The sequence below is a fragment of the Bacillus cereus group sp. BfR-BA-01347 genome (assembly GCF_022663835.1).
In the GTDB taxonomy this organism is placed as follows: domain Bacteria; phylum Bacillota; class Bacilli; order Bacillales; family Bacillaceae_G; genus Bacillus_A; species Bacillus_A thuringiensis_K.
The window spans coordinates 230,686-288,356 of record NZ_JAKUGG010000004.1; the positions used below are offsets into that span (position 1 = coordinate 230,686).

Sequence of the window (57,671 nt, forward strand, 5' to 3'; positions counted from 1 at the left end):
ATGTCTTCCAAAATAAAATCAAGTACATCCACCCTTGATTTCGTTTGCATGTTTCGCTTTAACTCTTCGATTGATGCTTCACTATTTTTTATTAAATCTGTAACGATTGCTGGATCAATTTCGATTTCTGGTTGCGAACTTACTGGTGGCTTACTTTTACTAGCACTCTTTTCTTTTTCTTCATCCGGTAATAATTTAATAAAATAATCTCGTTCGATTATAGTCGTTAATGCATCTCTTACGAGTGGATCCGATTTCCCTAAAGTGTTTACTAAATAATCTCTGCTAGCAGGTAAAGCTAATTGTTGCGTAGCATCAACAAACAGCCTTCCTCCCGCTTTGCGCATAGGAGCATTAGTCGTTAACAAGAAAAAGGATAAACCTAATGGTTTCATCGCATCGGTCATCATTTGTTGGTGACCAACTGATATATAAACGTGATTTCCCCCATCATTTACTTCTGGAATTGGATATAAAGTCGTAATTGGCCTGCTTTGGACTATATAAAATGTATCATCAACTAAGCACCATTCAATATCTTGCGGACAACCAAAATAAGCTTCGATTTGTCTTCCGATGCGTGCTAGTTGTAAAATCTGTTGTTCAGTAAGTGTTTGAACTTTTTGCTTATTAGGAGTAATTTTCTTTCTCTCTGTTCCGCCTTCTTTTCGTCCATAGATGGCTAATTTTTTCGTTGCGATGACCTTTTCGACGATTTCGTCTTCTTTTACCTTATAATTATCTGCAGAAACCAATCCAGATACTAGCGCTTCGCCAAGTCCAAAGCTGGCATCGATTGACAACACCTTCCTATTCGAAGTAATCGGATCCGCAGTAAATAAAATCCCTGAAGCCACAGGGAAAACCATTTTTTGAATGACAACACATATAGAAACTTGATTATGATCAAAACCGTTTTGCATTCGGTATATAACCGCTCGATCTGTAAATAAAGAAGCCCAGCATTTTTTAATATGCTGCAAAATGTTTTCTTTTCCAATAATATTTAAATACGTATCTTGTTGACCAGCAAACGAGGCATACGGTAAATCTTCAGCAGTAGCACTCGAACGCACTGCATACCCATGTTCATCGCCAAAGTGCGAGAGATAATGAGCTACTGATTCCACTACATCAACTGGAATTTCCACCGCCATAATGACTGCTCTAATCTTCTTACTAATTTCACCAATTTGATCTCGTTCCTCAATTTTTAGCATTTTTAATTGATTCAACAAAGTTTGAAATGCTTCATTTTTTCCGATGGCCTGTTCATACCCTACCGTTGTAACACAAAAACCTTCTGGCACTTGTATCCCTTGAATATTGGATAACTCCCCTAAATTCAATCCTTTTCCACCAACGAGAAAAAGCTGTGTTTTTTCTATTTCCTGAAAACCGAGAACGAAAGAACTCATTTGGCACCTCTCCTTACTATTCATGTGTTCTTGATTGTAACAGTAGTAAATGAGAAGAAACAGTCTATTTCGAACTTGATTTACATGATATAATTAAGTTAGGAAGAGATTAAAAAATGCCCCAGTTGCATAATGAAGTAACTGGGGCTCCTTATTTCCGCTCAATTTTAAATTATAATTTATTCACAACTAACTTCAATGTACTTCTGTTTTTCTCCTTTTTTATAACACGCCATTAATTATCACACACAATTCTTACCTCGACAAATAGTATATAACTCGAAATACGCTTTAGTTTAACCTCCTGTGAGCCTTTTCACAGGAGGTTTTATACATACATATATTATTTATAATGAATTAGTTCTCCTATTTTCCCAAAAAAAGGATGATTGTATTGGAAATGAAAAAACTTCAAGGAATTTATGATGATGTTATTAGTTTAGGGGGAAATTGTTATACCGCTATCCATCTGAAAAAATATAGGCTGCGGAAATATTCAGGTCCTCTAGATTGGTTTGAATCACCGAATCTTTCTTCTATCAACACATTATTGAAAAATAATTTTATAGACTTTATGGATTTAAAAAACATGCACGCAATGCAGGAACAAAATATTGTGTTTAATGATGGTGTGATACAACCTGTTTTTTCTCATATTATAAAAGACACAAAATATAACGTAACATCTTATCATGATTTCCCTGTTATTCCAAATGAAGATTGGTTCATCACATACCATGATTTTAAACAAAAATTAGATCGAAGAATTGATAACTTTTACGAAAAAATTCATCATTCACAATCCATTTTATTTGTTAGATGGGGCGGAAACTTGACTGAAGCACTAGAATTACAAACCGTTTTATCGAATATTGTTAAAAATAATTTTAAGATTCTTTTACTCTATCCAACAGGACTTGAAAATGAAATAAACGAATTAGAATGGGGGCTTGATCATGTTTTCCCTATTCAAGTTTCAAGTAATTATCAAAATAAAAGAACTTGGTATATCCTCTTAAAAGATATACACTTAAACTCAAAATAATAGTAGAAACTACGACTTTACAATCAATATTTTTTGTTTGCACTTTATATAAATTGATATGTCTCCACCTTAATTCTAGGAGTAAATTATTGTTTTTTTAATCCCCCACTCATTCTTTTCTCAAATCCTCCAAAATGGATTTGAGAAATTAGGGAACTATAATGTCGTATTAACATATAGTAAGGGGGATAAAAAGTGGACAATGAGATGAATTATGGAAGTGATTATAAGTTTATTCCAGCAACTTCAATTGAAAGTGGTCATGGCATCGAAGTATTGCCTGATTTGTTTTGCTACACGATTCAAATCGTCAACATATGTTTTGTTGGGAATCCGCATACCGATGATTTTGTTTTAGTTGACGCTGGAATGCCTAAATGTGCAAAGGAAATTATCTCTATCGCTGAGAATCGATTTGGTACCAATAGTCGCCCAAAAGCAATTATTTTAACTCACGGCCATTTTGATCATGTTGGAGGAATAATTGAACTCATTAAATATTGGGATGTTCCAGTCTATGCCCATCAAATGGAGATACCGTTTTTGACTGGACAACAAAGCTATCCTGAACCAGATCCAACAGTTGAAGGTGGTATGGTAGCGAAAATGTCTCCCCTGTTCCCTAATGAACCGATTGATTTAGGAAATAGCGTAAAAGCACTACCTACCGATGGAACTGTTCCCCATATGCCAGAGTTTAGATGGATTCATACATCAGGGCATACTCCTGGGCATATTTCATTATTCAGAGAGAAAGACCGAACTTTAATTGCTGGGGACGCTTTTGTTACAGTGAAACAGGAGTATCTGTATAAAGTAATAACTCAAGAACAGGAAATAAGCGGACCCCCTCGTTATTTAACAACAGACTGGAAAGCAGCTAAAGAATCAGTCATTAAATTAGAAGAATTAAAGCCTCTAGTCGCTATTACTGGACATGGGATACCAATGTCAGGTGAATTGCTATCAACAAGCCTCAATACACTGGTTCAAGAATTTGATAAAATTGCTACACCTGATTATGGAAAATATGTAGATAAAAACATAAATTAAACAAAAAACTAAAATGTCTCACAAAATCAAAATGTCAAAGAATGTTAAAATATGTGAAAACAATAACCTTAGGCGACCTCTCTATTTTAAGAATGGAACTATCCTTGTTGAATAAAACTCGATATTCCGCAAACACTACCTGTAGTGTAGCCTGCTTCTTACCCAGGTTGTACTTCTTACCATAAAAAAGAGCAGTCATAATAAATAACTGCTCTTTTTACTTTTAACATACTTTTTTAAATTTTGTTCATACCATACTTAATCCATAATACAGTTTAACTACATTTCATTTCAAAGTTTTTAGTTTCAAAAAATCCGATACATCCCATGCCCTTACTACATTATTAACTTTTGTTCTCTTTCTGCTACCCCTAGACCATTGCAAACAAAGTATAAAAATAAGAACAATATCAACGAAATCTCCGCCATAATACATCAGCACGCCCCCAATTTCTGCTTGTTTAGTAACTACACCAGCAGGCGGATGAGCATATATGTATTTTGATAATATCCCATGACCAGCTGATGCAATTATTAAAATAATTGATCGGTACGTATAGCTATACCTATGGGATATTAAATCAACATAAATCATTGATGTGGTAAACAGATATCCTGCAATAAAAACGTGGAAATGTATGAACAAATGAAGAAGTATACTTTCGTGCATCATCGAGTATAAGCTAGTCGTATAGAGAATCCATAGTCCTCCTAAATTAAGTAAGGTTGCGATAATTGGATGAGTAAGAAGTTGTAGAGGCCTACTCTTTAGTATCCTTGAAAGACGTCGTGCTGCTTTCACATTGAGCGTTCGTAAAAAAAGAGTCATTGGAGCGGCTAATGCTATAAAAATTGGAGCAAGCATCCCAAGGAGTAAATGCACAAGCATATGCACTGTGAAATCATTATGAGCACGATGAGCTAAGGGCCCAACAACTGCTATTGCCACACAAATAAGTCCTAAAATCCAGAAGACACTTCGATATAACGGCCATCGTTTGTAATGGCTATTTGATAAAATCGTGGCTACTATATAAATTATTAACATAATTAAAATGAATACGAATAGTAAAATATCCAGTGCATTCCATATTTCATGATGAAGATGGTTATTGTTCATTTAAGCTTTTACCTCTCAATAATCTTTCATCAGTTCTTGTCTGAAAAACTAGCAGAATGCCAATTAAGAGCATTACAGTCGCAATTATATTCCATATTACGTCGTAGATAAGAACATTATCTACGTATCGAATCTGATGTATTTTCATTAGTTTGTGTTGAATTATACCGTCATATAATTGAAATCCACCACTACCAAGCATTAATCCGCTCCACCATCTTTTCAACCAAAATGCATTTCTACGGCGGAGATCAGCAACCATAAACAAGGAACCAATCGTTGCAAACCAACTAAAAGCATGAAAAAGACCATCTGAAATGAGTCCAATATCTGTTGTAGATTTATCATAGAAATGGTGCCAATGTAGCAGTTGATGAAAAATAGTTTCATCTATAAAAGCTACTAACCCTAGCCCAAACAAGATACCTGACCATAGATTACGGGTCAAATAAACAGAAGAGGTTAAATAGCTTGTATTATCGGTTTTGGTAAACATTAAATCCTATCCTTTCCACTAATGTATATTCTTATTTTTCCCAAAAGAAAAACGTGCTAAACATACTTAGTGCCGAAGGAAAATAACATTCAATTAGATGTATCATATAAATACTTATTCTCAAGCGTATTTAATATTTTATTAAAACTCACTAAAAAAGCTTTAAGGAATTCACCATTCTAAAATAGCGCTAGTATAATTTCTTTAATATTTTAGAATGAATCTATATTTTTAGCATTTAATTAATTTATTAACAATGGAAATTATCATATAGTCTTAATTATTTGATCCTCTATAAATAAACTATAGTTTTTCTCTCATGATAATTTCCAAATCTTCATTTTAATATTGCATTTGTATTGCCTTTTGCACATTTTGAACATCATTTTTTAATAGTTGCTTTAAATCATAAGCTGGATAGTAACCACGCTCATACATAAAGTTAAAAACCTGTGCATGTAATTGTATAGCACCATTTATTTGACGGATTAAAACTTCTCTAAGACGAGGCGTTGCAGTTTCAGTAATCGCTATTGCATAATTTCGAACAGATGTCTTTGCTAACCCAAGCAAATCTCCAGCGTAAAATCCAGTGTCATCACGATGTTGCGATTGAAATCCAGGAGCATATGGATAAAACTGTACTAACTCTTGTAAATTGTTTTGGATGGCATTTATAGCTTTAATATATAACGATTGAAGTGCTTGATCAGGTACATTCCTAACTGATTTTTTTAATTTGATTAAACCGTTTGCTTGAAATGCTACTAATTCATGTAACTCCAATGTTTCATGCCAAGCTAGTTGATTAGGATAAGACATAGACGTTCCCCCTTAATATTCATTCATGCTACAATATGCAAAAAAATTCAAAAAGGGCCTATACTACTGAATTCATTTCAATCTAATTCATGGTTACTTTTCATCCTTCTATGTTAATCACAATAAAGTATCCTTAATTCCTCTTCCCTACTTTTTTATATCCTTAATTTTGATTTTCAAAATGACTTCCTCGCCTTTACAATCTATAAATTTAATTTTTTCTTCCTTAAAAATCCCCATCATAATACATCCCTTCTTGTTTCGTTATAAACCATATTAGTTAGAAAATATAAATGTGAACATTGTACCTACATATTCCTTATATATTTTTCAAATTTTATAGCTACTTAAATTTATACGTTATTAAAGATCAACTATTAAAGTAACTACATTGAAGGGGATTCTTCATTAAATCATTTTATTTTTATAGATTAAAAAATAATTATTCTAGCCGTGTTAGTCACCTATTTTTAAATAATTAATAGGTTATATATTATGACTTAGGAGGGATAAAAAGATGACTATGCTTTATGATAAAGACTCTTTACAAAAAAATATTACTAACCTTCCACATTGGCAACAAGAAGCTTTCCGTTCTTTTAAATTAAAAATGACAGATAAAAATAAGCCGTTCCCTTGTATCCCAGCTCAACACGGCTTTACAGCCAATCACCTCCGGTACGGATTCATAGGTGATCCTAGAGATACGAATACTAGCGCTGATTTTGCAACATTACTTAAAGAATATACGGAATGTTCTAGAGACACAGGGCAATACGCTTCACTTATTGTTTTTATTCATACACCAATAGATTTACTGCGAGAAACTACAGTTGAAGATTTTGAACATATTTATTGGTCTCTACTTAATACAACTAGCCGTTTGGACGAAATGGAATGGCCTATGCACATTCCAAATGATCCTATGGAAAACACTTGGGAATTTTGCTTTCATAATGAATCATATTTTGTTTACTGCGCTACACCTGCCCATGTCAATAGACAAAGTAGACATTTTTCATGTATGATGCTTGCTTTAACTCCTAGGTGGGTTTTACAGGGAATTATGAATTCTGAGAAACGCAGTAGAAAACTAAAAAACTTAATACGTCAACGTCTAGCCGCTTATGACAAAGCTCCTATTCACCCTTCTCTTAAAGATTATGGTGAAAAAGATAATTATGAATGGCAACAATATTTTTTACGTGATGATGAAACAATTCCATCCAAGTGTCCCTTTTCTCGAATAATAAAATACTTGCATAAAAATAAGTAACCCACTCCACTTTTTATTATTTAGTTGTACAAACTTTAACCACTGAATAGATTTAATATAGATCAAATTTAGTGGGAGGAGCATATCATACGTGGGCATATTTTTAAGCTATGTTTTCTTAGGTTTATCATTATCTGCTCCAATGGGGCCTATTAATGCTGCACAGTTAGAAAAAGGTATTAGGAGTGGGTTTTTTCACGCTTGGATTCTTGGCATAGGAGCCTTACTTGCAGATGTCATCTACATGGCACTTATTTATTTAGGTGTCATTCATTTCCTCGAAAAAGATATTATAAAACTTTTCTTATGGTCTTTCGGCGCTTTTGTTTTAATCTATACAGGTATCGAAAGTTTAAAAAATGCAAATCAAATTAGCATTAGTAATACGAGAAATGATGATTCAGTTATTAAAAGCTTTTTTTCTGGTTTTTTTATGTCCTTATCTAATCCATTAACAATTCTATTTTGGCTTGGAATTTTCGGCTCTATATTAGCAAAAGCCGCTTCTTCCTATAATAAAGAGCAGCTTTTGTTATATAGTTTCGGGATTATTTTAGGCATTTTTATTTGGGATATTACGATGGCAAGTACATCTAGTATATTTCGTAAAATTTTGAATACACGTATATTGTCTCTTATAACAGTAGTATCTGGAATATCACTTATTATTTATGGATTATATTTTGGTTTTCAAACTTACCAAATCATTTTTCAATAACTTCTATTATTTAGTTCTGACATACTATTCATGGTGTGAAAAGAAAGATACTTCATATAGCTGGATTCCTTTTTCGTGAGACAAAATGAACAATTATAGTAACAATAATAACTATTCCTAAAAACAACAAGCTCACTAAGAAACCAAAACGCGTTGTTTTTTGTAATAGTGTTCCACTAACAGCTAGTGCAATCATAATAAGACCAATAATACTTTTTATCTGCATCCACCCTTTTGGATTCATTAGTCTCCAAAAGGAAAGAAGAATTAAACTCCATGTATACAACAACATTAATCCAGCTGCAGTTGTTACATATTCATATATATTTTTTGGTAGTAATAAAGCGCTAAGGATAGAAGCACCAAGCCCCATTATGATAAGAATTAAAGCTGGAAAAGAGATATTCTTCTTGTTTTTTTTCGCAAACATCGCAGGTGCATCACCCTCTTCAGCTAAGTTCATTAATACACTTGTCACTGCAAATAATGAACCAACTAACGTTGAAAAGCCCGCTAAAATTAATACTACATTTAAAATAAATGGCACATACGGTAAATTATAGTCTTGTAACGCTATTACAAAAGGACTTTCTTTCGTATTAAACTGATTTAACGGAACCATCATAATTGCCAACCCTAAAGAGACTACGTAAATAATCGTTAAAATCATTAACATTACTCTTCCTGACTTTTGTGCATCTTTAGGGTCTTTCAGTCTTATTGTCATTAACCCCATAATTTCGATTCCTCCAAATGCATAAAATGCATAAATTAGAGAGGACCAAGTGCCTTTTAATCCATTTGGGAACCAGTCTTTAAAATTACGCGGGATTTGTGCCTTATATAAACCACCCTTTATAAATCCTAAAATAACTAAAATGGCAATTACAATAAACCCCACAATAGCAACGATTTTTATAATAGCCATCCATTTTTCTAAACGTTCGAATATCTTTACCCCTATAAAAATAATTAATATAGCCGCTACTCCATATACAGCAGCAAATATCCATAGTGGTATTTTAGGGAACCAGTAACGTGAAAAGATTCCTAACGCACTTAACTGGCTGCCCATAATAAGCAACTCCGAACACCAATATGTCCATCCGTGACTAAAACCCGCCCAATTTCCAAAAGCTTTTCTTGAATAAATGCGAAACGATCCTTTTTGCGGATCTTCCACAGCCATTTTTGCCAATGCTTCAAATACAATATATGTAGTGAATCCAGTTAAAATCAAAATAAGAATAATTGAAGATCCACCTATTTTAATCCCTATACTGGATCCTAAAAAAAAGCCCGTTCCTATCGTACAACCAATTCCAATAAGTGAGAGTTGCCACCATTTTAAATCTTTTTTTTCTTTCGTTTTGTTCTTAACATCATGACAGGTCATATTACGATTCTCCTTTATTCATTTTGAGAATGTCCCTCATGATTACTTAAGTACTTTTCAGCAAGCTTTTCAACAACATCAACGACATCATGTGCCTTTATTTTATGGTTTGCTACTTTCTCACTTCCTACAGAAATCTCAACTGTAAATAACGCTTCATATTTCATTTTTTCTGCCCCTTTCGCATCAAATATAACCTCTTATCTTTTATCCTTTTATTTCACAAAAAATTCATTATGTATTTAAAACCTCGAGAGTCTAAAAGTTAAACAAATAAAAATGTATGAGAAAGGAGAGACGGCATGCCTCTCCTTTATATCCATTTCATATATAAAATTAACGAGTAACGCCACCGCCAAGTTGTTGCTCAGCTAATGATACAAGACGTTTCGTAATTTCACCACCAACAGATCCGTTTGCACGAGCTGTTGCATCTGCACCAAGTTGTACGCCAAATTCTTGAGCAATTTCATATTTCATTTGATCAAGAGCTTGTTCAGCGCCACGTACTAATAATTGATTGCTGCTTCCACTGTTATTGTTTGACATGTTCATTCACCTCCTTCTTTCTTTAATATGTTAAATTACATGCTAAAATATATAGCTAATTAATTGGTAATTACGACCGTGAATTCAAAGGTATAATTGATGCCCTTTAAGCCCAACATAATAGTGTATAGGAGAACGAAATACAATATACGTGCCATGGGATATTATAAATAGGCCTCCATCAGAAAATGAAACGGGTTACGCTATATAAAAGCATAACCCGTTTCTAATGAAATATTTTATTCCATATACGTTTAAACAATGGAGGAAAATGATGAAACATATTGTTGCTTTATTAATTAAATACACAGCGATAACTGCAGTATTACTTATCGTACTCAGTATCTTTCAAGGCATTTCCATTCCTAGAGTATTACTCATTTCTCTTTTCTTAACAGGAGCTGCCTATTTAATCGGCGATCTCTTCATTTTACCTAAATACGGAAATACGATTGCTACAATGGCAGATTTCGGCTTAAGCTTCTTCGGAATTTGGCTTTTAACATACTTGTTTACTAATTTAGATGCTACTCGTAATATTGGACTTTCTTCATTCTTAGCCGCTTTAATCATTGGCGGAATAGAGGTTTTCTTCCACATTTATATGAAGAGGTTAGTACTGCGTAACGACGATGAATTAAGAAATCACAATCATATTCATCATGATAAATATGCTATGGAAATGTCAGATGAATATATGGATTCTTCTACAATAAATAAATCCAAAGTTGAGGATACATCTAAAAAATAAAAAAGTGGCCAATGCCACTTTTTTATTTTTGTTTATTAAGCTTGATCAGAGTTTTTCACATGTAATGGAGGTGGAACTACCCACCCTTTTTTCTTACTTAAACGTAGCAAAGTTACACCTGCTTGTGCTTTTTTCATATGAAATTGTCCGAATAGCATCCCTACATCTTCTCGAAGACATTTTCCCATCACTTGACTACATGTCACAAGTCCAGCTGCTAATCCTGTAGAAACCGCTGCTGCAATTTCTGCATCATTAATACGTGCTCCAGGAGGAATGTCTTCAATAGATGCAACTGGTCGTTCTGGCGGAGCTGGCGGTAAAGCTACGCCATTAACTTTTAAAAGAGTTTTTAACTCTTCTATTTCTGAATTCATATCATTTTCAATTAAGCTTTCTAAAAACTTCTTCAAATCTTCGTCACCTGTATGATTCATAAATACTTGATGGCTTGCGATTCCACCTTGTGCGGCTAGAAGATAACTCCAAATATCAAATACTTCTCCGTAATGTAACGGTTCATTTTGAGGGTTTCCACTTAAAATACCCATTTTTAAATTCCTCCCTTTCGAAAATATCATAATCAATATTGATTTCAATATTGAAATCAAATTTTTAAGTATGCTTTTTCCTGCAAAAGCTTTTCTACTATGCATGGAAAACACCTTTCCAACACTGCGTGTTTATTGTTTAGGAAAGTAGTTTACAAATTAAATACCCAAAGATTATGAAAGAAGATTATCAATAATCTTTGAGTGAGAATCCATTTACTATAAGGGTTTTTATTTTTATACATATACAAAAGAAATTGATTTACATATTCGCTTTATTTTATACGAATTCTCTTAGCGGTTAGCTCTACCACCAAGTTGTTGTTCAGCCATTGCAACTAAACGTTTTGTAATTTCACCACCAACAGATCCGTTTGAACGAGCTGTTGTATCTGCACCAAGTTGTACACCAAACTCTTGTGCAATTTCATATTTCATTTGATCAAGAGCCTGTTCAGCGCCTCGAACTAATAATTCATTACGATTTCCACTATTATTGTTTGCCATATTATTTCACCTCCGATGTTTTTAATATGCGACAAATTATGAAATAATAATTATCCTTTTTATGGAAATTAGATTATGAATAATTATTGAGTTTCTTCTTAAAATAGGGCAAAAGATATAAGAAAGAAGAGTTGCTATAACATACTTTCATAACAACACTATGTACAGGTTTCTCTTTACTAAAAATTTATATTTTATCAGGAGATACATATAAAGTGAAATTTTAATCAGTGGGGTTTTGTTCATCCCCGGGTGATTATCAGCCCTCATCAATCGGGCTTTTACGGGCAGCCGGCAAATAGCGAGATAAATTATGAAAAATGATTCCTAAGGAGATATGAGATGAAAGCTGTAACCTATCAAGGACCAAACCAAGTACAAGTTAAACAGGTTGATGATGCAAAGTTAGAGAAAAAAGATGATATTATTGTAAAAATTACTTCAACTGCTATTTGCGGTTCTGATTTACATTTATATCAGGGCAACATGCCTTTACCTCCAGGTTACATTATTGGTCATGAGCCAATGGGCATTGTTGAAGAAGTTGGTCCAGATGTTACTAAAGTGAAAAAAGGAGATCGTGTTGTCATCCCCTTCAACGTTTCTTGTGGACATTGTTTTTATTGCCAACATGAAATGGAAAGCCAATGTGATAACTCCAATCCTCATTATGATTCTGGTGGATACTTTGGTTATACAGAGAAATTTGGTAACCATCCAGGTGGACAAGCAGAATATTTAAAAGTTCCTTTTGGAAATTTCACTCCATTTGTTATACCAGAATCATGCGAACTTGAAGATGAATCTTTACTGTTTTTATCCGATGTTTTGCCAACAGCCTATTGGAGTGTAATAAACGCTGGTGTTAAGCCAGGTGATACTGTTATCGTCCTTGGTTGCGGGCCTGTTGGATTAATGACACAAAAATTTGCTTGGATGCAAGGTGCTAAGCGTGTAATCGCAGTCGATTACTTAGATTATCGTATAAATTATGCAAAAAAGATTAACAATGTTGAGGTATTTGAGTTTACAAAATTCCCCGATATGGGAGAACATTTAAAGGAAATCACACATGGCGGTGCCGATGTAGTCATTGATTGCGTGGGCATGGATGGAAAAAAATCGCCACTAGAATTTCTAGAACAAAAATTAAAATTACAAGGCGGAACTCTCGGCCCTATTCAAATCGCTACGAAAGCCGTAAGAAAATATGGAACGGTTCAAATGACTGGCGTTTATGGTGGCAATTATAATGCATTTCCACTCGGAGCATTTTGGGTTAGAAATATTAACCTTAAAATGGGACAAGCACCTGTTATTCATTTTATGCCGGAACTATTTGAAAAAATAATAAACAAAGAATTCGATCCAAAAGAGATTATTACACACAAAATCCCCCTTGAAGAAGCGAGCTATGGTTATCAAATTTTTAATAATCGTGAAGATGATTGTATAAAAGTCATTTTAAAACCTTGAAGATACAATTTATTATTCTTAATAAAAAGATAAGATTACACTCCGTAATCTTATCTTTTTTATTAAATTGTAAGTAGCTATTCCCCCATTTTCATCTCATATCGAAAATAGTTATTTCCAAAAGAATTTGCATTTTGAGATCATGATTTATTGGTAAAAAAATGAATTTGAGTATTAAGTAACCAATTAGCGGACACGATAACAATGTTAACTAACTTAAAAGAGGTGTACTTCATGTTTTATTATAAAGAAGAACTGATTAATATTATCAAGCCGGACAAGCCAGATCCAGCTGCCGCAAAAGTTTTACAAGAAATATTAGGTGGGCATTATGGCGAAATGCGTACAATGATGCAATACTTCTTCCAAAGCTCAAATTTTAGAGGTAAAGAGAAGCAATATCGCGATTTACTTCGAGGTGTTTTTTTAGAGGAAATAAGCCATGTAGAACTTGTACAACATACAATTAATCAACTATTAACTGGATCTGGTGAACCTACGCCAGGAAATGCTGGTGTTGACAACGCACCACTTGATGAAGCGGTTAAACATGCAAATCCTCACCACTTTATTGTAGGTGCTCAAAGTTCATTGCCTGTTGATGCAGCTGGCAACCCATGGAATGGATCTTGGGTATATAGTCATGGGAATTTAATTAGCGATTTATTAGATAACGTAGTACTTGAATCTACAGGTGTACTTCAAAAAACTCGAATTTATGAAATGAGTTCCAATCAAACTTTTAGAGAAACACTTGCATTTTTAATTGTACGTGATAATGCTCATCAAAATGCTTTCGCAAAAGCTTTAGAGACATTGGGTGTTGAATGGGGGAAACTCTTCCCTGTGCCGAACTATGATATTAATAAATACCCAGAGTGCAGAAAGTATGTAGACATGGGATTCCATAACGCACAATTTAATTTTAGCTTAGATCCAACAAGAATAGGAGAAATATTCCAAGGTGAATCACCAAGTAGAAACAAAGGAACATTAGCAGTAACTGACCCGCCAAAAGGTTTTCCTGTACCAGAACTTCCTGAAATGCCAAATGAGCATAGTCCTGGATTAAAAGATATGGGTCTTTGAGATAACTGTAACCAACTATTAATGAATAGTTGGTTACAAACCTTTACATAGATTCAAGTAAATTTGTTTTAAGAGGAGGATATTCATTTGAGTATAATAAATGATAAACTATCTATTTTTGCTTTAGGTGGCGTTAATGAAATTGGTAAAAACATGTATGTCATACAATATTCAGATGACATTGTAATCATTGATTGTGGTTCTAAGTTTCCTGACGAGAGTTTATTAGGCATAGATTTAATAATACCTGATGTTACATATTTACAAGAAAATAAAGATAAAATTCGAGGTTTAATTGTTACACATGGACACGAAGATCACATTGGAGGTATTCCGTATTTTTTAAAACAGTTGAATGTACCAATTTACGCAACAAAATTAACCTTAGGCTTAATCGGCATTAAATTAAAAGAACATAAACTTCAAGATTCGACACAGTTAATTGTTATTGACTCTGAGTCTTTAATTGAATTCGGACAGATAAACCTATCTTTTTTCAAAACAAATCATAGTATTCCCGATTGCCTCGGGATTGCTTTTCATACACCAGAAGGTACAGTAGTCCATACAGGTGATTTTAAATTTGATTTGACTCCCATAAACAATCAATATCCAGACATTCACAAAATGGCTAATATCGGAAGTAACGGAGTTTTAGCTCTCCTCTCAGAAAGTACGAATGCCGAACGTTCTGGATTTACTCCATCAGAACGATTAGTAGGCGAAAAAATTGAAGAAGCCTTTGTAAAGGCTCACAGCAAAGTTATTATATCTACCTTTGCTTCTAATGTGAATCGTGTACAGCAAATAGTAGATGCCGCTTTAAAAACAAATAGAAAGCTTGCCCTCCTCGGAAGAAGTATGGTGAACGTAGTTTCTGTCGCCTTAGAACAAGGCTATTTGAATATACCTGAAGGCATGTTAATCGAAGCAAATGAGATTAATCAAATGGAACCCGAAAAAGTCGCTATACTTTGCACTGGTAGTCAAGGTGAACCTATGGCTGCTCTGTCCCGATTATCTAGTGGCAACTATCGACAAGTTGATATTTTACCAGGTGACACAGTCATTTTGTCTGCATCCCCCATACCAGGAAATGAGCGTAATGTTTCACGTATTATAGATAACTTATATCTATTAGGAGCAAATGTTATTTATGGATCTGGAAGTTCAACAGGAATGCACGTTTCTGGACATGCATATCAAGAGGAATTAAAATTGATGCTTACTTTAATGAAACCTAAATATTTCATTCCCATACACGGTGAATTTAGAATGTTACATCATCACCGTCAATTGGCAGAATCTGTTGGTGTCAAGAAAGATAATATTTATGTTATCGGCAATGGAGATGTTGTTGATATTAAAAATCAAACTGCTATGCAAACAAGACGTATAACTGCGGGTAATATATATGTAGATGGCTTAGGTATTGGAGATGTTGGAAACGCCTTATTGCGCGATCGCAAACAACTTTCTGAAGATGGTATGCTTGTAATAGTTATAACCTTGAGTAAAACAGAAGAGAAAATAATTTCTGGCCCTGATACAATTTCTCGTGGGTTTGTATATGTTCGGGACTCAGAAGATTTCTTAAATAAAATTAATCAATTAGTTGTAGAAACTGTCAACAGATTACAAAAAGCACATATTAATCAATGGAATGTTCTAAAAAGAGAAATACGAGAATCACTTGGTCACTTTATATACTCACATACAAAAAGAAAACCAATGATCCTCCCTATTATAATTGAAGTGTAAAATGCTTATTTTCTTTAGTCATTAAGTCTTTTCTTAATTATATCTATTAGTATCTAAAACGGCTTTTTCTAAATAAATATCGCACCCTCTAACAACTGATATGCATAATTTTAAGAAACCCTATAACTGCTGTTAATGTTAATGCTAATTCTATTGTTAACGGGGGGTGTTTCCCCACATTCTTTCATCTAAAATGCAACTATCGTCAATGGTAATAAAGGGTGTCTTATTTTTAGTATAAGCCTAATACTGTAACTGACCTTTCTATGCAGTAGGCTAAAAAAATACGCCTGCTGCATAGAAATATACTTTAATCAATCTCAATTACATCAAAAAACTTAAAAGTGCGCTTATTACAAAAAGCATCCGTACAAGTGATCGTCTCCATTAATGGATTAATATCCACTACTGTTATGTAATTTTTATATAAATAACCATCTTTATAATATGTAAGTAAAACCTCTTCCTCACCTAAAAATGAAATTAATAGCTTATTTTCAATCATTTCTTTTGCATCTTGCGTTACAGTTGGACGCGAGGCTTTCGTTTGCTCCTTTACCATTTCTTTAATAACTGCGAACTGCTCCGGCATACTGGCAAACGGTTGCCACTTTACCATACCTCTTCCTTTTGGCATATTAACATTCTTCACGATTTGTGCCCTCCTAATAATGTATTTCTATATCTTGCTGTTGCGACGCTTGTGTAAGAAACACCTCGTAAAATACTATTCTTACCAAATCGTGTTCGAATTTCGTCCATAACTTTCGTTAATCGTATTTCTTTTTCTCTTTGTATAATGTTATCGAAAAGCGAAATTTGCTCTTCCCCTTCATTAATAAGGTTTGTTAATGAAACACTTACTGATCGAATCGGCTCTCCTGTATGCCGTTCATATAAAAAATATGTACAAACATTATAAATATCCATCGTTAAGTTTGTTGCTCTATTTAACGTATGTACCTTTTTTATTCCCTCACCGTATTCCTTGCTATATCCAACTGAAAAATGAATTGTTTGCGCGCATTTCTTTTCTCGTCTCAACCTATAACAAACCTCTTCTATATGCTCTAATAAAATAACTATGAACTCTTCTATCGAATAATTACGCAATAATATTTGGCTTTTCGCTATAGATGTTGTTGCTGGAACGTATTTTTCTGCTATTCTACTAAAATCAATTCCGTTACTATGTAGATGTAATTCTTCTCCTATTACACCGAATGATTGCTTTAAATATTTCAAAGGATACTGAGCTAATTCTCCAATGGTATGTATACCTTTTCGATTCAATTTCATCTCTGTTTTATACGATATACCCCAAAATTTACTGAGCGGTCTAATACTCCATAACTTCTCGGGTATATCGTCATACGTCCACTGCGCTATTCCATCCCTATTCTTCTTCGCTTCTACATCCATCGCTACTTTACTTAATAATAAATTAGGCCCTATACCAATCGTACTTTCAATCCTTGTACGTTCATATATTTCTCGCTTGAACTTTAATGCGAATTCGCGCGGATTACTGGCAAACAAATGAATACTTGCAGTCATATCCATAAAAAATTCATCGATACTATATTGATGAAAATCTTCCGGCGCGACATACTGCAAAGCCAAACCCGTTATGAAAGTTGAACATTTCATATACGTATGCATAATTGGATTCACAATAATAATATCTGGTCGCTTCGGTATTTCGTACAAACGATTATGTGGGCGATTTTTCTAATAATTAACATTTAATCGAAGATTCTGAACAAATAATTGATTTATAAATACTTTACAGATAAACTTAATTTATCTCAAGATGATATTTTAAGAGATTAATCAATTAGGAGGACTTTAAGTAGTGGTTAGATAACTAAAGGGGGATACTATTGGATCCAAATAATAGAGATATTAAGTTCAGCGTGAAAAAAGCATGTGTCGATATTGGAAATGACTATCAAGTGGAGTATGCAACTATAGTTGTTGAAGACATTAAGACTAAGTTTTTTAGAGTTCACCCTACAACCAATTTTATTAAACAACGCTATGGTAAAACAGATCACAATTTTAATTCTCAAAAAAGAGCTGCTGATGTCATTGTACAGTTCTTAAATTGGCTATTAATTGAAAAATACAGTACCTATCAAGTAAGTTCTTTCAAACACCTTACCTTATCACATGGTGTTGATTTCTTGAATTATTTAAAAACCACTAAGTATAAAAAAAAGAAAGATAGAAATAGCGTATACAGGTCTAGGGGGACTTTAGAACATGCAGATCTGTACTTAAGGTATTTTTTAAAATTCTTAAAAGATCACCACATCATTCAAGGAGCATTAGCAGATATTATTGAAAAGCATACATACAAAGCAAATAATAAAGAAATAATTAGCTCTATCTTTATTGGAAATGGTTTTTCACTCCCAGCAAAAAACGTTACAAGAAATGAATTTAAACTAGAGCACTTCCCTCACCCCAGATTAATTATTTTATTATTAGAAGTAGCTGATTTGGTAGCGCCAGAAATTTCTTTTGGGATTTATCTACAAATATTTGGTGGATTACGAAGAGGTGAAGTTGTTAATATCTTACGAAGTGATCTTCGCGAAATCGGTCCTAATGGAGAACATGGTTTGTCTGTTAGGATAGGTTACAAACCTTATATATGGGAAAGATTAAATGATATTTCATCTTGCTCAGTTAAAAGAGATACTAAAATTTTCCCTATACAACCTATTCAAGTTATCCCAACTATTTCAGTCCCTATTTTAAAAAGTTTGAAGATACGATTAGAAACATTACAAAAATTGAACAGACATAATGCACTATTTATTGATAATAATGGTAACCCAATGAGTGGCGATACTTATGATGCTCGTTTTAATAAGGTTAAGCGCAACTTTTTAATGACTGTAAAAAATCAAATGCCTGCTTATTTCTCTCTACTTTCATCTAATACCTGGGGGACACATATTGGTCGTCGGATATATACTAATCTGATGGCAAAGATCGTTAAAAGTCCGGCTGAGTTAGCTATTCTTCGAGGAGATAAAAGCCTTGAATCTGCCCTTGTTTATATGAGTAAAGAAGCAATTCGTGAAGAAATACAAGAAGGTTTACAACAGATGTATCAAGAGAACATGAGCACCAACGATAATTTAGATGAAGAATCAATTAGTCTAGCACAGCAATATAACAATAATTTTATAAATTCAATTTTAAGAGAGGATGCTGTAAATTTTGAGTCGGTTACTAATACAGAAAGAGGTTATTGAGTTAACAGGTTTCAGTCCAGATAAAGTTAGACGGTTAGCAGAATTAAACCTAATTAAGTTTAACGGAAAATATTATCAGCAAGATTCCATACTACAATACTTAGATTATGAAAAAGGAATAATTGATACTTCTTTCAATATTAATGATTTTACAAAATTTGCACAGATCCCGAAGTATACTGGCGTTCAGAATCTTCAATTGCATTTCCCTGAGGAATTTCATCTTCTTGAAATAATACAATTAACTTTTCCGATCAACGGAAAGTATATTTTTATCACAAAAGATTCTTCCCTTACCTTTAGAAATGCTTTAGATAAAAAAAGAGTAATATTTTCTACTCACATTTCCACAAAAGAAGCTAATAAAAGATATGGTTTTGGATTTGCTAGAATTAAATATTATACAAAAATTAAAAAATTAAATCCTATTATAGCTCCTCCTAATCTTAGTGAACGTGGCTTGTATTACCCTATCGCAGAACTAGAAGCAGTCACCGCAGAAGAACAGGTCTTTTTAGAAAAACATTATTCAGTTTCTGCAGTAAAAAAAATGCTTGGATACGCTGAAAGTAGCTTATCTTCAATTATGGCTCTAGTTGAAGAAGGGTTTTTAACCTTTCGGAAAACCGAATATGGAATAATTAATGAAAATTCTGGCCACAATACATTCTGGATAACAAAAGAGTCTGTTCATTCATTTTTAGATTTATTGGAAAATAAGTATTTGAAGCTAGAGTATATAGAAAGTAATTTAAAACTTTCACATATACATTTACTTTCAGTTTTTTCAAACAATGACAAACTCATTATAAATAAACAAATATACATAAAAAAAGAAAAAGCATTAAAACTTTTAGAAAGATATGACTTAAAGAGTATAGAAGAGGCTTACTCTTTGAATCCCAATGTCCCTTCTACTATCTATAACTATTATACTTTAAAAGGTATCGCACCCCTTTGTTCAAGAACAGAAAAAACCTTATATAAACTGCTGCAAAAACCTGAATATAAGAACCTTTTTAAGGATTATGTAGAACCAATTAATCAAGAAGAGTTTTGGAAAATAAACAAAAAAGAAGTCGATGATTACTTAGAGGAAATAATAGAATTGAAAAAAAGATATTATACACGTGCTGAGTTACTAAAAAAATTGCACGTACAAAATGACTTTCAGCATATCCCTATTACTTCTATAAAGGTACCATTATACATGAAGTTTTTCACCAATATTTTAAGTAGTTATCTATATGATAAACAAGAAGCACAACGCTTTTTAGATAACCCAGAACTATCTCACCTTATTTTTGAGCAATCGCAGCTTAGCCTTAGCGATTATATAAAATCATTTATTGATTTAAGAGAATTTCCTGAAAGCCTTAAAGAAACAGCTGCTCTCTTAAAATCTTTTGCCGAGCAGAATCTTTCAGCAAAACAGGCTAACCCTGATACATTAAACAGTTATAAAAGAGAATATTTAATTGCGATAGAATATTTAATTAAATATCCCCTCAAAAAAGAACTCTATCTTTTAGATAATACTGAAGTACAATTATTTATTGAGAAATGCTCCTCAACACATCATAAAACCTGTTTATGGAGGATCTTAACTTTTATAGAAAAAGAAAGATTATGTAGATATTCATTAAAAAAGTTACCCAATCCACGTAAACAAAGGATTAAAAAAGAACAAGAAAAAATTTCTTTTGATGATTGGCTAGAAATTTATAAGTATGCACAGAAACTCGATACACACTTACACCAAGCCATTATTGATAAACAGTATGCAAATTTATGGTTATTCGTCATGATACTCTTAACTAATGCTTGGAGACCTAGTGATGTTTTTCGAATCCCCCCTATACAACCTGAAATTATTGGTATACCTAATATCGATTGGCTTAAGCATCATAAAATTACTAAACCTAAGGCACAAAAAATTATAAATATTATTCGTAGTTATAATTTAGTTACAGCTAAAAACGGAATGCCTAGAGACTTTACATGCAATCTTGATCTACTTGAACCAATGGTAACTGCATTGTGTATTTGTGAATTTCATAGACGGGAGTCTAATATTCCAACAATAATAGACTTTACGACCGAAAGAAAAAAGAAAAATACTATTACAGGGAGTGATTTTAATCATTTTTTTGAAAGAAATATGAAGCTACAACATATTAAATTTTCTCCTTTAATTGCTAACCGTTCATTGATGGAACATTTATTTTATTCTATTCAAGAGAAAAAAGGGAAAGGCAATTCAGCGTTTGAACTAGTGATGAAATTACGTAAACATAAAACTGAAGTTACAAAGGAATACATAAGTGATGGAGGGAATAAAATCTCTCTACATTTATTTTCTCGAGGAGAATTTGGCTTTTTATATGACCATTTAATTGAACTTCTTACAGATAAGCGTGAAAGTACGTTATCCCAAAGAACACTAGACATTTGCCAACTTAAACGATTTTTCGAACCATTTGAGGTTGAAAACTTTTCTTATTTTTTATCTAAAGTAATGAACGATGAAGAACAAAATTTAATGGATAAACTCTTATCCTTAACCCCAAATCAAGCATTCGAATATATGCGAAAAATGTATTTAGGACATATGCCATCAAAAAAATTAGACGCACAATGTTTAATTTATCCTAACTGTCATAGACCATCTAATATGTTTAGTTGTAATCAATGCCCCTTTGCAGTACATAATGTTTATGCTCTAACCTCCATATTCAACGAATTTGATGATAGCATTCAAAGATATAAAAATACAAACAAAAATGGAGTAAAACAAAGAGAACAAAATACTATTTTCAAATTACAAAACCTTCTTATTAAAGCAATCGAAAAATTTGGTGAGGACTATGTATTTAGTTTTTATACTGGCGGAGAAAATGCCTTTGTACAGCAATTAGTCCTTATAGAGGAGTGATCTTTTCTTGTCACAAATGAAAATTCAAGATAACTTGTATGGAATTAATTATCCTCAGGAATTTTCGGAGGATGAATTTCTAAAAGAGCATTCGATTGAAAATGCAAAAGAAATTATTGCAGAACTTACTTTAAACAAAGTTTTTTTAGATGGAAAATTTGATGATGATTCCTGGGTTTTAATAAATAACAAAGAAATAAATATACATAAATATTTTAATTTTGAGGACATCTTGGATACTGAAATTAAAATTAAAGTCAAGTGTTGGATTTTAAATTACCTACTGACAGTAGCACCTAGTTCTGCAACAGCGTATTTAAATAACTTAAAAAATTTTTTGCTTCTTACAAATTATTTATCATGCCTTGATATTGATGAAATAGAAGCTTCTTTAAATGAATTTAAATTATCAATTCGATACCCCATTTTAATATCCGGAATAAATTTCCTAGACTATATATATGGTAGTCAAGTAACTAAATCTAAAATGGAATTGTTTTCAAACCAATTACGGTCAATAGTATCTAAGTTTTTCTTTTCTAACACCAGAGACCTCCCCCCTTATAAAGACGTTATCAGGTTTAGTTTTATCCTTACTTCATTCTCTAAAAGTTGGGATGAAAAATTAGAACTGAAGTTTTTTCCAGTTTTACTGTGGTGGAAATTAACATCTGTCATACCAATGAGACCTTCTGAGTTTTGTTCTATTAGAAGAAACTGTCTATCTCTTCAAGGTAATAATTTTTTTATAACTTTACCTAGACAAAAACAAAAAGCTACATCAAAAACTTTTGAAGTACCTAATACTCTATCAATTTCTAAAGAGATCTACAATCTCATAGAACGCTATATTCACATTTCAGACCCGTACGGTAAAACAAACACTCTTATATCAGCTGCTGCATATCGTAGTACATTGAACTATCCTACACAATCAAAGCGTAAGAAATTAAATCGAAATTATTTTGTTCTTTATATGTTTAATAATCTATTACATGCTTTTTATTCTGAAGTTGTAAAGGATATATATGATCTGGCACCAATAGACAAATTAAATTGGCTAAAAGAAAAAAATAGCGTAATAAAATTAGGATCTAATGATGATTTGAGTGAATTCATTGCTGAGAAACAAATTATCAAAATCCAACCGAATGACACAAGACATTTTGCAATTTGTAGTATGATGATTCAAGGATTTAACCCATTAACTATTGCACGTATGGCTGGTCATCAACATATTGAATCTCAATACCACTATCAAAAGCATATTGAATTTTTTATAGATTCCAAGGCATATGAAGCAACATTATTAAATCGTTTAACAAATTCATCTAGGGATACAAACTATCACTCCACGCTTGCAATAAAGGATTTAATTAACAGGTCCCTAGCGCCTGAGGAAATGTTTGAGTATATAGAGGAAGTCGAAATTGGCTATTGCACAGATGAATTAAGACGATGTGAATCTAGAATTTGCATTTTCTGCTCTAAAAATTGGATCCCTCGTGAAGAAATAGAAAGTAATTTTAAAGAAATTGTTGAATTAAAAACTGAATACAACAAAAAACTAAAAATTAGAGCACAAACACTATCGAGAATTTATAAAGATATTAAAATAGAATATAAATCTTGTAGAGTAAACCCTTTAGAACTAGCTGAACTGGCTAGAGAGTCTAAGTTAACAAACAGTGAAATTCATGATTATGCTTTGCTTATTTCAAAAATTTACGAATAAAAGGTGAGATAATTGAGCAAATTAAAAAATCCAAAAGGTGCTGGACGTAAAAGAAAATATGACAATCCGGAGGAACAAACTAGATTAAAGAAATTAGTTTATCTTTACAGAGAAAGAAACCCTTCGGGAATAATTAGAATCTCTCATTTAGTAAGATTTTCAGAAAAAATGAATAAAATAAAACCCGATGAATTTCCCTCTACATATAATAAAGATGTTTGGAGTAACTGGGGAAGAGAAATAATTAATCTAGCAAACGAACCAATTACTATCAAAATAGAGTCAGAATCAGGTGATAGTCACGAAATACCTAACTTTTCTGATATTTTAGATAAGTATATTCATGATAAACCCAAACTTTTAGAACATCTTTTAACATGTGAAAATTTACTACATGAATCGTTAACCAAAAATAATGACTTTAAATTACAAAATGATATACTTGAGAAGCAAATTAAATCATTAAAACTTGAAATATCTGAACTGGAAGGAACTATTAAAAAATATGAAAAAATGACCTTAGAAATGGCCCATCATAGTGGCGTTGAAAAATATAGAGCAAAGTATGGCTTAAAAAATCAAATATCTATATCGAAAAATCAGAAGGCTTTTGAGAATTTGGACGACCTTAGCTCATTTCTCGAGCCAGACTTAAATCCCCAAAATAATGAAAACATAATAAAAGTTAAAAAAATCGTACAAGAAGAAAATCCTATGTTAGCAAACTGGAAAAAATTACGGAATTAATTTTAGTAACAATTGTTACTAAATCCGATAGACAATCGCTTGGATTTGTATACCTCATTATTGAGGTGTAGTCTAATTTTGTCTTCCTTCCTTGACTTAGTACATGTAGATGAAGCGAATAAAAACTTCTATAAAGCAAAAAAGTCTCAAAAACATATTGTTTTATTACTGGCTAAGTAGTTTAGAGTTTTTTGTCGTATGTTCAAAAAGTTTAGACTTTCTTGTCCTGTTATTGAGACATAAAAGTATCGACAAAATTTATGATAATGGCTATTTATCAACATTTGTTCATGAGATTTTAGTTTAGACTTTTATGTCTTTCTACATCCATCAAGTTTCCCACATGCTACATAAGCAAATCCAAGCATTCTTATTGCAAATGTTTTTGTTACTATTTGTGACATTGCCTTCAATAACTACGAAAATAATACATAACAACCGGAATTTTCTTTGCTAAGAAAAATTGGTCAAATAAATAGCCGATTTCCTTATCGTATAGGAAATCGGCTATTAACTATTCGCTTAGTTATTAATTTAAGGGTAGAAATCCACCTTCTCTAGCGTTAATTATTCTTCCACAAGAGAATAGCAACATGACAAGTTGAATTGGTTCATGTTTTCTACTTTTTTATTAGTAGGAATTTTAACAACTGTATTTTTTTCACCTATCTTATTAATCATGAAACCATGAACTTTAACATTAGACGGTACTAACGGATGGTGACGAATAATATCAATGCTCTTTTCGATATTTTCACTAACATTTTCTTTTCCATTTAGCCATTCATCAAGGGTACCACCTGAAAATTCAGGCATGCAATTTTTAAAGAGATAGTCCAGTTCTATGTTATCTTTTATGGAACCAAGTTGACTTTGTAGATTAACTAGATCAGTTTCTTCATCCCTTATTCCTACAACAAAAATCACCAGTGCAAAAAGGGTCAGATGAAGGGCTATTTTTCTAATTTTTATCATTATTTATTGTTTTCATTTGCTAAAATCTACAAAAATGTCAGAGTGTTAGGAAACCTTAAAAGGTTTTCTGACACTCTGAGAAAAGGACGCTTGTGAAAGCTTCCTTTTTTATTCCCTTAGAAGGTAGGTTACCTTGTTTAAAATAGCTTCAATTTGTTGGGCATTTTTACTATACATTTCACTTGCCGTTTTTGATTTCGTTTCTAAAGAAAATAGTTCAAGATCAGCATGGCATTTTTTTAAAGATGCTAATAATAAAGGTTTGTTTTGAGGAGAAGGCATTTGGAGTTTATCATTATAAATGTCGATAGTAAGTTGTCCGTATGAATCAACTTGACCGAGAAAGACATTTTCAATGACAACACCGAGTTTTTCTAGCTCAGAATGTAACCAAGCACGGTTATGCCCACTTGCTGAAAGAGGTTCATCTAGTACATTTCCATCCATAATAACAGTTTGTGGTTCCTTCTCGTTTGGTACTTTTAATCCAAGGTCTTTTGCAGTAAGCGGCTGAGAATCTTTCTTTAATAATACATTTAATTCTCCGCTCGGTTCTAGTACGGCAAATTCAACTTCAGCTATACTGAATGCACCATTTCCTCTAAGAAGTTCAAGTAACTCATCACTTGTATATTTTTCTTTCTTTAAATTATCCTCCAGTACTTTGCCATCCTTTATTAAAACTGTAGACTTCCCTTCAAACAAATCTCTAGCAGCTTTGTTTTTTAAGGAAAGAATTCCGACAAAAAAAGGTACCGAGGCGAAAATAAGTATGGCAAAGACGCCATGGAAAAATTTTTGGTCTAGCCCTGTAGATACTTGAGCGGCGATACTACCGATTGTCATTCCAGCTACGTACTCGAAAAAGGAAAGTTGAGAGATTTGCCTTTTCCCTAAGCACTTTGTAATAGTGAATAAAATAATTAATATGAATACAGAGCGAAGAATAACGAGTGTCCATTCGGGTAGGTGAGGCATAGTCATTTCCTCCATTCTACTTAAAACCCTTTATATTGAGGTTCTTCACGTTCTAATACTAAAACTCTATCCTTTACATCAGTGATGACACTGTCCATTTCTAACATACATTCATGAAATACGCGTTTTGCTTCGTCGTCTGTAGAATTTAGCGAAAGGGAGCTTAAGCTTGCTTGAGCGCCCCTTAAACTAGAAAGACAGGTTTTTACGCTAGCGATAACAGTCATACAAACACTCCTTATCCTTTCGGTTTGAATAGCAATGCGCCAATGAACCCGAAAATAATAGCTGCTGATACACCGGCGCTCGTTACTTTAAACATTCCGGTAATGACGCCAACGATGCCATGTTTTGCAGCTTCTTCCATTGCACCGTGAACGAGGGCATTACCGAAACTTGTAATAGGTACGGTTGCCCCAGCTCCAGCGAAATCAATTAATGGTTCATATAAATTGAATCCATCTAATATAGCTCCAGCAACAACAAGTGTTGCCATTGTATGAGCGGGTGTAAGTTTACCGACATCAAACATAAGTTGTCCGATTACACATATGAGTCCACCTATGACGAAAGCCCAGAAAAAGATCATTGCGTTGCACCTCCAAATTCAATCGAAACGGCGTGAGCGATACACGGAATCGTTTCTTCTTGTTGGAATGTAAGTGGAGATAGTAAAGCGCCTGTCGCAACGACAAGTATTTTTTTGAATTCTCCTCTTTTCATTCGGTTTAATAAGTGACCGTACACGACTGTTGCAGAACATCCAGGGCCACTAGCACCAGCTATGACAGGTTGCCCTTCTCTATAAATGAGTAGCCCGCAATCTTGAAACTGTTCACTCGTCACTTTTGTTCCATGTTTATGTAGTAAGTCATAAGCAATTTCGCGTCCTACATGTCCGAGGTCGCCTGTTACGATTAAATCGTAGTAAAAGGCATATCGATTTGGCGTTCACGCAAATGGGCTTCAATTGTATCGACAGCAGCAGGAGCCATCGCACCTCCCATATTAAATGGATCAGTTAATCCCATATCAACAACTCGCCCAATCGTTGCAGATGTTACTTGTGGGCCGTGTCCAGTATCGCTCAAAATAGCGGCTCCTGCTCCAGTCACTGTCCACTGTGCAGTAGGTGGCTTTTTCTGTAGGATAGCGGAATTGTTTTTCTACGGCAGTGTTATGGCTTGAGGCACCAGTTAATAAATATTTTGCGTCTTTCGCATTTACGATACTTGCGCCGAGTGCTAAGCCTTCCATAGAAGTAGAGCAGGCGCCAAATAAACCGAAATAAGGTGTGCCAAGTGTTCGGCATGCAAAGCTCGTAGGCGTAATTTGGTTAATCAAATCTCCTGCGAGTACGAATTGAATATCGTCTTTACGAAGTTCTGCTTTTTCAGTAGCGCGGCTACAAGCTTCTTCAAATAAAATTTTATGTGCTTTTTCGTAGGAATCTTGTCCGAGCCATAAATCTTCATGAAGGGTATCAAAGTCTTCAGGGATTTTTCCCTTTGCCTCAAAGGGGCCACCGACTACACCTGTTGAGATAATAACTGGTTTGTTTTCGAATACCCATGTTCGGTGTCCTTGTAACATTTATAGCCCTCCCCATTGAACAAGAATCGTTTTAATAAGTGCGATGACGAAAGCAGAAAATACACCAAATAAGATAACCGATCCTGCTAGTTTAAACATGTTACCGCCAACACCAAGGACAAAACCCTCCGTTCGGTGTTCGATACATGCGGCAATAACGGAGTTGCCAAATCCAGTGACAGGTACAGCTGTGCCCGCTCCGGCAAACTGTCCGAAACGATCGTATATCCCAAATCCAGTTAGTAACATGGAAATGAAAATAAGAGTTGCGACAGTTGGATTTCCTGCTGAGCGTTCAGTGAAATCCAACTATGTGATATAAAACGTAGAAATGAGTTGTCCGATGAAGCAAATAAAACCGCCAACGAAAAAGGCTTTTATACAATTTTTTAAGACAGGACGCTTCGGTTCGCGTTCTTGCTCGAATTTTTTATATTCCTGTTGTACAGGGGTTAAGTTTTTATCTTTACTAGACATTGCGATTCTTCCTTTTCTTTTAAAAAGCGTTAAGTGTTAGACTCCATTTTTTTACCAATGAATTTTAATTGCTTATTAATTTCATCTTTAGATACTTCTTTTTTCTTAATTTTGTTTTCGAGTTTTTCGAGCAACATAAAGATTTTTTTATCTGTACTTACACGAACATCGAAAGTAGGGTGCTCATCACTTAGCTGCTTTTGAAGCTTCTTACGCAAAGGTTTTAATCCAAACCTTTCATGATGTTCCGGTGTAACTGCTATGTAGAGATCTAAATTTGAATTTACTGCTGTACTTTTTATAATTTCATCCATAGCGAGAGCTCTTTTCTTGGCCCCTTGTGATATAGATTGATTAAAGGATTCCGTACTCGTCTTTGTTAATTTGGGACCTTTCTCTTTCTCCGTTCGTTTTGCTTCTTCTTTCACTTTTTTATCTAAGGGACTATTATCACATCCGGTAAAAGAGCTAAATAGAAGGGCAAATAATGCGGTTATGAGGCCGAGTTTTCGCATAATTATCATTCCATTTCTATTGCAATATGTAATGTGATAGAAAAAGGATGACTGCATATCATCCTTTTTCTATTTCACAGCATGGCTAATCCGTTATTGCTGTGAGTATTGTGGTTCTTCTTGTTGGACTTCTTCAACACGTGGGTTTAAAGAATCGATAATCGTTTGTGTTTGTTGCGCAGCTGTTTGGAAAAGTTGCTTTGCTTGTTGGTTATCCGTATCAAGAGCGAATCCCTCTAAGCTAGCTTGTGCGCTTTTTAATCCAGAAACAGTTTGCTTTAGTTTTGTAATTACAGTCATTGAATGAAGCCCCCTTGAGAATATCAATTCAATGATTATAATTTGTGAGTTGGGGTGAATTTATGATTGGAAAATTTAAGGGAGAGCGATTTATTTATATACTCCTAGATAAGGTGCATAAAGGATTAAGGAGATATTTTTATTCAATCATGGGATGCATTAGGGAAACAGGCTTTATCTTACCACTAAAGAAGTCATTTTTTAACAGTACTTTTTCATATAAACCATTATGAAGACTAACAAAGAAACAGTTTAGTATTCGATATTATTAGCTTCTATTTTTAACTTAAAGCATTTCGCTAAATTACCTGTTTATCAACAGATAATAAGATATACATACTTACATTATGAATTTAAATGTTCTAACTATAAATAATATGATTGAAAAATTTTTGCTTGTAATTAACAATAAGCATAGGTTTATTCGTACTTATACCACGACTTTCAATTAATTATGAAAATATCGTATTTTCAAGTAACAAGGTTCTCAACCATAGTACCATTTGTTGTGGTTATATGAATTATTATAATAATTCATTCTTTTTTCTCTCCTTCATATTATTTGTAGGAGTTAAAACTATAGTTCTGAAGAAGAAGCAAGTAGGCGTTGTATAAAATATTGTATGATATGTAGAGGATGTCTTGTTAAATGGAAATAAGCCCTTTTATAATTAGGTATAAATGTAGAACAAAAAGAACCCTCAATGAGGATTCTTTTTGCGGTATTACGGAGATGACCAGCTGATTTTGACATAAGGATTTTCATTTGATGTATATGCTCTATACAAAGAATGCATGCTACAAAAAAATTATTATTAAAATATCTCTTAGCATTGCTAGTAAGCTAATATAAGTTTGTATCTCAAAACCGAAAGTTACACTTTTCTTTCAATTCAAGGTGAACTACAATTATTTTGAAGAATTACAACGTCGGATATCACCTAAACTGGACTTTCACCGATGAGCAGTGTCTAGCTTAGCTAGACACGAAAAATAAATAGCACTTCATCAAACAGAAGCACTTAAAAGGGTTCCGGGAGTGAACGAAATGAGTGAATTTTATCTTTTTTATTTTATGATTAAACAAATCCAAATATGAATAAGCAAAACCATTTTGCCATTAACAAAGTCGTTCGTAGAAGCGAATGCTTATTTCAAACATGCATAACAGTATTAAAAAACTTAAATAGTTTCGAAAATTAAAGACCTTTATTTTCACCAAACAGCTTCTATCAAATGTTTTAATAGGGTCATCAATAATTGTATTTACATCAGTCATTTGTTTTAAATGCTGCTGTACAGCTATTGTTATTAACCCTTGAATTGGATGTTCCATTGTAGCCTCTATGTTTGAACAGGTTTTTCTATACCAATAGATCGTTGTTTCCTCATGAATATCAGTAACATAATTGCAGTTATTATCGATCGATAAATCCGAAATGACGCTGTTAATTCACACTTAGATGCAAAACCTTTTCCTTGAAACACAGGTGTAATTTCAAGCACTGGTATATCAATAATATGCATATATTCTCCAACAACCCCGACAACCATTCCTTTTGTAGACCACGCAAACCCTGTTACGATTCCCGTACTAGCTGCGTCCCCTGTTCCAATTTGTGAATACCATCTCCATTGATTGATTTTCACTCTTTTAAGAAATTTTTTAATTATAGAGTGAATCTCTTGCAACTTTTTTACTATGTCTCCAATGCTATCGAGCTGTGCCATTACTTTATTTTCAATACCGCCCTCCTCTTCTGCTTTTTCAATTTTTTGTCCAGTCTTTTTTTTCTGTTTTTCAATTCTCTCTAACACATCAAACGTATATCGAATCTTCCATATTTTCACTTGTAGCAAACACTGTTTTTCCATTTCTGAATATAAGAAAGTAACTTTCAACGATATTTTCGACAATAATATAAATAAAATAAGCAATAGAACAATTCCGATTACAAGCCACTTCATCCCTATCATCCTTTCATTTCATATCCATTATTGACATGACCAAAAAAGATTAAACAAATTAAGATAAAAATGAATTTAGAAATTTTTCTGAATATAAAGAAGCGTTGTGGCATTTTATATTTTAAAAATTTTTTGTTTTAAAATCAGGATGCTTAGCATGAGTATTTTGAAAAGGTAAGTAGCATGGTTACAATGACAATTGTTAGGCAATAAGAAGAAACTGTATAAATTTCTGAAATGTACCCATAAACAGAAAACACCTCTTGTACCCTATCTAATAAAATACGGTATAAGAGGTATTTGGGACTTGTCTTATTTCTATTGAATTACTCTCTATATCGCTCTACCCTAATTAGGTTCTTCTATATTTAAGAATCAGCTATCAGCCAATGATAATCTTTACATTATCCTGTTATTGATTATTCTTTTCTTAAATTTCTTCAGAAGGTTCTTCTGGCTCATCTTCATCAACGCCATTGCAGCCACACAAGAAACCTACAGATAAAATAGTAGGCATAATAGCATATAGATATTTTCTTTTCTTCAAGTGATTATTGCTCCTTTCAAATAAAGATTTATGTTATTATCATCCGCCTAAAGAAAAAAATATGCTAAAGTTTTTCCAACATTTTTTTCCTTTATATCAAATTAGAATCAAATTCAATAATCAAGAGATTGACTAAATGTCTCTGGTTTATCGCAAAACATATCTCGAGGAAAAGTTACTTTAGTAAAAAATGTGCAAGATTGTGTGCTGTGATTTATCAAAGATATCGTTAGGATTGTCTCTAATCCACAAAAATTAATTTTCTATATACACTTATAATCCAAGTAACAAAAGAATTATATAAATATGTAGTATTGTCAATAGCAATACTGGTTAAGATTCCTATGAAAGCACTTCCTATGATATCAAATGGATAATGATGTCCTAGCCAAATACGTGAGAACCCTGTCAAAATTGCTAAAAACCACATGATTGAGCCAAATAAACGTTCGCGAAATAAGACGGAGGTTGCTAAGGCAAATGCAACGGCTGTATGTTTACTAGGAAATGAAGAATTATTCTTTGATGGAATAAGTAAACGAACACGATGTATAACAAACGGACGAGGTTTAAAATAAAACAGCTGGATAAAACGGTTTATACATAATGAGAACCCTACTGATACCCCAGCAAATAAAATAATTTTTTTGTAGGAATTGTCTCTAAACCACATTAAGGCTAATAAAAAAATGTACAGAAATCGAGCCTTTTGTGAAATAAATATCATAAATGTATCCAAAGTTGAATTACGACCAGCTAGACGATTGATAGCCCTAAACATTTTGTAATTCATGCAGATGCTCTCCTTTATTTTTGAAATGTTATATACATATCATTCCCTCGCGAAAGAGAAATATGTAGTGTGCAGGTCCTTTCTTATTATTCTACTAGTTATATATCGATCAATAATATATAGTTGCAAATCGAACATATTTAACGTGATAATGCTCCCCCTACTGGTTATGTACATTTTTAGTTTAGATACAAAAATTTATAGAAAGTAAATTCCCCTATATTCTCTTGACATTGATATAGAGCAGCTCTACACCTTTTAGAGCAGTTTACGAAGGCTGTAAATGTTATTCTTACTGAAAAATAATAATTAAGTTTAGGTAAGCGAATCCTGCTGTGAATATGTCTATTTTCATTCTGGATATCTACTAGATAAAATCACTTTCCTCATTAAAAAAGCTGTTCTTAAGTGTAAAATAAGGCAAACGGTTCTAAGTACTCTGTATACGAAACTGTGTTTTTTCAAATACTTTAAGCAGAAAGCCTTTCAATAGGAGGAAAAAAATGATAAGAGACACAAGTAAAATGATTCATTTATTTTCATTATTGGTTGTTACCGCAGTTTTTATATGGTCTGTTATTAAGCCTGCAAGATACTCGACATGGGCAGCGGAAGCTATTCCTGCCGTTCTTGGCCTAATCATTATAATTGCAATATACAATAAGTTTCGCTTTACCACTCTCTCTTATATCATTATTGCAGTACTAGCTATTATAATGTTCGTCGGCGGTCATTACACATACTCAAAGGTTCCTCTTTTTAATTGGATAAAAGATGTTTTTGACTTAAATCGAAATCACTACGATCGATTTGGACATTTGATAAAAGGCTTGTTTACAATTGTGATAAGAGAAATATTATTACGGAAAACTCAATTAACCAAAGGCCCTTGGTTAGTGATGATTAGTATAAGCTTTTCGCTTGCTATTGCTGCATTATACGAAATCATTGAATGGATAGCATTTAAAATAACAAAGGGAGGAACGGCAGCTAAAGACTTTTTAGGTACACAAGGCGACGTTTGGGATGCACAATGGGATATGTCGCTTGCCTTAGTCGGTTCGATTCTCGCATTACTCATCCTTTCAACACTACATAATCGATTGTTAAAAAAGAATGAATAAAAGAGTGAATATAGAGGGAGCTGTATAGCATGTTTATTAATAATACTTATAGAAGTTCTTTTCTATCCTCATCAAGCTGAGATTAGTTTGTATTCTCATAACGAAAAAACGCTATTCTTATGGGACGGCTTCATCCTTCCAAGATTTTAAATAAGTTAAATACATATAGTAAAAAGAACAAGTTATATCAAGCTTTTCGAGAATTAGGTAGTACAATTCGTACTTTATTTTTGTTAAATTATCTATCTGATGAAAAATTGAGAAGTACAATTCAAGCAGCTACAAATAAAAGTGAATCTTTTAATGGGTTTGCAAAGTGGTTATTCTTTAGTGGTGAAGGAATTATTGCAGAAAATAATCGAGAACGTCAAAGAAAAATCATTAAATACAATCATCTAATCGCTAATTGTTTAATTTTTTATAATGTATTTCAACTTACACAGATTCTTCATGAATATATACAAGAGGGCAATAAAATTGATGCGGAAGTATTATCTGATTTAAGTCCGTATTTAACATTTCATGTGAACCGCTTTGGAAAATATCGATTAGATTCTAATCGACGTCCTCCAGATATTGAATTTGATATATCTGTATCACCTATTCAAATTGAAGTAGCTGGTTAATCTAAGTAAGAGAGGTTGTTTCATATCCACCGCTCTTACTTTATGCTTGTGAGTGGCCAAAAAGAAGGAATCGTTGCCTCACCCCATACAGACATTTTTTATCTCATTAAAAGAGACCATTAGCCTAATATTGGTTATACGTTTTGCTTAAATGACGTTCTAATTTACCTATATCTCCTCCTTCTTTTATGTAGGAATTTAACCTTTCTACTAGAAGTAACCCACTTCGACTATCTAACTTTTTCATATCTATAAACGATTTAATTCTTACGTTATCTGGGGTACTATCTCTACGAAACATTTGTCCTGGGATTTCACTCCAGAAACTATTTCATGCGTCCAGTAACCCTATTTGATTAAATAAAAAACTTTGAATCCCGCATAACCAAGCTGTATTTCTCTTTTGACATCCAACTCCATCCTGTGAATGCTGGCATGAAAAACAACAAGAATTCCCACTTTTAATACAAACATTACAAACATGATAAGCTCCTATCGAGCGAAATACTTCAATTCCATGTTGGATGATATCTTCTTTCTTAACTTTAATGTTCAACCTATCCCTCCTTACCCATCGTTTCATCTTCTGTTTCATCTAGCTCTTCTAACATTGAAATTGTATCGATTAAATGGTTGTTAAAAATTTTCCGTGCAACTACTAGTAAATCTACAATCATAGGGTCTCGTAGAGAATATAAAACTCGTTTTCCATCTTTAGTACCAACAACAATGTTTTATGAACGTAGTACACTTAATTGTTGGGAAACAACTGAACCTTCTTTGTTAAGGATAGTTTGAATTTCATTTACACTTCTTTCCCCCTCTGACAATAATTCTAGAATACCTATTCGCAAAGGATGTGATACGGCTTAAAAAAATCAGCTTTAAATTATTGCATTTCATTTCCCATTAAAACACCTCCAGTACTTATTTTTAATTAAAACCTTTGAGCCGACATGAGTAAATTATCATTTGGTAATCATTAACATTCTACAACTCATTTTTACATGCATCTGAGTTATATTCCCATATTAATTACATTAATATTGAATATCTTTATGAGGAATGAAAGAACACAATTCATAAAAAACGATATTTAATGAGATATTATGACATGTATTGAACTACATAATGAGGGTGAATAATATGAAAAAATTTCTGACTTTGTATATCCTATTTTCAATTTTAACAGGCTGTTCTGCTAAAGAATCTCCCGTTAAAAAGCATGAATCTAGTGTTGGATATGAAAATAGGGGATTAACAAAAAATGTGAAATATCCTACATCTCAAAACAAATCACAACAATCACCAGTTCCTTCAGTCCAAGAAAAGGTCATTTTAGATGTGCCATTAATATCACAAAAACCTGAACTGAAATACGGCTGCGAAGTTACGAGCTTAGCGATGGTATTACAACACGCTGGCATTAAAGTGAATAAAATGCAGTTAGCTAACAGTATCAAAAAAGATAATGCCCCACTATCTATGAGTAAAAACGGAGACATCATTCGATGGGGAGATCCTAAAAAAGGATTCGTTGGAGATATAACTGGTAAAAATAAGGGATATGCTGTTTATGTTCAACCACTACAAGAACTGATGGAACAATATCTTCCCAATCGCACAGTGAACTTAACAGAAAAAACTTTCAATGATGTACTAGCTCAAATTAAAATGAGTAAACCTGTAGTGGTTTGGACGACAGGAGATTACAAAGTTCCGGATAGATGGGAGTCCTGGAAACATGGGAACAAACAAATCACAGCTCCTTTGGATTTACACGCTGTTGTGCTTATAGGTTTTGAAGACGGGTACATTTATATTAATGATCCTTTAAGTGGAAAAAAAGCACATAAGGTGGATCAAGAAACTTTCATTCGGTCTTGGGATGCATTAGGGAAACAAGCCTTATCATATCGCTAACAAATTCAAATTCGTTTAATATCTGTAGGGACCAAAGTAAAAAATGTGAATTTTATATGTTAAGTGATCGTTCTCATAAAAAAGTCGATTTTTTTATTTTTCTATCTAAGAAAAGAGCCAAAAAATATTGTTGGCTCTTTATACACATCTATTAATTATTCTAACCTTTTGGCGCCAATCGTTTTTTTATGGGGAGTTATCCTTCACCTACCTTCTTTGCTTCTCTCTGAATCTTGAGATGGAGATTTTATTGTCCATTAATGCAGGATAAAGGAAAGATAATATCACTTCAATGGTAAAAAAACAATATTTAGTTTGGATGTTTAAAAATATAATTTTAAGTATTGTGCAAAAATTCCAAGACCCTTGCAAGTAATCTCCTAAACTTGGACATACTGATAGTATGACTCTCAAAAAGGTGCGTGATTAGTATGGAAAAGGAAAATTGGTTTAAATGGAAGCACTATCAGCCCGAACTAATCTTATTAACAGTGCGGCACTATCGCTAAAATACAATTAAAACTATGAGACCTTTCTAAGCTAGGTTATTATGGTGGTAGACCATTGTTACTTAAATATGGAAAATACTTTTTTATTAAAGAGGAACAAATCCAAAAATCTGACTTATTTTTTGAAAAACACGGCCCCATTGTTGCCTTTTTTAGACGTTTTGTGTACTAGGTGTACGTACTCTGATTTCACTTCCATGTGGAGTGGCTAAGATGAATATATGGAAGTTTTCAATTTATACATTCTTAGCAATGTTTCCACTAACAGTATTATATATTTATATTGGTATGAAATTAGGCGAGCACTGGAATAAAGCAGGAGTTATTATGAAAGAGTATACAATTCCTATTTTTGGTGTGGTCTTCGTTATAATCGCAACAATTATTATTTATCGTTTTACAAAAAGAAAATCCCATATTTTATAGTACTTAGAAGAAATATTAGTGTTAAGAGATTAAAGGTTGGCATTTTTAAGTTTATAGAAGCTTAATAATAAGTACAACCTTGCATTTGAAATGTAGTAAAGAAAAGGAACATGCGGGGCATTAATAATGAACCGCATGTTCCTTTTCTTCTACAACTCTACACTTAATAATTTCACATGTTTGTCCTGAGTGAAGAGAGTTCATTAAGACCCCTATATCTATCTGTATATACTCTGTACCTTTCTTAATACTTCCATCTTGAAAATAATCGGGGGATTTTGCTTTATTAGCTTGATAGCAATGTGATAGAACGCCTTAATCAAATAATGGTAAGTCATCTCTTTCTCCAAAATATAAAGCACCTGAATGGATGCTTTATCACTCTTTCACACATACTAATTTCTAAAAGGAGTATGTCATGGAATCTCTAAAATATCTACTGATTATTTTCGTTCTGATTATATTTATATCGGTTTGGCTCCATTCATAACTACAAAGTCCTATTGCTTCGAAGACTCAAGTGGCTGCTCTTGCAATTAAGTTTTTATTTACGGTATATAAAGCATTATTGTTCTCTCAGTTACCTAATGCTGTTTTATACAGTAACCTGATCGCGAGATGTTTAACGTTTTACAAGCCTTTTTGATGTTATATTTGTGTTTATTTTCTTTTAAATATCGAAATCTTGCACATTCTTTTTCTTCAAGAAGACCTGGAACTTTTTTAGTAAATCAAGCTCTTTTCTCAGTTCTTCATTCTCACGCTTGAGCTTTTTCATTTCATACTGAGAAAGATAAAGTGCGCTTCCACAGCTTGGAAACGCACTTTCCCCATATTCTTCATACTCACTTATCCAACGATATAGAGTATTAGAATGAATCGATAATTCTTTGGTAACCTCTTTTACAAACATATTCTCTTCCAGTACCAGCTGAACTGCAGCCATTTTAAATTGACGATCATAGACTTTTCTACTCATAAACTGAATCACCTTTTTCTCTTAACTTAGTGTCCAGTTTAGTGTACCACCTCCAATTGTTAGACTTTGTCTAACAATTGGGGTGCAGTTCAAGAAAAGTGGCTTTTTATACTGGGAATTACTTACCACCAAAATTTATATTTTATAGTACAAGTTTTATTAATCAGTAATTACTCATTTTTCATTTTCTTCTTATCTTCCTCGGAAGGCTCTTCTGTTGGATCTGGTTCCTGTTCATCCTTTTGGTTTAACTCATTATTATTTCCCTCTTTAGAAGGCCCTTGATTATCATTCTGATTTTCCTTCCTTTGCTCAGAAGGTTCCTCCGTTGGATCTGGTTCCTGTTCATCCTTTTGGTTTGTATTACAGCCAAATAGTAAACCTACTGTAAATATGCTTGTCATAAATATAGAAATCATTTTTTTATACTTCAATATGGAAACCTCCCAAAAATTGATATTCACTTGTAGTGTTTCCTATTGGAGTTTAAAATTATCCAAAAAAATTTATTCTTTTTAATACTTCGAAAGCGTTGTCTATAATATATAGATAAAATCAAATAGGTATGAATTCACAATGCATACTAATAATTTGAATGTAAAACATATTTTTCTCATCAACTTTCAAATGTTTTTATTCTAGTCACTTTGGGTTAAAGAAAATCTGTTAATGAATATAAAGAGCAATGTAAGAAGACGTGCCTATATTAATTATTACAAAAAGTAATCTTTTTAGATGCTTCTTCCTATTAGTTCTAAACGTTAACAAGATGAATTACCGTTTTACTTTATTCTCAAGACTTTCATTCTCTTACCGGTAAAGAAAACGTTTCATTCCTATACATCCCTGTATGGACATAAACAAACTGCTTAATCATTTCATTTAATTCCTTCGCTGCTTTTGTAGGAATTTGATGCTTTACGTTATCAATGAACTCTAATTCATTACATGGCAATTTTCCATGCAGTAATTTCGCATGATCAAAAAATAATTTATCTTTCTTACCATAAACCAACAAAACCGGAAGGTGAATATTTCTAAGTTGATTGGTACAATTATACTGTAAACTATAACTATAATATTGCTCGATATTTTTGGCATTTCCTTTTCGAGCTTCTTTAAACATCTTTCTGAACAATTTATGTGTATTTGAATTACCCCATGAAATAGACAATGCTAAAAATGAAACTGCCCCTGCTTTCGCAAGTTTCACGCCTAGTGAAATCTTATTCTTTAGATATCCGTCCCTCACTTCGGACATTCCCCCAATTAGAATGCCCCCTATAGCACTTTCAGCATAAGTTAACAAAAATTCTAATGCAACAGAGCTTCCTGTCGAATATCCGCATATGAATGCTTTTTCGACTTCTAAATGATCCAATAAACGTCTAATATCTTGGGCAATTAGTGGATAGGTTATCGGTTGTCTTGAATATTGACTCCTTCCGTTTCCTCTAATATCAAAAGCAATCACCTTAAACTTTTGGGATAATTCCTCTATTTGGTACTCAAAATTCATACAAGTAAGTACAGGAGGATGAATAAAAACAATAGGAAGCCCTTCACCCTTAACGGTATAATACAGACTACTACCTTCCACATCCAACATTGGCATGTATGTAATCACCTCAACAATCTAAAATCATTCCTAACTGCTCTCTAAAGAGAAAAGTAACTTTCAAAAAATGCTGCATACTAAAAATCGATTTGAGTACTTAAGCGTTATCCTTTCGTTATTAATTCCTTTATAATTTGTGAGGGTTCTTTCGTGATAAGCTGTCGATGATATTCTGTTATACGGTCTTGATACTCTTGAAGCTGATTTTTGTTTTGAAAAAATGAGTGAAGTTGCTCCTCGATTGTATTTTTCTCATCTTTCCATTTATTCAAATGGAAAATCACACCCAACTTCTTTAGTTGCTGTAAATTAATTTCCTCTTGTCCGGGTAATACATGATAAATAAAGATAGGTTTTCTTTTAAATAAACTTTCACTGATTGTTACTCCTCCAGGTTTTGTAACCATTGCATCTATTTGATCGTAGAGTTTGTTCATTTTTTCCCGACATGTAATATATTTTAAAGGTGTGATGTTATCTCGCTTTAATTGTTGAAGTTTTTGATATAAATTGTCATTTTTTCCGCATAGCACATAAAAGTGAATTTTTGTTTCCGTTCCTATTTGGTGAATTAAATCTTCTATTGCACCAACTCCTAAACTTCCACCAGTAATTAAAACTGACCATGCAGAAGAAGCAGTGTTCATTATATATTCTTTTTGTTTTTTTATTTTATTATGAATAGGAATTCCCGTTATAAAAATCTGTTCATCGTTTACGCCCTTCTTTTTTAAAAACTCCTTCATATGATGGGACGGTACAAAATGAAAATCATTATGTTCAATTCCCCAACAACTATGAATGAAATAATCCGTATATACATTTATAACTGGTGTCTTTAGTTCCCCTTTTTCTTTCAAATAATTCAATATATAGGAAGGTAAAGCATGGGTGCAAATAATCAGGTCAGGTTGTTTATCTCTTATTAATCTCCTCATGAATGGTACAAACAGAAGTTCATATAATCGATAACGTTTGTTCTCTTCGACATTTTTGTAGACAGAGTTTTGGTATATCCAATTATAAAAATCAGGGAATTCTTTGATCCATTTTAAATAAACATTTGAAACCAATGCTTCTATTCTTCCGTAACTATACGAGAGAATATCCACTTGATCACATTTTATATTGAATTGATCCTTTTGTATTCCTTCCATTAATGCATGTGCAACTTGATGATGGCCTGATGGGATCTGCAAAAATGGCAAAAACAAGATAGTCTTTTGTGTTGAATGTTGCTCCATAAATCACCTCTTGAAGTCCACTTAACGATGTGTCTTTTCATTCATTTCTGTTATTATGTGGTACTTCTTTTTTTCTATTCTGGCAACTATCTAGAATAAATTACGATGGATTTCGTTCCATAAATTACATACAAAATGAAAGGGGTTTTCATGTATAATTTTTATAGAAGGAGTGATGTGATTGAAAATTTTATTACTATCCGTTTTATTTATTATTCTCTTCTATCTATTCAAAAAAGCTCACAAAAGCACGACCGATGTCGTGATAAATAAAGTTCAAATAATTCAAAAGCAAATCCACGGGTATGATCCGATACTAAATATTCTACACCTTTCCGATATGCATCTCGAAAATATATCTATTTCCCCAGCTCAGCTTTATGAAAAGCTAAAAGATGAATCAATCGATTTGATTGCACTTACTGGAGATTTCCTTGACCGTAAACGTACGATTCCTAAACTTACGCCATATTTAGAAGTATTAAATCAATTACATGCAAAGCATGGTATATACGCTGTTTTCGGTAACCATGATTATGTGTTACGTGAAAAGGACTTACAAAAGTTAAAAGCAACACTTGAACAATATGGCTGCAAGGTCATGCACAATGAAAACTATGTTATTTACGTTCAAGATAAACGTGTAAATATTATTGGTATTGATGATTTCAGCACGAAACGCAGTGATTTAGCAGCTTCTTATAGAGAAATTAAATCAGGAACAAATTTAGTATTAACTCATGATCCAAATATTGTTCTTCATATGAAAAAACATCATTTTGACTATTTACTAGCTGGTCATTTCCATGGTGGGCAAATTTGTTATCCCAAAGCCTATCATCTTGCGAAAATGGGTAAGCTTGCAAGAATGAATATTATAAAAGGGCTCCATACGCAAGATGGAAAACCTTTTTATATTAGTGAAGGGCTAGGTCAAACAGGAGTAAATATTCGAGTTGGAAGTCGACCAGAAATTACATTGCATCAATTATCAATATCAACATTTAAAAATAAAGAACTACCCCTACCCGCAGTATAAAATGAAAAGGCTGTTAACGGACCTAGTTAGCAGCCTTTATATTTTACTGTCAAATCATTTTTAATGTAGTATATAAAAGCTCATTGACCATTTAACAAAAGTAATTAACATTTTCTTTTAGCAATTTCATCTCGAGATTCACAATTATATATTTGTAATAAATTTTCCTTAGACATAAATAAGTATTTTGGTGAGGCAGATATATTGTTCTTCCTTATTTTGAAAATCGAATCATTATTAGATAATAAACATATTGGTATAAATGCTAACCACTTAAACCATTTATAGAAAGGATTAGAAATAGAAACAAATTCAAAACCTAATCGGTCAGCTCCTCTGTTTAACATTGAAATCCCTATTATCCCTTTAATCTCATCTGTTCTAGAATGATTTTGAATATATGATCCAAGACTAGGCAAGGATTTTTTAACATGTTGATAAATAATTCGCCCTTTTGTAATATCATTTTTGATGGATTTCATTTCATTGATTAAACGAACATTATGTAAATGAATTTTAACCAAGATATCATTCTTATTGATCTGTGTACCGTCAGAAAGAATAACATGTTTTCCCTTGTAACGAGTGAGTCTCACACGTAAAATATTTTCCTTGTAAGCTCCGTTATGAATATAAGTTAAGCGAGTGAATTTATAATATATTGGATCAATAAAATTCCAAAATAATAATACATAACTTTTCATTTTGTATTCATTTCCCTTTTTTAGAATTTGTGATAAAACTATTTTGCATATTTCAACAAAAAATATTTAGGGAATTTTAGGATTTTCAGTAAAAAAAATCAATAAGTATTAGTATAAGTTGGCATCATAAATTTCTATAAAATATTGCAACATAAATCATGTGAAATTGAACTTAGTGTTTCTTTTTCCTAATTATTATTACAGGGGGGCAAAAAATGAATATTCTTAACTTCTTGATGTCATTATTCAATTCTGGAAGAAGAACTCAGCAAATATTTAAATTGTTTAGTAATAGAAGAAATACTAATAGAGGGTGGATTTGGATTTCTTTACTAGGATTAGGAACAATTTTTGGTGTAGCAGCAACGCGTAATTCAAATATGATGAGACCTATTCAACGTTTGTTCCAAGGTGTTCAAAGTACGACAAGAACATTCGTTCCATCCAAAGTAAACCTGGCAAATATGGAATTTGCCAATGAAATTATGCCTAACAATCAAAAGAAACAAGGTAATCAAAACCAATAACTATCACGAATAATAAAAAACTCGTCTTTTAGTCACGAGTTTTTTATTATTCTTAATGATTCTATAGCTGCTCCAAATAGGCTTGCCCCTCTTTTTGTTATAACTTAAACTTCGCTTAGTTGTTGAACAGCTTGTTCTACCCGATTCGTCATTAGTATCTTTAAACTCTTAGTCAATGTATTAACTCTATAAAAGAAATTCAAAATTTAGAAAACATACTTTTGGTAGAAAATAGCTATTCTAAATAGTGAATCCATGATTATAAGGAGGAATTTAATTATGACAGTAATTACTAAGCTTAAACAAACTATTTCTGGATTAAAAAGTGCTCAAGTAAGTTTAGAAGGATTTGTTCTTGATACTGACAATCAGCAAGCAAAACAACTGTATCAAAATGCAGCTCAGCAAGCACAGACAATTATTGATTCTTTAGAACCACGTGTTCAGGAGGTTCAACAAGAAGAACCCCAGTATAATCAATAAAATGCAGTGATTACTAGACTTTTGGTATATGCCGTATCGCGGTTAGATTTATATATTTAGAAAGTATTTATACTTTTTAGGCTAACTAAAAAGGGATGATCCAATCTTCCCTTTTTTCTTCAGGTGATAAACCAATAAATAACAAATTTACTATATCTTATATAGCAGTAAGCAAACTCCAATTTCTTTTTGTTAGTTGTTATTAGCATTAAAAATATCAACTTTTTTCATATTTAAAACGAGCCAGATATCTTATCGTATAGAATGTTTTTTACTTATAACGCTTGCTTTCCACAGAGCACTATTATATAGTGCTCTGTGCTGTTTGTAGCATGGATATTTTTCTTTACATACTTTTATAATACTTGCACACACTATTCCTAAGCCATTCAAACTATTGATTTCACTCTTTAAATGACTAGGAATACAATTAGTTTTCCGGTCAAACTCATGAAACCTACAGGTAGGCAGCTCATATAGTTGTCTGCCAAGGTCTCAAAAAAATTTGTATATTTTATAAATATCTACACATACTATCCTTAATCCGCTTGGGCTGCGGTTGTAGTCTATTCAAACTGGCACTCTTCGCTTTAAACGCTTTACTCAGCAGACATCTTAAAACGATGTCTGCCAAACATTATTTTGTACATACTCTTTATAAGCTACTAGCAATGGAATTTTCCTTATCTTCCTAACGGACTTCCCCTCCGTTATCCAAGGGCTTTAATAACAGGCAACTTTTTTAGTTGTCTGTTATTTTATTGTATAATGGGTAGCAATGCATCACCATCAACTTAACAAAAATGACTTAACTCAAACCGATCAAAATAAACAGTATATACAAAATCTTCGTTTTGAGGATACTTCAAAAACTTAAGTTGATGAGCATGAGACGGTGTCCCAAGTTTTTTATTCATATCTTGATCTACATATAACATCTATATTCCCCACTTCTAAAAATCCTCAAAAAGATTAAGCTTTTCAATTAATTTCGCTCTAAACATTTTTCTATTTTTGAGAAAAATTAAGATAACCTTTGGTATAATTATTAACTTTAATTTAACTCCTAAAAAAACATCAATATAAAATCTAGCCATCTTCTTTATTCCTAACGCTTTTAATGGCGGTGTTGCTGCTAATACAATTGATCCGCTCTGATTCACATCCCCTACGACAGCCAATTTTGTATATCTTGGATCAAGTCCTTTTTTAATACATGATACGCTTGCATAAAAGCTACGAAGGTCTACACAAAGAATAATACGATTCGGTAAAAGAGAATAATCATACAAGGTTATCACTCCCAACAAAAGAACATTCGTTCTTATTATATACGAACTTACGTTCTTTTCAAAGGTATTTCTATGAAAATTTTGGTTAAAATGACCGGGCTTTAAAAATCTAAAAAATACTTAAGAGCCCTACAATATTCAAATACCGTTTTCACCATTAGGGGATGGCACTGTATTTAGTTCTAAAAAAATCTCACTTAACGCATACTCGGTAACATGAATATATATATAATACTCATATCTATGCACTATCAATCAAGGTGGGAAAAACTATGCATACAAAACAGCTAGAATTTCAAGTAACTCATGAACATAAAAACTACTAAAATTCACTTAGCTTTCATGTCTCTAATTCATATATTCTTCTAAATTTATTCTCAGCAAAACCTCCTACATAACGCCTGTGCCAAGATTCATCTGCATAACTAGTTACATTCTCCTTTTTTCTATTATTAATAGCTTAGTAATAATGGCTGTTAAACAGCAAAAGTGCGAAGTCATAAATTAGACTTCGCACCTTATACAAATTTATAATCAGTGACGATACCAACACGAATGCAATAATGTATACATAATAATCACTCATTATATCTGTTACTTTTTTAATCGGCTGGAGAGAATAGAATATATAAACAAATCCTTTTACTTAGCAATCTCTCATTATTGGTTTGATTATTTCTAGATACTTAATGCCCCCCTATACTCATTTCAAGTGTTAATCCATTCCTATTGAAATTGCAAATGATAAATTTATCCAGTTTTCCTTTTTGTCTACTTGCTAAATTCAGCAAGTAAAATGTTTTTAAAAAATTCCGGGTTATTAATGTTTAAACTGTTCGAATTGATAGCGAGTGTATGTTTACCTCCAAGTGTTCCACCAACAAAAGTGGAAAACCCTGGAACGGCACCTCTGTGTCCCCATACCGAGACACCGTTCGGAAGCTTAATTTCAAGGATTCCAAGACCATATCCAGTTCCCTCTCTATTTGTAGGAACTGTAGTAAGCATTTGTTTTAGTTGCTGTTCCTTCAGTAATTTGCCACCTAGTAAGTAAGAGAAGAATTTGTTTAAGTCGTCAGCAGTAGAAATCATATCTCCATCCGAGCTACCTGGGTTAATATAAGTAACGTCTTTTAGCTCACTCGCTCCGTCTAGTTGCAAATAGCCACGTGCATGCTTGGTACCTGGAATCACGCTTGAATTGCCAGGTAGAAATGTATTTGACAAATCAAGCGGTTCAATAATCCGATTTTCAACCTCTTCGGCATAACTGTTGCCAGTTACTTTTTCAATAAGGATTCCCAGTAATACGTATCCTGTGTTTGAATAAGACCAACCCTTTCCTGGTGCAAAGTCTGGGGGAAGTGAAATCCCCATCTTTACGAATTCTTCAGCCGTGTACGATTTTTTTATATCCGTTATATCAAAGTCTTTTGAATTTATATAGTCAGCAATACCACTTGTATGATTCAATATTTGCCGGATAGTAATCTGGTTACCATCATATCCGTTTCCTTGAATGACACCAGGCAACCATTTTTCAATGGAGTCGTCTAGATTCAAACGATTCTCTCCAGATAATTGAAGTAGAGTCGTTGCAATGAACGTTTTCGTCACACTGCCAATGCGAAAGCGAAAATCTGCTTTCATTGGTCTCTTAGTTTTCAGATCCGCTACCCCAGCGGTATAACTCCAAGTTTTACCACCCTTAGAAATTTGAGCGAGTATTCCCGGGTATCCAAGTTGCAGTTCATCCCGTATTGCTTTCTTAACGGAAGTACGATCGCTTTTCGTACTTGTTTGTAACGAACTAGATACATTTTGCGTAGATTCTGCTTTTACAATTGATGTTGGTGTTATGTATAACAGGGAACTTCCACCTATTAAAAGTGCTAGACTTGCACATGTAATTTTACTGCGTGTTTTCATAAAGAATTCCTCTCTTCTATTTAAATTATATAGATAGTTAATAGCAGTGTCATATACGAACCACACAGCTATCCATTCTCTCAATGATGAAAAGGCAACAATGCATTTGCAATCATTGTACTCATTATTTTCACAAAACACTCTTGTTACTGATTATTTGTTTTATATGTAGGCCGTACTTGTTCCCCCCTTCACGCCTCCTTATATTTTTATCCTACACAATGAAAATCTCTTTTTCCTTACCTATTCCTTACAAATTCCTTACATACAAAATCACTTCTACAATAGGATCGAAGTAGCATCTGTGCCCAAAAGCGCAAAAAACACCGATGCTTTTCGCTTCAGTGTTTTTTGTGCTTTACATATTGAAGATTCGTTTTACTCTTAACAGGTTAAACTGCTGATTTTTTCTAATACGATTATTCTTCTTGCTATATAAAACAAATTTCATAGTGTTATATGAAACACTTCTCAAGTTGTCATTAAGGTACATTATTCTAAATTTATTGATGTAGTTGAGATGGACTCACTTTTTGAATTTGAACAAGTATATCAAACGTTTTACCTAATGATATATCAACAGTTTTTGGTATATCAGGCCCTTCGGTAGTTATTCCAGCGAAAATTGGATGTTGTTCGTTTAACCAAGTTTTTGTCACGCCGTTCGCCTTACGTAAATCAATAAAAAATTGATCTTTTTTGACCTGTCCAAAAATGTAGTTATAACTGTTTGGATCATCCGATTTTAATGTTCCATATGGGCCAAATTCACCATTGCTATTCTTGACATTGTATTGTCCTTCATAAACTGACGTTCCAATAGATACGTATCTTTTTCCGTAATATTCTGTCAAATGCTGCCCAGCTACTTTAGGATATATAAAAGGAAGCATATTTGTTTTCGAAACGTGTCCATTATGTCCCCATACAATGGTTTTCCCTAAATGTTCTTCAGTCCACTTCGCATTTTCATACATTGCAATATCATGTTTCAAATAAAAATCCGCTGGTTTATCAGGAGGTGTCGCTAACATTGTAGTAAACTGTTCAATAATACGAGCATTTTGCTTTATCCATGCAAACTCTTTAGATTTTCCATTTAAATAGCTTTTATTTCCCTCTAATAAAGCACTAATTTGTTTAGCATCTAAAACATACTTTTCTTTTTCTTCTTTCGTAAGGCTTTCAAAAGTATTCATATCCTTTGTTACAGGAATAAGACCTTTTATCTTCTCTTCTACTCTAGGCAACAGTTTTGAATTGTTCGCTTTAATATATTCTATTATGCTATTATAGACATTCTCGTTTACTGATTGAATGTCCATCCCAATGATACGTACTTTCGATTTATGTTTTGGATTAGCATTATATTGCCGAATCCAATCAAGTAAATCTAGCATTTCTTTCGTCTTAAATGTAGGTGATAAATGTTGGCTTGGGTTTCCCTTTCCAGTAAGAACATATCGATCAAGTTCCAAAGCTCTGTCCCATCCCTCTTCTAAAACTAAGTTGGTAAAGCCCTTTTCAGATACTAAATACTTAACAATGCGGTGTTTCATTGTAAAAATCTCATGAGCCCCATGCGTAGCTTCACCTAAACCTACAATTGAAGCTGAACCTATCATATTCTTAAGTGGTTTCAAATCATTAAGAGATGCAGTTGGATTAGTTGTTTTTAAAGGCTTTGCATGTGCTTCTAACCATTTCACTATTTGATTTATATTGTAGGGAGCTGTAACAGAAAACTCTGTTTTCGAATCTGCATAAGTATTTCCTACAAAATGAGTCATTGTTATAGCAGAAGCAACAATTGCAATAATTATTTTCTTTTTCATAAAAAACCTCCTGAAATATTTACTTATAGCTTTTTGACATACTCTGCCAACTTCCATTTAAAACATTCATTTTCTTATTACTGTTAAGATACATTTATTCTAATTCCTAAAACTCACTTATTTCTTAATAGGTTCTTAAGAAATTCTTAATTCACTTATACGAATATAAAACTACATAAGCTTCAATCCATTGTAGTGTAAATTCCTCATTGCATAACATTATAATGTATAGATATTCGTTATAAATGATGTTATCTAAAGTATTCAATTTCAGTATGTATTATTAACGTGGTTAATATGAAGTTCCAAATTTTGATTGTTTGTAGTCTCTTTATCATAGAGTTAATTTAGGGGTTATTTTTTGTTCACTTCATTTTTTTCGGTACTCTGCATCTAGACGGTATACCCATTGGCCACAGTTAGACTATTTCAAATCAAAAAAATAGATTACCTGCACACTAAAGAGTATAGCGCACAGGTAATCTAGTTGTTTTTGAGATTAATAAAAACTAATTTATTTGTTGAATTCTTCCATCGATAATAGACTGAATTGGTTCTTTTGATTTTTTTATATAATCTACTAATGCTTCAAAATCAGTTGGTCCTGTTTCAGCATCTTTACCGTTTTTAAAGGATACAAATCCATCTCCACCTGAAGCTAGAAATGCGTTAGCAACGACGCTGTAAGTTTTAGAAGGAATGATTTCTTCTCCATTTGTTAAGCGAATACTTGTTACTTTTTCTCCATTAGGCTTGTTCGCATCCCAAGTGTATTGGATACCTGAAATTTGAAGCATTCTTGTTATATCTTTTTGCCATTGTTGATTTAAAATATCACGAATGTCTTGACCTGTTAAATTTATTTTTATTAATTGATTTCCAAATGGTTGAATACCATATATCTCTCCCCATGTAATATCACCAGCATCTAAGTCATTACGAATACCACCAGGATTCATAAGTGCAATTTGGGATTGCATTGTTGCACGCTGGGCATCAGCAACTAAATTTCCGAGAGTAGATTCACCAGCCGTATTGAGTTTACGATCTAGTGGAGCAATAGACTTACCTACAACTTCATTAACAAGAGGTGCGATTTTTGCTTGATATTTCTCCATCTTCTTCTTTATTTTTTTATCAGGCTCCATGCCTTCATGGTAAGTTGTAACAATTTCTGCTTTTTTCTCAACAATATCTTGTGTCTTACGATCAATCTTTACATCAACATCAGCAAAAGCCATACCATATGAATTTGCTTGTACGACAAGTTTATTATTAACAGTTCCATTTACATAAGTGTGGCTATGGCCACCAAAAATAACATCGACTTCTGGATCAGTCTCATTTGCTAATCGGACGATATCACCATTTGTTACTCCGTTCCCATCTGTTGTACCTCCGTTATGTGCAAGAACAACGATAGATTTAACGCCTAGTTTTTTTAATTGCTTTACGGATTTGTTAATAGCTTCAACTTCATCTGTAATTTCTACATTCTTTAGCATAGTAGGCATAACAAGGTTAGGAACATCCGTTGTTACGACTCCGATGAATCCAACAGGAACTCCTTGTACCTTTTTTATAGTGAATGGTGGTAAATATAAACGACCAGTGGATTTATTATAGAAATTTGCGGCAACATATGGAAATTTTGCTCCTTTAAAATTCCCTGTTTTCTCATGGTATCCACCATAAATAAGGCGGTTCATTTCCGCAACACCTTCATCAAATTCATGATTTCCTATCGTTCCAACATCGAATTTCAAATCATTTAGAAATTCAATCGTAGGTTCGTCTTGTAATAATGCTGAAACAGGAGTACTTGCTCCAACAACATCGCCAGCATGTACCTTTAATGTATTCGGATTTTGTTTTTCACGATTACGTAAATAAGCCCCTAAGTACTCAATTCCCCCTGCATCTTTATTGTTAATTTTTTTTACAGTGTCTAGTTGCCCATGAAAATCGTTAATACCGAGCATTTGCACATCTATGTAGCGGTTTGGTTCTGTACTCGCTTGTACTGAAGGCAAAGCAAATACACTAGTAAAAGTAACTGTACTTATTGCTAAAGCAACTGGAATGATTTTTTTCAACATAAAATTTCTCTCCCCTAATAATTAAAATCTGACATAATACGATGTTATTTTAATATATTAAGAGAATTATTTCTATAAAAATTCAACTAATTATAAAAATTAATAAAATTTTATTATTTTCTGACAAAACATTTCTTTTTTTGAGGATTATTCAAAATATTATCTTGATAGTAATATAACAATACTTCTAAGAAATCTAAAAAACTCTAATCAATACATTTTAGCTGTTAAGAAGAATATTCAATCCAAAACTACTGGAGATTTATCAATCTAACATCTCAATATCACCATTTAAAAAGATGCTCCTGGATTTATCCAAGAGCATCTTTTATAAAGCTTTATTTTAACTTGTTTATAAGTTATCAATTAACAATTATATAGTTATAATCAGTCCTTTAAAAATAATAGGAGTGCTTCATTAAATTCTTTGGCATGCGTTGCATTTAGCCCATGTGGACCACCCTTTATTAACGTTACTTTAGAATTAGGAATTGCTTCATGTGTTAATTTCCCACTATATTCAAATGGTACAGTCGCATCTGAATCACCATGAATAATAAGGGTAGGTATATTAACCTTAGCTAAATCGCCTCTGAAGTCTGTTTTGCTGAAAGCAGCGATACAATCTAGTGTTCCTTTAGGTGATGCACCTGCAGCGATATCCCTATTGTAAAGTCGAAATGGTTCACTAACTAAGTCAGTTCGATCTCCAGCAGCAAAAAATCCTTTCGTAAACTCATCAAGGAATGCTAGGCGATCACTTTTTACTCCATTTTCAAATCCTTGAATTGCTACATCATCTAATACACCCTCAGGATGATCTGCTGACTTGTAAAGGAATGGTGGTACAGCTCCTGCAAATACAGCCTTCTCTACTCTATTGGTTCCATATTTCCCAATATACCTAGCTACCTCTCCTCCACCCATAGAAAAACCAACAAGTGTGACATTTTGAAGCTCTAAATGTTCTAATAGTTGATGTAAATCAGAAGTAAAGGTATCATATTCATACCCATCCCACGGCTGAGATGATTTTCCAAATCCTCGACGATCATACGTTATAACTCTGTATCCAGCCTCAACAAGAGCTGGAACTTGGTATTCCCAAGATCGACCACTTAACGGCCAACCATGAATTAGTACAACTGGTTTTCCTGTGCCATGATCCTCATAATATATCTCAATTGGTGCTTGATTTTCGGTTCCTACAGTAATTTTAGCCATGCTTCTACCTCCAAAAAATATTCTAATATGTATCCTTTTCTTCAATAACTCGGATGAATCTCATAACCTATTCATGCACCTTTATGTTGTGAACTCTAAGTATGAAACTCTATTGTTCCAATGCATTCATTTTCTCCTTTTGGAACAATCCCCCCCTCTAATACCTTTTTCATCATAAAATAATTACTGAACATTACTCATATTCAATTGTAATAACAAAAATAGGTGACTATCAATATTGTTCTATCTATAGGATGTATAGGTAAAACCAATCTATTTTATAGTGAAAACAACTATAGTTACGACCTATACAAATTATAGATGATTTAGAATTGATTAATTAATCAGTTTTCAAATACTATAAATTTGTATAGCACTTCATGTTCTGTGAATGCTGCTATAACCAATATTATTGGTCAGCTTAGTTATAAACGAAGAAACTTATGATAGTATTCGACTATTTAAACTTTCTTCGATTACTTAATTTTTAGGAGGAATACATAATGACTGATTTCTATTCTCGTATTAACAAAGATGATGCTGTCGTGCTTTTAGTAGATCATCAAACTGGTCTTATGTCCGGACTAGTACGTGACTATGGTGTTGATGAATTCAAGAACAATGTTCTAGCTCTTGCTCATACTGCTAAGTTTTTTGATTTACCAGTTATTTTAACAACAAGTTTTGAAAACGGGCCTAACGGACCTTTAATGCAAGAATTGGTTGATCTCTTTCCTCATGTACCAAAAATAGCTCGACCTGGACAAATTAACGCATGGGATAATGATGATTTTGTAAAAGCAATCGAAGAAACTGGAAAAAAGCAACTTATCATCGCGGGCGTAGTTACTGACGTTTGTGTTGCTTTCCCTGCACTTTCCGCTATAAAAGCTGGATATGAAGTATTTGCTGTTACTGATGCTTCAGGAACTTTCAGTAAACAAGTAGCAGATGCTGCAAATACTCGTATGGCACATAGTGGTGTGCAACTTATGAACTGGTTTAGCGTAGCTTGCGAATTACAACGTGATTGGCGCAACGATGTCGAAGGTTTTGGCAATTTGCTTGCTAGCAATCTTCCAGGCTATCAAAATATAATTGGAAGCTATATGGGCGCGCAGCGAGATCTTAGTAAACAAAATGCATAAATGTATTTCAAGGAAATAGCTTTAAATGGTGGTATTGCCATCCAAGACCGCATGGCTTTTCAAGGTGAATACTTTGTTGATTTATACGGAAAGGAAGCTGCAAAGCGTACTCCTCCGATTTATCGTATGTTAGACCTAGGTATACCTGTTGGCGCCGGTAGTGATGCAACTAGGGTTTCCAGCTATAACCCTTGGGTCGCTCTTTACTGGATGGTTGCCGAAAAAACCATTGGTGGACTTTCGATATACGATGAAAAAAATAAACTTGATAGAAAAGTAGCCCTGGAATTATATTCAAAAGGAAGTGCGTGGTTCTCTGGTGATGAAGGTAAAAAAGGAACCCTTGCAGTAGGTCAGTTTGCTGATCTTGCTGTATTGTCTGCTGACTACTTTACTGTGCCAGAAGAAGAAATCAAGAACCTTGAATCATTACTCACCATTATGGGTGGGCAGGTTGTTTATGGAAATGATGAATTTAAAAATTTATCACCTGAATTGCCACCAGCATCACCTGATTGGTCACCGACGGGAGTTTATGGTTATGGTGGTGCTAACCTAGCCCACACTATACTTTCTCACGATGCCCATGATCACAAGTTACATAGTTGCAGTAACCCTCTCCATCAACACACTCATACCGTAATAGGAAAAGATGGAACTAAATGGGGTATTGGTTGTACTTGCTTTGCTTTCTAAGTCAAAACCACCGGTATAATGCCGGTGGTATTCTTTATGCAATAAGGATATGTAAAAAGAAATAGCAATATCTCCCTAATGGAATCTATTACTATGTGATAAAATCGAAGAGCTAATTAATTAACTTGACTTATTTTTAACAGCCTTCTCTCATTGCAAAGTCTGCCCTTTTTCCCTTAAGTAAAAGTCAATGATATTCCCATTTGAATCGATCACACCACACATATAAAGCCAATGCCCTTTGACTGTAATTTAGGTCTTCTCCCAAGAATTATGTATCATGTTTAATCCTCACACTATAATCATTATTATTTTTATTATACTAATGCTTTTTCAGGATTATTTAACTTCTGCATAAAGATACGTGCTGCAAAACTTAAAAATTTATCATCAAAGTGGATAAGATTAATATCTTGACTTGGTGTCGGGTCAATAATACGAACTATGCTCAAAGTATCATTATTAACAAAGTTAACCAGTGAAAGAGGTATTATGGCACCCCCATGTCCATTGTATACAAGGCTCAATAGAGAAATAGAAGATTTTGTTTCTATATTTGCTTCAGATAAAGATAACCCTAAACTCTCACAATATATTTTAATAGATTCACGACAACTACATGAAACCATTATTCTACTGAGCCCTACTAATTCTCGAAAAGAAACAAATGATGTTTCATTCAAAGGATGATTTTTTGGAATGACAAGGACAAGCTCTTCTCTATACAAAAGGGTGCTTGTTAATGTCTCTGGAATTTGAGCACTACGTGTGATGCCTATATCAATATTTTTATCAACGATTTGATTTACAGCAACTTCGGATTCTATAATTTTCACTACGATGTTGGGATAATGTTGTTGAAACTTCATAATATAAGGTGTTAAATAAGTGAGATCCTCTAATAAACCACCTATAGTAATTACCCCTCTTTTTACACCCTTTAATTCAAAAATTTCATTATAAACTTCATCAAATTGTTGCATGATAAATTTTCCTTTATCAAATAGCAGCTTACCCGCTTCTGTCATTTTGATACCTCTTCCAACTCGATGAAACAAAGGTGTATCAAGTTCACCTTCTAACACACGGATTTGTTGGCTTAAAGTCGGCTGTGAAATACCTAGAACTTCCGCAGCTTTAGTAAAACTATTATTATTACAAACTTGAATAAAATACTCTAAATGACGTAATTCCATTCTTGATACCCACTCTCCGCTTTATGAAAGATTTATAATGAAAAGGACGATATATATATCGTTAACATAACAACTATCTTTCTTACTATATCAATTGCAATTACATAATTTATTTACTTTGCATTACAATAAATTTACTACTATTTATTAATTTTTCCTCCTATTTATTTAATTTATATTTAATTAGGATATTACTAAGCAGAAATAACCTCTAAAAACTTACAATTTCTGTGTGTAACATCCTAACTTTTTCAACTGTTTAATTATCATTTTTTCTCCATATAGTCCAAACTATCAAATATTTGCCGAATCCCCCTTTATGCTGAGGAAAAATAGTGTCCATTAATTCAATACCTTCTGAAATATTTGACGCGTACGTGATACTACTACTTGCAAGTAATATTTTGTCTCCAAGTTTTTGTATAAGCTGATTATCTTTACTGTATAGTAGCTCACGCACTGCAAATTCAGTTGGATTAAGTCCATAATTTTTTATATCCTTTGCAATACATTTAGTGATTGACTGTAATTCCCTTCATAATATAACAAATAACTTTAAATATAGGCTCTCATCGTTAATCACGCTCATAATTCCCAATCCTTTACAAGTTATCTTGAATTCGAGATTTATTATATTATCGTCAAAATATTATGTCAATCATTCATTTTAGCGTTATCAAGCCACTTATAATTTATTTCTCAACATAAGACATATGGAATTAGAAGAAAACAATTGTTACTATATAAGTATCTCAACTACGTTATTTCTTTTAAAGAGAGCTTGTTGTCTAACGCAAGTTCTCTTTTGTCATATTCTAAATTGAATCGGAACAAATTTCAGATGATGAGTCTGCCTATGTATATAATATAGTTTTTAAACAAAGATTAGAGCTCTCTTACAAGAAGGAGAGCTCTAATCTTTCATATAAATATTCACCATTTTTATCATTGCGGGGACATCAAAATTTTAACTTGGTGAGGATATGGCACTACCCCAATTAATAAATATTACTAACCATATATCTATCATATGTTTTATAAAACAAGATTAATTTGATTTAAAAAAAGATTTTTTTTCTTTACTCGTAATAAATCACCTGTCCATCCTTTTACCCGCATATACAAATACATACCCCCTGTTGTGAAAATAATAAATAAGAGAGCGATTAAATAGCTATATTTCCATTCTAGTTCAGGCATGTATTTAAAATTCATACCCCATAATGCTCCTAAGGCTGTCAAAGGCGTACTCACAGCAGTTAATACAGTAAGAGCTTTCATAATTTCATTCCCACGATGAGAAGAAACAACTTCTTGTAAATGAATCATCGTGTCTAATTCTTCTTGGTACTCTTTAACAAGTTGTAATCCACGCTCTAATTTTACGTGTGTTTGTTTATAACAAAGGGTGCTTGTTAGTTTTTCTAACCAAGCTTCCTCCAATCCTTGTAACACTTCTTGTATTAAGCGAAACACATGTGTGTTCATAAATAATTCATGACGAATATGATAAATCCTTTCTAAAACTGCTATGTTATTATGATGATAAAAATCCCATAATACATTTCTGAAATTGTTTTCAAAATAGTCAACCTTTCGCAAATAATGAGATATAAACATTGATAAGATAGCACATAATCCTTCAGCGGAAGTGTTACAATTTTTTGTACCCATAGGGAAATTATGTATTAATTTTTGGAAGTCCTCTTCCTCTTTTTCCTGAACTGTTATCAGTATTCCATGAGCTACGAAATAATGAAGAAATTTTTGAATTTTGGCCTCCTTTTTATCTTGATCATATAAAAACGAACCATATACACAAGTTTGACTTGGTGATAACGTATAAACATATAATCCATTTTCACAAGGAGAACTTATTTTCTTTACAAATTGAGAGAAATAAGATGTTATATCACGAGGGATTATAGAAGAAAGTTTTTCAAGCTCACTAGTTTTCACATGATACCAACTCCATTTCGTCATTTTTATGCATTCCATATTATTCTTCCTTTCTAAATAGTTTTATGTTTGATCGAATCATATCCGTAATATGAAATTTGTATGTAGGTATTCATATCTTGGAGGAAAAGTGTTTAGATAATAAATGGCATAGGAGGTCTTATTCTTTTAAAAGAAAGACCCCCTATATATTAGTTATTTTTATTCTCAATTTTAAACATTTCCTCTATA

At 32.9% G+C, this 57,671-nt stretch carries 46 protein-coding genes and 14 pseudogenes (1 of these 60 running past the window's edge); 22 read left to right on the forward strand and 38 right to left on the reverse strand.

Annotated features, from left to right (window positions below):
• Positions 1 to 1,418: the 5' portion of a phosphoenolpyruvate synthase gene (gene ppsA, locus MR143_RS09365; protein WP_000094228.1), read on the reverse strand. The gene continues 1,189 nt to the left of window position 1, outside the view; the window shows 1,418 of its 2,607 coding nt (coding positions 1-1,418); the start codon lies at positions 1,416 to 1,418; its stop codon lies beyond the left edge, outside the window.
• Positions 1,419 to 1,803: 385 nt separating this feature from the next.
• On the opposite strand from ppsA, the gene MR143_RS09370 reads away from it, so the two are divergent.
• The gene (locus MR143_RS09370) at positions 1,804 to 2,463 is read left to right on the forward strand and encodes a DUF1796 family putative cysteine peptidase (protein WP_202822194.1); all 660 of its coding nucleotides are present in this window, start codon (positions 1,804 to 1,806) and stop codon (positions 2,461 to 2,463) included.
• 195 nt (positions 2,464 to 2,658) lie between these two features.
• Complete coding sequence (locus tag MR143_RS09375) at positions 2,659 to 3,516, forward strand: MBL fold metallo-hydrolase (protein ID WP_000368277.1); 858 nt, start codon at positions 2,659 to 2,661, stop codon at positions 3,514 to 3,516.
• A gap of 286 nt (positions 3,517 to 3,802) precedes the next feature.
• Here MR143_RS09375 and MR143_RS09380 read toward each other — a convergent pair whose 3' ends face one another.
• The 3 genes from MR143_RS09380 to cotF all read right to left on the reverse strand — a co-directional run bounded on the left by MR143_RS09380 (position 3,803) and on the right by cotF (position 5,954).
• Positions 3,803 to 4,636 carry a cytochrome c oxidase assembly protein gene (locus MR143_RS09380; protein ID WP_001063498.1) on the reverse strand — a complete coding sequence of 278 codons (834 nt, stop codon included), beginning with the start codon at positions 4,634 to 4,636 and terminating at the stop codon, positions 3,803 to 3,805.
• Entirely contained in the window at positions 4,626 to 5,132 is a 507-nt protein-coding gene (locus tag MR143_RS09385) for a DUF2243 domain-containing protein (protein WP_000494506.1), read from the reverse strand. The genes MR143_RS09380 and MR143_RS09385 overlap by 11 nt, the downstream gene beginning before the upstream one ends.
• A 342-nt stretch (positions 5,133 to 5,474) precedes the next feature.
• Positions 5,475 to 5,954, reverse strand: a complete 480-nt coding sequence (gene cotF / locus MR143_RS09390) for a spore coat protein CotF (RefSeq protein ID WP_000121386.1) — start codon at positions 5,952 to 5,954, stop codon at positions 5,475 to 5,477.
• A 517-nt stretch (positions 5,955 to 6,471) separates the two neighbouring features.
• On the opposite strand from cotF, the gene MR143_RS09395 reads away from it, so the two are divergent.
• Positions 6,472 to 7,230, forward strand: a complete 759-nt coding sequence (locus tag MR143_RS09395) for a YqcI/YcgG family protein (protein ID WP_000178273.1) — start codon at positions 6,472 to 6,474, stop codon at positions 7,228 to 7,230.
• Positions 7,231 to 7,321: 91 nt separating this feature from the next.
• Positions 7,322 to 7,948 carry a LysE family transporter gene (locus MR143_RS09400; protein WP_000510852.1) on the forward strand — a complete coding sequence of 209 codons (627 nt, stop codon included), beginning with the start codon at positions 7,322 to 7,324 and terminating at the stop codon, positions 7,946 to 7,948.
• A 52-nt stretch (positions 7,949 to 8,000) separates the two neighbouring features.
• On the opposite strand, the gene MR143_RS09405 is transcribed toward MR143_RS09400, so the two are convergent.
• From MR143_RS09405 to MR143_RS09415, 3 genes are all read right to left on the reverse strand, one after another.
• Entirely contained in the window at positions 8,001 to 9,344 is a 1,344-nt protein-coding gene (locus tag MR143_RS09405) for an amino acid permease (RefSeq protein WP_000128225.1), read from the reverse strand.
• Positions 9,345 to 9,358: 14 nt separating this feature from the next.
• On the reverse strand, positions 9,359 to 9,511 hold the full coding sequence (locus MR143_RS09410) for a hypothetical protein (RefSeq protein ID WP_000872948.1): 153 nt from the start codon (positions 9,509 to 9,511) through the stop codon (positions 9,359 to 9,361).
• A gap of 169 nt (positions 9,512 to 9,680) precedes the next feature.
• The gene (locus MR143_RS09415; RefSeq protein WP_000069660.1) at positions 9,681 to 9,893 is read right to left on the reverse strand and encodes an alpha/beta-type small acid-soluble spore protein; all 213 of its coding nucleotides are present in this window, start codon (positions 9,891 to 9,893) and stop codon (positions 9,681 to 9,683) included.
• A 274-nt stretch (positions 9,894 to 10,167) separates the two neighbouring features.
• Between MR143_RS09415 and MR143_RS09420 the strand changes: the two genes are divergently transcribed.
• The gene (locus MR143_RS09420; protein WP_000680682.1) at positions 10,168 to 10,644 is read left to right on the forward strand and encodes a YndM family protein; all 477 of its coding nucleotides are present in this window, start codon (positions 10,168 to 10,170) and stop codon (positions 10,642 to 10,644) included.
• Positions 10,645 to 10,679: 35 nt separating this feature from the next.
• On the opposite strand, the gene MR143_RS09425 is transcribed toward MR143_RS09420, so the two are convergent.
• Together MR143_RS09425 and sasP are read right to left on the reverse strand one after the other, a co-directional pair.
• Positions 10,680 to 11,195: a DUF3231 family protein gene (locus MR143_RS09425; RefSeq protein WP_000512139.1), complete on the reverse strand. Its 516-nt coding sequence runs from the start codon at positions 11,193 to 11,195 to the stop codon at positions 10,680 to 10,682.
• Between the two features lie 294 nt (positions 11,196 to 11,489).
• A complete protein-coding gene (gene sasP / locus MR143_RS09430; RefSeq protein WP_000002833.1) occupies positions 11,490 to 11,702 on the reverse strand; it encodes a small acid-soluble spore protein, SasP family in 213 nt (70 codons plus the stop codon).
• A gap of 342 nt (positions 11,703 to 12,044) precedes the next feature.
• Between sasP and MR143_RS09435 the strand changes: the two genes are divergently transcribed.
• The 3 genes from MR143_RS09435 (at position 12,045) to MR143_RS09445 (ending at position 16,028) form a co-directional block, all read left to right on the forward strand.
• A complete protein-coding gene (locus MR143_RS09435; RefSeq protein ID WP_000649073.1) occupies positions 12,045 to 13,178 on the forward strand; it encodes a zinc-dependent alcohol dehydrogenase in 1,134 nt (377 codons plus the stop codon).
• A gap of 234 nt (positions 13,179 to 13,412) precedes the next feature.
• The gene (locus tag MR143_RS09440) at positions 13,413 to 14,267 is read left to right on the forward strand and encodes a manganese catalase family protein (protein WP_000500355.1); all 855 of its coding nucleotides are present in this window, start codon (positions 13,413 to 13,415) and stop codon (positions 14,265 to 14,267) included.
• 87 nt (positions 14,268 to 14,354) lie between these two features.
• The gene (locus tag MR143_RS09445) at positions 14,355 to 16,028 is read left to right on the forward strand and encodes a ribonuclease J (RefSeq protein WP_000022522.1); all 1,674 of its coding nucleotides are present in this window, start codon (positions 14,355 to 14,357) and stop codon (positions 16,026 to 16,028) included.
• 310 nt (positions 16,029 to 16,338) lie between these two features.
• Here MR143_RS09445 and MR143_RS09450 read toward each other — a convergent pair whose 3' ends face one another.
• Positions 16,339 to 16,680 carry a YolD-like family protein gene (locus MR143_RS09450; protein WP_000800255.1) on the reverse strand — a complete coding sequence of 114 codons (342 nt, stop codon included), beginning with the start codon at positions 16,678 to 16,680 and terminating at the stop codon, positions 16,339 to 16,341.
• Positions 16,677 to 17,741, reverse strand: a pseudogene (locus MR143_RS09455) (Y-family DNA polymerase); the annotation flags it as partial. The pseudogene MR143_RS09455 and the gene MR143_RS09450, both read right to left, overlap by 4 nt.
• Before the next feature lie 170 nt (positions 17,742 to 17,911).
• Between MR143_RS09455 and MR143_RS09460 the strand changes: the two are divergent.
• Genes MR143_RS09460 through MR143_RS09475 form a run of 4 tightly spaced genes read left to right on the forward strand, consistent with a single transcriptional unit; the run spans position 17,912 to position 24,714 of the window.
• The gene (locus MR143_RS09460) at positions 17,912 to 19,297 is read left to right on the forward strand and encodes a hypothetical protein (protein WP_199717602.1); all 1,386 of its coding nucleotides are present in this window, start codon (positions 17,912 to 17,914) and stop codon (positions 19,295 to 19,297) included.
• A complete protein-coding gene (locus MR143_RS09465) occupies positions 19,263 to 22,232 on the forward strand; it encodes a hypothetical protein (protein WP_242280715.1) in 2,970 nt (989 codons plus the stop codon). The genes MR143_RS09460 and MR143_RS09465 overlap by 35 nt, the downstream gene beginning before the upstream one ends.
• Positions 22,233 to 22,239: 7 nt before the next feature.
• Positions 22,240 to 23,967, forward strand: coding sequence for a tyrosine-type recombinase/integrase (locus tag MR143_RS09470; RefSeq protein ID WP_199717604.1), 1,728 nt, complete (start codon positions 22,240 to 22,242; stop codon positions 23,965 to 23,967).
• Positions 23,968 to 23,979: 12 nt separating this feature from the next.
• Positions 23,980 to 24,714, forward strand: coding sequence for a hypothetical protein (locus MR143_RS09475; protein ID WP_199717605.1), 735 nt, complete (start codon positions 23,980 to 23,982; stop codon positions 24,712 to 24,714).
• Positions 24,715 to 25,281: 567 nt separating this feature from the next.
• On the opposite strand, the pseudogene MR143_RS09480 reads toward MR143_RS09475, so the two are convergent.
• The 12 genes and pseudogenes from MR143_RS09480 to MR143_RS09530 form a co-directional block, all read right to left on the reverse strand.
• Positions 25,282 to 25,638: pseudogene (locus MR143_RS09480) on the reverse strand (carbonic anhydrase); the annotation flags it as partial.
• Between the two features lie 159 nt (positions 25,639 to 25,797).
• Positions 25,798 to 26,667, reverse strand: coding sequence for a DUF421 domain-containing protein (locus MR143_RS09485; RefSeq protein WP_242280716.1), 870 nt, complete (start codon positions 26,665 to 26,667; stop codon positions 25,798 to 25,800).
• 20 nt (positions 26,668 to 26,687) lie between these two features.
• Positions 26,688 to 26,894, reverse strand: a complete 207-nt coding sequence (locus MR143_RS09490) for a DUF1657 domain-containing protein (protein ID WP_242280717.1) — start codon at positions 26,892 to 26,894, stop codon at positions 26,688 to 26,690.
• A gap of 11 nt (positions 26,895 to 26,905) precedes the next feature.
• Positions 26,906 to 27,256 (reverse strand): stage V sporulation protein AE, encoded by a 351-nt coding sequence (spoVAE, locus tag MR143_RS09495; RefSeq protein ID WP_000575919.1) that lies wholly within the window; start codon positions 27,254 to 27,256, stop codon positions 26,906 to 26,908.
• Positions 27,253 to 27,585, reverse strand: a complete 333-nt coding sequence (locus tag MR143_RS33410; protein ID WP_374265296.1) for a beta-ketoacyl-[acyl-carrier-protein] synthase family protein — start codon at positions 27,583 to 27,585, stop codon at positions 27,253 to 27,255. The genes spoVAE and MR143_RS33410 overlap by 4 nt, the downstream gene beginning before the upstream one ends.
• Positions 27,585 to 28,260: pseudogene (locus tag MR143_RS09500) on the reverse strand (beta-ketoacyl-[acyl-carrier-protein] synthase family protein). The gene MR143_RS33410 and the pseudogene MR143_RS09500 overlap by 1 nt, the downstream one beginning before the upstream one ends.
• Positions 28,261 to 28,737: pseudogene (gene spoVAC, locus MR143_RS09505) on the reverse strand (stage V sporulation protein AC).
• A 29-nt stretch (positions 28,738 to 28,766) separates the two neighbouring features.
• On the reverse strand, positions 28,767 to 29,252 hold the full coding sequence (locus tag MR143_RS09510) for a YhcN/YlaJ family sporulation lipoprotein (RefSeq protein WP_029440961.1): 486 nt from the start codon (positions 29,250 to 29,252) through the stop codon (positions 28,767 to 28,769).
• 93 nt (positions 29,253 to 29,345) lie between these two features.
• Complete coding sequence (locus tag MR143_RS09515; protein WP_000216166.1) at positions 29,346 to 29,552, reverse strand: DUF1657 domain-containing protein; 207 nt, start codon at positions 29,550 to 29,552, stop codon at positions 29,346 to 29,348.
• A gap of 1,195 nt (positions 29,553 to 30,747) precedes the next feature.
• Positions 30,748 to 30,888: pseudogene (locus MR143_RS09520) on the reverse strand (GerW family sporulation protein); the annotation flags it as partial.
• A gap of 8 nt (positions 30,889 to 30,896) precedes the next feature.
• A complete protein-coding gene (locus MR143_RS09525; RefSeq protein WP_199717609.1) occupies positions 30,897 to 31,529 on the reverse strand; it encodes a DUF2953 domain-containing protein in 633 nt (210 codons plus the stop codon).
• A 779-nt stretch (positions 31,530 to 32,308) separates the two neighbouring features.
• Positions 32,309 to 32,860 (reverse strand): undecaprenyl-diphosphatase, encoded by a 552-nt coding sequence (locus MR143_RS09530; RefSeq protein WP_199717610.1) that lies wholly within the window; start codon positions 32,858 to 32,860, stop codon positions 32,309 to 32,311.
• 503 nt (positions 32,861 to 33,363) lie between these two features.
• Between MR143_RS09530 and MR143_RS09535 the strand changes: the two genes are divergently transcribed.
• Together MR143_RS09535 and MR143_RS09540 are read left to right on the forward strand one after the other, a co-directional pair.
• Positions 33,364 to 33,984 (forward strand): DUF2238 domain-containing protein, encoded by a 621-nt coding sequence (locus MR143_RS09535; protein ID WP_199717611.1) that lies wholly within the window; start codon positions 33,364 to 33,366, stop codon positions 33,982 to 33,984.
• 110 nt (positions 33,985 to 34,094) lie between these two features.
• Positions 34,095 to 34,610, forward strand: a pseudogene (locus tag MR143_RS09540) (Tn3 family transposase); the annotation flags it as partial.
• 124 nt (positions 34,611 to 34,734) lie between these two features.
• Here MR143_RS09540 and MR143_RS09545 read toward each other — a convergent pair.
• Together MR143_RS09545 and MR143_RS09550 are read right to left on the reverse strand one after the other, a co-directional pair.
• Positions 34,735 to 35,166 (reverse strand): annotated as a pseudogene (locus tag MR143_RS09545) (DNA mismatch repair protein).
• 1 nt (position 35,167) lies between these two features.
• Positions 35,168 to 35,520 (reverse strand): annotated as a pseudogene (locus MR143_RS09550) (ArsR/SmtB family transcription factor).
• 236 nt (positions 35,521 to 35,756) lie between these two features.
• Between MR143_RS09550 and MR143_RS09555 the strand changes: the two are divergent.
• The 3 genes and pseudogenes from MR143_RS09555 to MR143_RS09560 all read left to right on the forward strand — a co-directional run.
• Positions 35,757 to 36,533, forward strand: coding sequence for a C39 family peptidase (locus tag MR143_RS09555; protein WP_199717612.1), 777 nt, complete (start codon positions 35,757 to 35,759; stop codon positions 36,531 to 36,533).
• Between the two features lie 431 nt (positions 36,534 to 36,964).
• Positions 36,965 to 37,036 (forward strand): annotated as a pseudogene (locus MR143_RS33415) (IS6 family transposase); the annotation flags it as partial.
• A 28-nt stretch (positions 37,037 to 37,064) separates the two neighbouring features.
• Positions 37,065 to 37,468: pseudogene (locus tag MR143_RS09560) on the forward strand (DedA family protein); the annotation flags it as partial.
• A gap of 670 nt (positions 37,469 to 38,138) precedes the next feature.
• Here MR143_RS09560 and MR143_RS09565 read toward each other — a convergent pair.
• From MR143_RS09565 to MR143_RS09580, 4 genes are all read right to left on the reverse strand, one after another.
• A complete protein-coding gene (locus MR143_RS09565) occupies positions 38,139 to 38,447 on the reverse strand; it encodes a transposase (RefSeq protein WP_199717613.1) in 309 nt (102 codons plus the stop codon).
• A 170-nt stretch (positions 38,448 to 38,617) separates the two neighbouring features.
• Positions 38,618 to 38,881, reverse strand: coding sequence for a hypothetical protein (locus MR143_RS09570; RefSeq protein ID WP_199717614.1), 264 nt, complete (start codon positions 38,879 to 38,881; stop codon positions 38,618 to 38,620).
• Positions 38,882 to 39,249: 368 nt separating this feature from the next.
• On the reverse strand, positions 39,250 to 40,062 hold the full coding sequence (locus MR143_RS09575) for an alpha/beta fold hydrolase (protein ID WP_242280719.1): 813 nt from the start codon (positions 40,060 to 40,062) through the stop codon (positions 39,250 to 39,252).
• Positions 40,063 to 40,169: 107 nt separating this feature from the next.
• Positions 40,170 to 41,309 (reverse strand): MGDG synthase family glycosyltransferase, encoded by a 1,140-nt coding sequence (locus MR143_RS09580; RefSeq protein ID WP_242280720.1) that lies wholly within the window; start codon positions 41,307 to 41,309, stop codon positions 40,170 to 40,172.
• A gap of 181 nt (positions 41,310 to 41,490) precedes the next feature.
• Here MR143_RS09580 and MR143_RS09585 point away from each other — a divergent pair, with 181 nt between their 5' ends.
• Positions 41,491 to 42,348 carry a metallophosphoesterase gene (locus tag MR143_RS09585; RefSeq protein WP_242280721.1) on the forward strand — a complete coding sequence of 286 codons (858 nt, stop codon included), beginning with the start codon at positions 41,491 to 41,493 and terminating at the stop codon, positions 42,346 to 42,348.
• A gap of 104 nt (positions 42,349 to 42,452) precedes the next feature.
• On the opposite strand, the gene MR143_RS09590 is transcribed toward MR143_RS09585, so the two are convergent.
• Complete coding sequence (locus MR143_RS09590; protein ID WP_199717618.1) at positions 42,453 to 43,052, reverse strand: YkoP family protein; 600 nt, start codon at positions 43,050 to 43,052, stop codon at positions 42,453 to 42,455.
• 215 nt (positions 43,053 to 43,267) lie between these two features.
• Between MR143_RS09590 and MR143_RS09595 the strand changes: the two genes are divergently transcribed.
• Positions 43,268 to 43,579 (forward strand): hypothetical protein, encoded by a 312-nt coding sequence (locus tag MR143_RS09595; RefSeq protein WP_199717619.1) that lies wholly within the window; start codon positions 43,268 to 43,270, stop codon positions 43,577 to 43,579.
• Positions 43,580 to 43,858: 279 nt separating this feature from the next.
• On the forward strand, positions 43,859 to 44,062 hold the full coding sequence (locus MR143_RS09600; RefSeq protein ID WP_199717620.1) for a DUF1657 domain-containing protein: 204 nt from the start codon (positions 43,859 to 43,861) through the stop codon (positions 44,060 to 44,062).
• Between the two features lie 1,082 nt (positions 44,063 to 45,144).
• Here MR143_RS09600 and MR143_RS09605 read toward each other — a convergent pair.
• The 5 genes and pseudogenes from MR143_RS09605 to MR143_RS09625 form a co-directional block, all read right to left on the reverse strand.
• Positions 45,145 to 45,354: pseudogene (locus tag MR143_RS09605) on the reverse strand (Y-family DNA polymerase); the annotation flags it as partial.
• Positions 45,355 to 46,125: 771 nt separating this feature from the next.
• Positions 46,126 to 47,349 (reverse strand): serine hydrolase domain-containing protein, encoded by a 1,224-nt coding sequence (locus MR143_RS09610; protein ID WP_116777374.1) that lies wholly within the window; start codon positions 47,347 to 47,349, stop codon positions 46,126 to 46,128.
• 437 nt (positions 47,350 to 47,786) lie between these two features.
• On the reverse strand, positions 47,787 to 49,118 hold the full coding sequence (locus MR143_RS09615) for an erythromycin esterase family protein (RefSeq protein ID WP_199717628.1): 1,332 nt from the start codon (positions 49,116 to 49,118) through the stop codon (positions 47,787 to 47,789).
• A 509-nt stretch (positions 49,119 to 49,627) separates the two neighbouring features.
• Entirely contained in the window at positions 49,628 to 51,217 is a 1,590-nt protein-coding gene (locus MR143_RS09620) for a bifunctional metallophosphatase/5'-nucleotidase (protein WP_000913750.1), read from the reverse strand.
• Positions 51,218 to 51,604: 387 nt separating this feature from the next.
• A complete protein-coding gene (locus MR143_RS09625) occupies positions 51,605 to 52,441 on the reverse strand; it encodes an alpha/beta fold hydrolase (protein ID WP_001074309.1) in 837 nt (278 codons plus the stop codon).
• Positions 52,442 to 52,944: 503 nt separating this feature from the next.
• On the opposite strand from MR143_RS09625, the gene ycaC reads away from it, so the two are divergent.
• Together ycaC and MR143_RS09635 are read left to right on the forward strand one after the other, a co-directional pair.
• The gene (gene ycaC, locus MR143_RS09630; protein ID WP_000129304.1) at positions 52,945 to 53,589 is read left to right on the forward strand and encodes an isochorismate family cysteine hydrolase YcaC; all 645 of its coding nucleotides are present in this window, start codon (positions 52,945 to 52,947) and stop codon (positions 53,587 to 53,589) included.
• An 18-nt stretch (positions 53,590 to 53,607) separates the two neighbouring features.
• Positions 53,608 to 54,285: pseudogene (locus tag MR143_RS09635) on the forward strand (amidohydrolase family protein); the annotation flags it as partial.
• A 317-nt stretch (positions 54,286 to 54,602) separates the two neighbouring features.
• Here MR143_RS09635 and MR143_RS09640 read toward each other — a convergent pair.
• From MR143_RS09640 to MR143_RS09650, 3 genes and pseudogenes are all read right to left on the reverse strand, one after another.
• Positions 54,603 to 55,481: a LysR family transcriptional regulator gene (locus MR143_RS09640; protein WP_242280722.1), complete on the reverse strand. Its 879-nt coding sequence runs from the start codon at positions 55,479 to 55,481 to the stop codon at positions 54,603 to 54,605.
• Positions 55,482 to 55,700: 219 nt separating this feature from the next.
• Positions 55,701 to 56,070, reverse strand: a pseudogene (locus MR143_RS09645) (MarR family transcriptional regulator).
• Between the two features lie 459 nt (positions 56,071 to 56,529).
• Positions 56,530 to 57,479 (reverse strand): annotated as a pseudogene (locus tag MR143_RS09650) (magnesium transporter CorA family protein).
• Positions 57,480 to 57,671 lie beyond the last annotated feature (192 nt).

Excerpts from the sequence above, each read along its gene's own strand:
- MR143_RS09370 (WP_202822194.1), top strand. The coding sequence starts at position 1,804 with ATGATTGTATTGGAAATGAAAAAACTTCAAGGAATTTATGATGATGTT.
- MR143_RS09380 (WP_001063498.1), bottom strand. The coding sequence starts at position 4,636 with ATGAACAATAACCATCTTCATCATGAAATATGGAATGCACTGGATATT.
- MR143_RS09385 (WP_000494506.1), bottom strand. The coding sequence starts at position 5,132 with ATGTTTACCAAAACCGATAATACAAGCTATTTAACCTCTTCTGTTTAT.
- cotF (WP_000121386.1), bottom strand. The coding sequence starts at position 5,954 with ATGTCTTATCCTAATCAACTAGCTTGGCATGAAACATTGGAGTTACAT.
- MR143_RS09395 (WP_000178273.1), top strand. The coding sequence starts at position 6,472 with ATGACTATGCTTTATGATAAAGACTCTTTACAAAAAAATATTACTAAC.
- MR143_RS09405 (WP_000128225.1), bottom strand. The coding sequence starts at position 9,344 with ATGACCTGTCATGATGTTAAGAACAAAACGAAAGAAAAAAAAGATTTA.
- MR143_RS09410 (WP_000872948.1), bottom strand. The coding sequence starts at position 9,511 with ATGAAATATGAAGCGTTATTTACAGTTGAGATTTCTGTAGGAAGTGAG.
- MR143_RS09415 (WP_000069660.1), bottom strand. The coding sequence starts at position 9,893 with ATGTCAAACAATAACAGTGGAAGCAGCAATCAATTATTAGTACGTGGC.
- MR143_RS09420 (WP_000680682.1), top strand. The coding sequence starts at position 10,168 with ATGAAACATATTGTTGCTTTATTAATTAAATACACAGCGATAACTGCA.
- MR143_RS09425 (WP_000512139.1), bottom strand. The coding sequence starts at position 11,195 with ATGGGTATTTTAAGTGGAAACCCTCAAAATGAACCGTTACATTACGGA.
- sasP (WP_000002833.1), bottom strand. The coding sequence starts at position 11,702 with ATGGCAAACAATAATAGTGGAAATCGTAATGAATTATTAGTTCGAGGC.
- MR143_RS09435 (WP_000649073.1), top strand. The coding sequence starts at position 12,045 with ATGAAAGCTGTAACCTATCAAGGACCAAACCAAGTACAAGTTAAACAG.
- MR143_RS09440 (WP_000500355.1), top strand. The coding sequence starts at position 13,413 with ATGTTTTATTATAAAGAAGAACTGATTAATATTATCAAGCCGGACAAG.
- MR143_RS09485 (WP_242280716.1), bottom strand. The coding sequence starts at position 26,667 with ATGCCTCACCTACCCGAATGGACACTCGTTATTCTTCGCTCTGTATTC.
- MR143_RS09490 (WP_242280717.1), bottom strand. The coding sequence starts at position 26,894 with ATGACTGTTATCGCTAGCGTAAAAACCTGTCTTTCTAGTTTAAGGGGC.
- spoVAE (WP_000575919.1), bottom strand. The coding sequence starts at position 27,256 with ATGATCTTTTTCTGGGCTTTCGTCATAGGTGGACTCATATGTGTAATC.
- MR143_RS09510 (WP_029440961.1), bottom strand. The coding sequence starts at position 29,252 with ATGCGAAAACTCGGCCTCATAACCGCATTATTTGCCCTTCTATTTAGC.
- MR143_RS09515 (WP_000216166.1), bottom strand. The coding sequence starts at position 29,552 with ATGACTGTAATTACAAAACTAAAGCAAACTGTTTCTGGATTAAAAAGC.
- MR143_RS09525 (WP_199717609.1), bottom strand. The coding sequence starts at position 31,529 with ATGATAGGGATGAAGTGGCTTGTAATCGGAATTGTTCTATTGCTTATT.
- MR143_RS09530 (WP_199717610.1), bottom strand. The coding sequence starts at position 32,860 with ATGAATTACAAAATGTTTAGGGCTATCAATCGTCTAGCTGGTCGTAAT.
- MR143_RS09535 (WP_199717611.1), top strand. The coding sequence starts at position 33,364 with ATGATAAGAGACACAAGTAAAATGATTCATTTATTTTCATTATTGGTT.
- MR143_RS09555 (WP_199717612.1), top strand. The coding sequence starts at position 35,757 with ATGAAAAAATTTCTGACTTTGTATATCCTATTTTCAATTTTAACAGGC.
- MR143_RS09565 (WP_199717613.1), bottom strand. The coding sequence starts at position 38,447 with ATGAGTAGAAAAGTCTATGATCGTCAATTTAAAATGGCTGCAGTTCAG.
- MR143_RS09575 (WP_242280719.1), bottom strand. The coding sequence starts at position 40,062 with ATGCCAATGTTGGATGTGGAAGGTAGTAGTCTGTATTATACCGTTAAG.
- MR143_RS09580 (WP_242280720.1), bottom strand. The coding sequence starts at position 41,309 with ATGGAGCAACATTCAACACAAAAGACTATCTTGTTTTTGCCATTTTTG.
- MR143_RS09590 (WP_199717618.1), bottom strand. The coding sequence starts at position 43,052 with ATGAAAAGTTATGTATTATTATTTTGGAATTTTATTGATCCAATATAT.
- MR143_RS09595 (WP_199717619.1), top strand. The coding sequence starts at position 43,268 with ATGAATATTCTTAACTTCTTGATGTCATTATTCAATTCTGGAAGAAGA.
- MR143_RS09600 (WP_199717620.1), top strand. The coding sequence starts at position 43,859 with ATGACAGTAATTACTAAGCTTAAACAAACTATTTCTGGATTAAAAAGT.
- MR143_RS09615 (WP_199717628.1), bottom strand. The coding sequence starts at position 49,118 with ATGAAAAAGAAAATAATTATTGCAATTGTTGCTTCTGCTATAACAATG.
- MR143_RS09620 (WP_000913750.1), bottom strand. The coding sequence starts at position 51,217 with ATGTTGAAAAAAATCATTCCAGTTGCTTTAGCAATAAGTACAGTTACT.
- MR143_RS09625 (WP_001074309.1), bottom strand. The coding sequence starts at position 52,441 with ATGGCTAAAATTACTGTAGGAACCGAAAATCAAGCACCAATTGAGATA.
- ycaC (WP_000129304.1), top strand. The coding sequence starts at position 52,945 with ATGACTGATTTCTATTCTCGTATTAACAAAGATGATGCTGTCGTGCTT.
- MR143_RS09640 (WP_242280722.1), bottom strand. The coding sequence starts at position 55,481 with ATGGAATTACGTCATTTAGAGTATTTTATTCAAGTTTGTAATAATAAT.